This window comes from Bradyrhizobium sp. MOS002 (assembly GCF_003020115.1).
Lineage (GTDB): Bacteria > Pseudomonadota > Alphaproteobacteria > Rhizobiales > Xanthobacteraceae > Bradyrhizobium.
The window spans coordinates 55401-112954 of sequence record NZ_PYFX01000013.1 but is presented as its reverse complement, the minus strand read 5'-3'; the positions used below and the strand labels follow the sequence as shown (position 1 = coordinate 112954).

Here is a 57554-nt window from a genome sequence, read left to right as displayed (position 1 = left end):
CTCAATTCGCGCTCGGCCTCCTCTCGAACGCGCATCCGCCACTCAGGAGCCTGCGAGAGCAGAAAAATCGTCCACGCCAGCGAATTGGCGGTCGTTTCGTGGCCGGCAGAGAGGAATGTGAGAATGTTCGACCTCACCTCGGCCAGACTCATCGGCTGTCCCGTCGAAGGATCGAGCGCCCGCAGTAGGAGTGTGAGCAGATCATTCGGAGCCGTGTCGGCCGAGCAGGCAAGCCGCCGGCGCCGCGTCTCGACGATCTCGTCGATGATGCGCTCGAAGTAGCTCATCGTCCGGCGCAACCGCGCCCGCCCGGGTCGCGGCACGAATTCCGGAGCGCCGAACAGATCGAGCGCGCCGATCCGTCCGATCACGCCGAAATAAGCATTCATGGCTTCACGAAATTCTTCAAAGTCTCCGCCGATCCCGTCGGAGAATATAGTAAGGGCGAGGACGTTGAGCGTGAGCATCGTCATCTCGGCGGCGGCATCGACCACGGCACCGTCGTCGAAGCGGCTCCATTTCTCGGCGAGTTCGTGCGCAGCCGTCAGCATCGCCTCGGTGAAGGACGCGACGGTCCGTTTCGCGAACAGCGGCGCAAGACTCCTGCGCTGCACCTCCCAACGGCTTCCTTCCACGCTCAACAGGCCGTCGGCGATGCCGGAGGACAGGATCCGGCGCTGGATCGGGTCCTTGCGGTAGTTGTCTGCGTTGTCGAGAAGGACGCGCTTGATCGCGGCAGGGTCGTGAACCAGAAACGCTCGAGCAAAGGGCAGCCTGATCATCGCGACTGGCTCGCGGAAAAACTCGGCGCTCCAGCATTCGAGAGGATTCCGTCTCAGCGTTCGGATGATCTCGATCAGCCCGAGGCGTGTCGCCGGCGGCTCGGGAGCCGGCGGTCGATAGTTAATGCCGGTCGGACTGCGATCGAGCATCGGGCCTTCCCGCATCGCGAGCCGGCGCATTGCCGGCGCCAAACACTCCCAGGCACTGCCGCCGCATCCCGCGATGCCTGGTCGGCGGCGGCATCCAGCTCCAAGGTAGCCGGTCCGGATTGCCGGTCAAGCGTCGCCGCCGTGTCGAGATGTGCAGGCGCATGCCGGAAAAGGCGCGGTGCTGAAGAAAGCGTTCCGGTACGCTAGTGCCCGATGGTTTCAAGGGCCTGACGCAGCGGGGCCCTGGACGGCTGCAGCACTCCCTCGAAGGGTGCACTATCGAGACGCCTTCCGCTTCGGACGGGAAGCAAAGTATCCGGCGGCATACGACTGCAACCGCAGGACACAAGCGCGATCAGCATCATGGCGCAGGTGCTCACGATGGCTGCCCCACTCCGCACGTGCGTCTTCCGGGATGCGGCGCGTCAGGCTCCCTTCGCCGAACGGAACAGCAGAAAGTATCCTGCCGGGACGAAGAAGAGTGTCAGGACGGAAGCGACGGCTAGAGGCGCGTACATGGCCGGACTCTCGAAGGGCACGACCGCCGAGGCGATGAGCATGAAGCCCCAGTTGGAAAGGCGAGGACAGGGTCACTGTCGCTCGAGGCCCATGGCGATCCGATCACCGGCCTGCTTTCGTGTCCGGAGATGCGCTGCCGCTGATAGTGCAAATGATGATCGCCGACCGTTTCAAATTCCTCGTGGCGCACGGCACGCGGTTCAGTCATAGGCGAGCGTCACTCAACGCTTTCGGCTCGAGGGAACGCGTCCTGAGCGGCAGCCGTTCAGATCATTTTCAGTCGCATCCCTCCCGCGAGGGGAGAGCCTTGGCTTCGCCAGACCGTTGTCGTCGCCTGGGTTTCCGTGCGAAGATCGGACTAACCGACCTTAATCTGGTCGAAGTAAACGGGAGGAAGACATGGCGCGCCCAATTGGCAGGAGCCGTACGCATGCGCTACTGCACCCGTTTTTCGTTGGACTTGGGGGCGCGTTGCTCATGGCCGCTCTGTTCACCGACTATATGTACACAAGCAACTCGCTGTCGCAGTGGGCCAACTTCTCAGTTTGGCTGATCACAGGGGGCCTTGTGTTAGCGCTCGTCGCAACGATCTTCCTGGTAATTGACGTCGCGCTTGGAAGGGCCGGGCCGATCCGCTGGCTCGATTTTGGGTTGATAGGGGTCGCCGCATTCCTCTCCCTGGTCAACGTCTTCGTTCATACGCGAGATGCGTGGACTTCCGTTGTCCCAACTGGCATCACCCTATCCACTATCGTCACGATCCTGCTCCTTGCAGCCGGTCTTCGCGGCTGGTGCGTTACCGCCATCAAGAGCGTGGGCCGGGGAGAAAGCCAATGATCGGGACCCGAGTTCAAGCGGCTTCGGGACTGATGATCTTCGCTTTGGTCGCCGCCTGTAGTGACAAAGGCGGCGATCCATCAAAACAGTATGGGCCCAATCCCGACCTTCCTGAAGCTCACCAATATCTGGTGCCGCCGATGAGCGTACCGCAGGCGGTTGGCTGGAAGACCGGGGAAACGCCCACGGTTCCAGCTGGCATGCGCATCCAGGCGATGGCGACCGGACTAATGCATCCGCGCATCGTCTATCCATTGCCCAACGGCGATATCCTCGTCGTCGAAGCCAACGGTCCCGGTACCAAGCCATTCCGGCCCAAGGATTACATCTCAGGCAAAGTTAAGGCGCGCGCCGGTGCGTCCGACAAGGGCGGCAATCGCATCACTTTGTTACGCGACGCCGACGGCGACGGCGTTCCGGAGATGAAGACTGTTCTGGTCGACCATCTGCACTCGCCATACGGCGTCGCATGGGTGGCGGACACTTTGTACGTCGCCAATACCGACGCGATAGTCGCCTTTCCCTTCACACCGGGACAGACGGAAATCACGGTACCCGGAACGAAGCTTGCCGACTTGCCCGCAGGTCCGATCAACCACCACTGGACCAAGTCGATGGTCGCCAGCCCGGATGGGTCGAAGCTCTATGTCGGGGTCGGCTCCAACAGCAACATCACCGAGAATGGGATAGACATCGAAGAAGGGCGTGCAGCGATCTACGAGATTGATCGTCTTACGGGCGCCAAGCGCCTTTACGCGACCGGAACGCGCAATCCGACGAATCTCGCCATCCAACCTGGAACAGGGCAATTGTTCGCTGTGGTCAATGAGCGAGACGAGATCGGGCCGGATCTGGTTCCGGATTATCTCACATCCATCAAGGACGGTGGTTTCTATGGCTGGCCCTATAGCTATTGGGGACAGCATGAGGACGTACGCGTCCATCCGCAGGACCCTGCGATGGTAGCGAAGGCGATCAAGCCGGATTACGGCCTCAGTTCCCATGTCGCGGCACTCGGCGTTGTATTCAGTCAAGGAGAAACGCTGTCACCAGAGTTCGCTAACGGCGCGTTCGTGGGTGAACATGGCAGTTGGAACCGCGATCCGTTGAACGGCTATCAGGTGATCTTCGTTCCTTTCGCGAACGAACGGCCGAGCGGTATGCCGATCCCGGTGCTGACGGACTTCCTTGCGCCGGATAAAAAAACGGTTCACGGGCGGCCGGTCGGCGTAGCACTTGACCGGACCGGGGCACTCGTCGTCGCGGACGATGTGGGGAACGCGGTCTGGAGAGTGAGCCGCTCGGTTGACGGTAAATGAGCGCGCGACGCCGACATTGACCAAGCCGTGTCTTGGATCGTCGCAAGCCAATTTGCAGCGCTCAAATCAGTCGCGAGCGAGCGCGATTTCGCGTGCCGGGTAGTGATGGATCACTGCAACGATCGAGGTCGAGCCGTATGTCGGGCGCAGCCCGGTCGTTGATCGGCGAGATACTCGCTGAGATCGAGGGAGGATCCAGGACGAACACCCGGTCGCCCTTCATCGCCGGATCTACCGATGCGGCTGTCAAGGTGGTTCGAGAAGCTTCGCAGGGGTCAGTCTAAGCTCAAAGAAGTGAGTTGCGCACGGCGAGAATGGGCGCGAGGCTGAAAAAGCAGAGTTCACCTATGGCGTCCAATTGGACGAAGGGGTCGATCCATGGCCAATACTCAAGCTCTTTCTTCCGAGCAGGTGCTGCACAATCTCGAGGTCCTCCTTCCCGATCTGGAAGCACTCTACAAAGACGTGCACTCTCACCCCGAACTCTCGATGCAGGAGACCCGCACTGCGGGACTGGCGGCGGACCGTCTTCAGGCGGCCGGCTACGAGGTGACGACCGGCATCGGCAAGACCGGCGTCGTAGGTCTGCTCCGGAACGGAGAAGGGCCCACTGTCATGCTGCGCGCCGACATGGATGCGCTGCCTGTCCAAGAGGCAACCGGTCTTTCCTACGCCAGCAAGGCGACGGCCACGGACCGCGACGGCAACACGGTTCCTGTCTCACATATGTGCGGCCACGACATGCACGTCACCTGGCTGGCGGGAGCCACCAAGCTGATGGCGGATGCGCGGACCTCTTGGCGCGGCACGTTGATGGCGGTCTTCCAGCCCGCCGAGGAAACGGGCGAGGGCGCGCAGGCCATGATCAACGACGGCCTATTCAAGCGCTTTCCCAAACCGGACGTGATCCTGGGCCAGCACGTCATGGTGGGTCCGTCTGGCACGGTCGCCGGCCGCGCCGGCGCGATCACGTCGGCGGCCGACAGCCTTCAGATACGGCTGTTCGGACGAGGGGCGCACGGCTCGATGCCACAGGCCAGCATCGATCCCGTCGTCATGGCCGCCTCGACCGTGCTGCGGCTGCAGACCATCGTGTCGCGCGAAGTGGCTGCCGCCGAAGCCGCCGTTCTGACGGTGGGGGTCCTGCAGGCAGGCACCAAAGAGAACGTTATTCCGGACGAGGCCATTATCAAACTCAATGTCCGGACCTTCGAGGCCGGCGTGCGCAAGCGCGTCCTGGCCGCCATCGAGCGGATTGCCAATGCCGAAGCGGCTGCTTCGGGAGCGCCTCGACCGCCGGAGATCACGACCATCGATCAGTACCCTCTCAACGTGAACAATCAGGAAGCTACCAGCCGCGTGGTGGATGCGTTCCGAGGATATTTCGGCACCGACCGTGTCCGGGCCACGGGTCCGGCCCCCGCCAGCGAAGATTTCGGATCGTTTGGGTCCGAATGGCATGTGCCATCGGTCTTCTGGTTTGTCGGTGGCACTGATCCGGAGACCTATGCGAAGGCCAGGGAGGCGAACAAGATCAACGAACTGCCGGTCAACCACAGTCCGAAATTCGCGCCCGTTCTCCATCCGACGCTGCAAACGGGCGTCGAAGCGCTGGTCGCGGCGGCACGCGCTTGGCTGCCGGCCTAGTGCCCGGTTTCCAGGTCAGATCGAAGCATGCTCGTCCTCTCTTGAGGCAAGGAGAGCCGGATCAATGGACAAGCTTCCGATCGTGCTGGATCTGACCGGCACCTTCGTCTTCGCACTCAGCGGAGCATTGGCTGGCGCGAGGCGAGAGCTCGATCTGTTCGGCGTTTTGGTTTTGTCGTTCGCTGCTGGCAATTCGGGAGGGATCACGCGCGACCTCCTGATCGGCGCCGTGCCGCCCGGTGCGGTCGGCGACTGGCGCTATCTCGGCGTGTCGCTGCTGGCCGGCATAGTCACCTTCTACTGCTCGCCCCTCATCGTGCGAATGTCAAATTCGATCCTTATTTTCGACGCGGCGGGCCTCGCACTCTTCGCCGTCGCAGGCTCGTCGAAGGCGCTGTTGTTCGGGCTCAATCCGGTCATGGCGATGGTGCTCGGGATGGTTACCGGGATCGGCGGCGGCATGGTGCGCGACGTCTTGCTGGCCGAGATTCCGACGGTGCTGCGCGCCGAGCTCTACGCCGTCGCGGCCCTTGTTGCGTCGGCTATCGTCGTGGTCGGCCACATGATGCAGTTGCCGGTCGCCGCGGTCACGTCGATGGCGCTGATTTCATGCTTCTTGCTCCGCGTCATGGCGATCAGGCGAGGTTGGCGCCTTCCGGTCGCGAAAATCGCGAAACGCACAGACGCCGACGCCGCGAAGCGAGATCAGAAGGGACCCGGAAGATCCTAAGCGCGGACGCGCGACGATCGTCTCCAAATCCCAGGGAGAGCGGAGGCTGGAATGTCAAAGACGGTCATCGTTTGTGGCAAGCTGTTCGACGGCCTGAGCGACACGATACGTGAACGGGCGGAGATCTTGATCGAAGACGATGCCATTTCCGTAGTGTCGGGCTCGGTCGGACGTCCGGACGGTGCGAATGTCATCGACCTCAGCGACCGGACCGTGTCCCCCGGCTTCATCGACACCCACGTTCATCTATGCATCGACGGCTTGAACCTGGCGCGGCAAACGTTGCAGTGCTCGCCGGCCAAGGCGCTGGCCGGCCTTTACTACGCCCAGCAGTACATGCGCTACGGCTTCACGACGCTTCGCGACATGGGCACGCTGGATCCCGAGTGGCCGACCATCAACCTGCGCGATGCCATCGACAGCGGCATGGCTCGGGGGCCGCGTCTTATAGTGGCGCCCCACATGATCAGCGCAACCGCAGGTCACGGCGACATGCAGGGCATGTTCCCGTGCCGATGCCATATGGGACTGTCCAGGGTGGCCGACTCGCCGGCTAAAATTCGCGAGCTGGTTCGCATGGAGCACGCTTTCGGTGCCGACTGGATCAAGACCATGAACACCGGTGGATACATGAGCGCCGGCGACGACCCGGCGAGAGTGACCTGGTTTGAGGACGAGATGCTGACGCTCGGGCAGACTGCACAGCAGCTCGGCATGCCGCTGGCGGTCCACACGGGCGCTGCGGAGGGGTGCAAACAGGCCTTGCGCGCCGGCGCGCGAAGCATCGAGGACTGCTACCTCATCGATGACGAGGGCATTGCGATGGCGGAAAAAGCGGGCGCGTTCCTCGTCCCTACCATGCAGATGACCCGCGAGGACAAGGCGCTTCTGAAGGAAGGCAAACTCCCCGAGCACGCGGTCTGGAAATTCCGCCGCGACGTGGCGGCGATCGAGGAGGCGCAGAAGCGCATTGCGCGGAGCAACGCGAAAGTGGCTTACGGGACTGACTGCGGCATGTTTCCCTTCAGCGAAGGGGTTCTCGAGTTTCAGGCCATGGTGGCGGCGGGCCTTGCTCCGGCGCGTGCATTGAAGGCGGGCACCAGCGTCGCCGCGGAACTTTTGCAGCGCGATGATCTCGGGGCTATTGCTCCGGGCAGAAAGGCCGATATCGTCGCGATGCCGGGAGATCCTGTAGAAGACATCGCCGCGACGGCGAAGGTGGATTTCGTCATGAAGGACGGTCGCATCTACCGCCACGGATCGCTGGATATACTGCTGTGATGAGCCTACTTTCCAGGACGACTGCGGCGCCATAGGGCGCCTCGCCTCGTTGGAGAAGCACGAAGGGCAGTAAGATGACCAGACTGACTCCGACGATCTTCTTCGGCCACGGCAACCCGATGAATGCGATCGGGCAGAATGCCTATACGGACGGGTGGAGCTACATCGGGCACACCATGCCTCGGCCGAAGGCCATCCTGTCCATCTCTGCGCACTGGTACGTGCCGGAGACCGGCGTCACCATCACCACTGCGCCGCGCACGAACCACGGTTTCGGCACCGAGACGGCCGGCTTCCCCATCAACGGCGTCGACGGGGGATCGATTTCGATGTTGACGGTGAAAATTGGATGACGGCCACGAAACCGGAGAGACAGCGATGACCAAGACGATCGACGTAGCCGTAATCGTGGGCAGCCTGCGCAAGGGGTCGATCAATCGCATGGTCGCGAACACGCTCATCGAACTGGCGCCCGCGGAGCTGAAGCTAGGCATCGTCGAAATCGGGCAACTACAGCTTTACAATCAGGATCTCGACGACCAGCCGTCGGCCGAGTGGACGGCGTTCCGCGAGCGCATCGCGGGTTGCAACGCGGTCCTGTTCGTGACGCCCGAGTACAATCGCTCCATTCCGGCTGCTCTCAAGAACGCCTTGGACGTCGGGTCCAGACCTTATGGGAAGAGCGTGTGGAACGGCAAACCCGGCGCGGTCGTCAGCGCGTCGCCGAGCGCGATAGGAGGCTTCGGCGCCAATCATCACTTGCGGCAGACGTTCGTGTTTCTGAACATCCCGGCTATGCAGCAGCCCGAAGCGTACCTCGGTCTCGCCGACAAGCTGTTCGATCAGCAAGGCAAGCTGAGCAATCCCGATACCGGGAAGTTCCTGCAGAATTTCATGAACGCCTACGCGACATGGGTCGCCTCCAACGCCAAATCGTAGGTCTTGTCTGAGGGCAGCCCCGTGCGACGCCGGCCCGCTGCAGCATCTGATTTCGCGCTCTTGGGCGGGGATCTGCCTGCGTGTGCGGGCTATCTCGTTCCGGACCGAGTGGAGTTTCAAAGGGCGCTGAGATCTTCCGGTACGTCGCCGAACTTCCGGATCAGCTTGGCGTCGCTGAAGTCGCCGCTGGAAGGATCTCCGGTCCGCGAGAACGCGATGGCACCGGCATGGCCCGCAATGCGGGAGAACGCCTCAGCCCGCATGACCGCGGCGTTCGCGCTCAGGCACGCCTCCCGGGCGTCGCCGCCGCACGCCGCGATCGCCTGGTCGGCGGCGGCATCGCCGGGGGCCGGTCCGGCCAGCTCCAACGTAACGCTCATCCGAATATGTTCCTGATCCGTTCTCAGAAAGTCAAGAGGCGCTCTCCCAAATTCCCGTGGTGCAACGACGGCCTTTGGATGAATCTTGGGGACAGGCGGACGGCTTGTCGGAACCGGCCGAGCCTGTTCGTCTTGAGTCTGAGTCCTCGTACCTGGAGCGTTGCGTACCCATGGCCCCCCGCGCAAACTGGAAGGGATTTCTGCGTCTCTCGCTCGTGACGTGCCCCGTGGCGCTCTACCCGGCGACGTCGGAGAGCGAGAAGATCTCGTTCAACCAGCTCAACCGGCAGACCGGCCACCGCATCAAGTATCTCAAGGTCGACGCCGACACGGGCGACGAGGTGCCCAACGAGGACATCGTCAAGGGCTACAAGGTCGACACCGATACGTTCATCGAGGTCACCAAGGAGGAGCTAGAGAACGTCGCGCTGGAATCGACCCGGACCATCGAGATCGACGAGTTCGTCGATCGAAGCGACATCGATCCGCGCTACCTGATCCGCCCCTACTACCTGCGTCCAGACGGCAAGGTCGGTCACGATGCCTTCGCGGTGATCCGGGAGACGATCCGCGAGATGGACAAGGTCGCGATCGGGCGCGTGGTGTTGACCAACCGCGAGCACATCGTCGCGCTGGAGCCGCTCGACAAGGGGCTTATGGGAACGCTGCTGCGCTACCCGTACGAAGTCCGCGATCCGGCCGAATAGTTCGACGAGATCCAGGACGTCAAAGTCACTAAGGACATGCTCGATCTCGCCCGGCATATCGTCGAGCAGAAGGCCGGCAATTTCGAACCCAACAAGTTCGAAGACCAGTACGAAACCGCCCTGGTCGATCTCATCAACCAGAAGCGTGCCGGCAAGCCGATTACGCTGAAGGAGCGCCAGCGCGGCGAGAACGTCGTCGATCTGATGGACGCGCTACGCAAGAGCGTCGGCGGCGCAGCAGCCAAGACCGAGGCTCCGAAAAAGCCTGCCAAGAAGACGAAGAAAGCTGCGGCGGCTCAGAAAGAGATGCTGATGCCGATTGCCGGTAAGAAGCCGGCTAAGGAAGCGGCGGCGAAGAAGCCGGCATCAGGGGCGCGGCGCAAGTCGGCCTGAGTAACGTGAAGTATCCGGTGACGCCCGACGGTCGCTACTTCGTCGTCCGTGGCAGGTTGTGGCGCATGGCCAACCCTGCCCTCGGTGAAGCGGAGCGGACCGGTCTCGTCGGCCATCTGATGAAGGCCCGTCGCGCGGTCCGCGACGCCAAGCGGAACGCAGACCCCGAGGCGGAGGCCGCTGCGCATAAGGCAGTGGACAAGGCAAAACGCGAGCTCGGTGAGAGAGGCCCCGTCTGGTGGGAAGACGGCGCACCGGATCTCAACCGGCACATGGCCAAGAACACGACCTACGCCGATTGGTACGCGAAGATCCGTCGCTCACGCTCGGGAGGATCCTGAATTGACCAAAGCTGCAATTTTCGACGTGGATGGGACGCTCTTGGATTCGGTCGATCTCCACGCCCTCGCCTGGCACGAAGCGATGGTGAAATTCGGCCACGATGTCACCTTCAAGCAGGCGAGAGGCCAGATTGGCAAGGGGGGCGACAAGCTGGTTCCGCACTTCCTGTCCGAAGAAGCCCAGCGGGACCACGGCAAGGAGATGGAGGAATGGCGCAGCAACCACTTCAAGTCCCAGTATCTGCCGCTGGTTCGCCCATTTTCGGCGGTCCCCGATCTGTTGCGGCGCGTGAGGGATGCCGGCGTCCGGATTGCCGTCGCCTCCTCCGCCAAGAAGGATGAACTTTCCAAATATCTAGAGATCGCGGGCATCGGCGACCTGGTCGACGTGACGACCTCGTCGGACGACGTCGAGGAATCGAAGCCGGCTCCCGACATCTTCGAAGCGGTCCTGAAGAAGCTTGGGGTCGAAGGCCACGATGCGGTGGCGATCGGTGACACGCCATACGACGCCGAAGCAGCAAGCAAAGCGAAGATCGCGATCGTCGGCGTGCTGTGCGGCGGCTTCACAGAGAGTTCGCTGAGGCAGGCTGGATGCGTCCAGGTATACCCCGGCCCGGCCGCCCTGCTTGCCTGCTTCGGGGATTCGCTCCTCGCAAGATGAGCCCCCATGGCGGAAGGTCATGATCAGACGCGAGCCTCGAGGCGGCGGCTTACTCTTGATTTACCGAGTCGCCTTTCCGCGTACCATCTGACCGGCTATAATACGCTACGCGTAGCGAGGGTAGGGTGTTGTTCGACGGGTTGTACAAATGCGAGTATCGCGCTGGCCCCGTGCTGAACCGTAGCGTCATGCATGTGCGCGGTGGCCGTATGCTGGGGGGAAACTCGGCTTTCGCCCACGTCGGAAGCTACGAAGAGATCGACGGCGTGATCGTCGGTCGCGTCGCCGGACAGCGCCATGCCATGAATCCCGAGGTGCGGCAGCTCTATGGTGCGGACGATGACGAGCTGATCCTGCGCGGCCGCGCGGTTGGCGATTCCTACCACTTCGACGCCTCTCCGGTCCGGCTCCCAGATCAAGTGATGCATGCCGTGATGACCAGCTTGGATGAGGAGTCATTGCCGCCGCCAGGAAAGGTCGGCAACGGCGGCATCCCGAATGGCCTTTACGGGCTGCGCATCCGCGCGCTCGATGGGATTGACGGCGGACTGACCGGTGTGATGCTGCTGGAGGAAGGCCGCATGCTGGGCGGAGACGCCTTCTTCTACTATCTCGGCTCTTACTCCTCTGCGGATAACCGCTGGCGCGGTGAAATCGTCAACCAGGAACACACGGCGGCTCGCGACGCGATCTTCGGCGGGTACGAAGTGGGCATTGGCTTTTCGGGCAGCTGCGGGGCCAACGGCGCGATTTGGGAGGCGACGGCGCTGGCCGGAAAACGAAGTTTCCAGCTGGCGGCCGAGATGAAGCTCCTGCACAGGATCTGATCGAGACTTCAGTTCGCGCTCGGGTGAGGCCGCTGCAGCCGGAGATCAACAAAGTTAGCGACCCAGTAGAGCTTGAGCACGGCGGGATCGGGCCGTGATTCGTCCGTGCGGTTCAGTCGGGCGGGCATTCAGGGCAGGTGTCGCCGATCGAATCCAGCATTCCGCGCAGCTCGGCGACAGCCTGATCCGGAGACAAGCTGTCCGGCGGCTCCTGCCTGGCGATATCCAAGGCGTGCTCGCGGGCGTGAGGGTCGGCGCGGTCCTTCGCCCAACCATGCTCCTCGCATTCGTGGATGGCGCCCGCCCCATGCAGCACGCTGAGCGCCCATCCGCGCAGCGTTCGGATCGCCGGCCGTCTTTCCTTCGTCATCAGCATTGAGATCAACTCCCGCCGGACGAATCCTTTCGCCCGTCTTCTCGTTCCGGGCGGTTAGCACGCAGCAGGGATTCGCAATCGGCAGGGTTGAGGTTTATCCCCGTGTTCCGCGGTGCCCTGCAGGCTGTTCGGCATTGCCATCCCGACCGCGGAAGGTGTATTTGCATTCGCGGGTACCTCCGAAGTGGCAGGAGGGGTGCATGGGTAACTGGCTCGTTGTTCCGAAAGGGACAAGCTTGGCGAGGCGGACCCGGGCGCGCGGTGCTGCGCAGTACGTTCGAATGTCGAGAGAGCTCCAGCGCTACTCGATCGCGAATCAGATAGCGGCCATCGCCGCCTATGCCGAGACGAACACGCTCACGATTGTGCGCACCTATCGCGACGAGGGCCGCAGCGGCCTCCGGATCAAGGGGCGTCCAGGTCTCATCGAACTGATCGAAGATGTTCAGTCGGGCCGAGCCGACTTCTACCACATTCTCGTCTACGACGTCAGTCGCTGGGGCCGGTTCCAGGATGTCGACGAGAGTGCCTACTACGAATTCCTGTGCAAGCGGAACGGCGTCCAGGTCGAATACTGCGCGGAGATATTCAAGAACGACGGCACCTTTGTTTCCGGCATCGCGAAAAGCCTGAAGCGCGGCATGGCCGCCGAGTGGAGCCGGGAGCTCTCCGTAAAGGTGCACGCCGGACACTGTCGGGTCGCAAGCCTTGGATATCGCGTTGGCGCTCCCGTAGGCTACGGCCTCCGACGCTTGATGGTCGACGAAAGCGAGCATCCGAAGGCCCTTCTCGCAAAGGGGCAGTTCAAGGCTCTGCAATCGGATCGCGTTCGGCTGCAGCACGGCTCAGCCGAAGAGGCCGCTGTGATCCGGGAAATTTTCGATCAGTTCGTCAACTGCCGGCAATCCTACAGCGACATCAGTCGCCAACTGAACGACGCGGGCATCGCCAATCACAACGGTCGGCCCTGGACCGACGGCATGATACCCACCATTCTCGGGAACGAGAACTACATCGGCAAGACCGTCTACAATCGCACTTCAAGACGCTTGGGCCAGAAGCTGGTCAAGAATCCGGATAACGCTTGGGTCCGGGGCGCTGCGGCGATCGAGCCTATCGTGGACCAAGGCATCTTCGCTCGCGCGCAGAAGCTGCTGGCCGAGCGCCGCGTGGAGATTCCGGAAGAAGAGATGCTGCTGCGCCTTCGTCTCACGCTCCGCCGGCGGGGTAAACTCAACTCGCACATCATCAATACGACGCTGGGTCTCAATCACGTCTCCTCGTACGTGAAGCACTTTGGTTCGCTGCGGAAGGCCTATGCGCTGATCGGATATGTGTCGCCCCGCGACTGCGACTGGATCGATACCCGGGATTTTTGGGCCGCCGAACAATCGAGGCATGCGACCGAACTCGCGGCGTCGCTGCGAACGGAACTTGGCCTCCAGGCTGATCTTGTTCCGGACGGCATAGGGCTTGATGTCGGAGGTGCGCGCGTGGTTTCGTTTCTCGTCGCGCGACGACTGGCGCATCGTGGAAAGGACCACGCGGCGCAATGGAAAGCCTACCGTAGGCAGATCTCATCGGGCCTGCTTGCCGTGATGCGGTTGGATGCGGCGAATCGGGAGATCGAGGACTACGTGCTGTTACCTGCCCCCTTGAGGTCAGGACGCTACGTCTGGCTCTCATCTGATTCTCTTCGTCGACGCCAGGGCGCGCTTTACGAGGAAAAGGGGGCATTGTTCGGCGCCATCAAGGCAACGCTGGCAAAAACCAACCGTGCCGCCCCAACCAGCTCAGTACCGTCGAAAGAGCGATCGAAATCAGGCCGGCCCAAAGCCAAGGGCTTCGGCGGGCGGCGCTCACGGTGCGGAGATACAAAACCGCTCCGATGAGCGTGCCGTAGTTCCTTCGGAAGTCACCATTCAATTTTGCAATCTTGGACAGTTCCGAGGACGTCTCGACCTCATTTGCCATCGGGCTGGCTCCTTCGTCTTGGTAGGACCAGCGCCTTATGAACCACTGTTTTGCCCGACGGCGCAAGTGATATTTCGTTTATCCGAAATAACGTGATCGCAGTGGAACTCGGCCCGAAGCTTTAGAATTCTCAGAGGCGGCCGCAGTCCAGGCAACTGCTCGGTTATGAATTGCTACGCTGCCTCGCGGTACCCCTCTTCGCTCCGCTTCTTGTTGATGAGATTCAACAGCTGCGCCGAAGCCCGTGCATCGCATAAGGCTCGATGATGATTGTCGAGCGAGATGCCATATATCTCGCAAAGTTTCCCAAGTCCGTAGGACTTGTGTCCCGGATAGCGCCGTCGCATTCCGGCGCACGTGCAGAGCTTGGGAAATCTGAAGCGCCGCGCGATCCTTTCGAATTCGTAGGTCATGAAACCGTAGTCGAAGCTCACATTATGGGCGACGAAAATGCCGTCCCCCATGAACTCCATGAATCGGCCCGCTACCTCCGCGAACACAGGTGCGTCCCGAACCATTTCGTTCGTGATGCCGGTCAGTTGAACGATCTTTGCAGGAATGGAACGCTGAGGATTGATGAGAGAATGCCACTCGTCGACGACACAGTGGTTGCGAACCTTCACCGCGCCGATCTCGGTGATGCGATCGCCATTCGACCAGGAGCCGGTCGTCTCGATATCGACCACCACGTAGTCCTGCTCGGGATCGAAACGATAATCCACCCGACCGATCTCGGCGATGATCCCGGCGGCGTCGAGCTGGCGGAGACGGGTCAGCTGGTTGCGACGGATCACGTCCCCCTCGGCCTTGACCTCCATGAAGGACGCTTTACCGTCCTGCACCAGCATCAGGTCGGGGAAACCGTCCCGCATGCCGCGGAAATCGTCGCACATGCTGCGGACGATGCTGGCTATGGCACTTGGATCGAATCCTTCGAGCAGCGCGCGGAGCGCCTCCACTTGCACGTGATCCCAACTGAAGATCCCATTCGGGCGGCCCCATTTTGCTGCGACGGTGCGGAGGATCAACGGAAGAGAAGCTCCGGACGCAATGGCGGCCAGCTTCTCGTCGATCGTCACGGCGAAGAGCCGCCGGAAGCTGCGGTCTTTCAGGCAATGGGGTAGCCAGTCGAACCCGCTGGGCATCCGGGTGCTCTCGAAGAGCTCGTCCCAGAAGAGAAGGCCGAACAGGGTGTGCCACAGCACATTCTCGGTGAAGAAAACCTTGGTGCCCTCGCGCCGCAGAACGCCGGCGACGCCTGCTTCTGGATTGCCCCGATGGGTATCGTCGACGGTGATCGTTCGCCCGGACCGCAGCAGTTCGGTGTAGACGCCTGTGCGCCTCCCTCCGAACTTGCGAGCGTAAAAGTCCGTTGCGAAAACGTGCTCCCCGTCGCTGGCGGGATCATCGATCATCCGCTGCAGCAGCTCTTCGGCTCCGGTGCGATCCCCGGTGTTGTAAAGCAGGCGGACCAGACGCTCGTTGCAGTCCGGCGAGCACCCCGCGCGGTAGAGCTGACGGGCAAGATCGCTCTCGCCCGCTTTCTCGAAGAAAAGTCCGGTCTGATGAGCCGCTCGGCTGCGGAGGTCCTTGGCGTACTGTGTCTCGCAGGCAGGCCCGGACAGCACGTCGATGGCGGCCCGCCTGTGGGCAGTCTCCGATCCTTGCTCAAGGCTGTGAAGAATCTGGCTGTAGTGGAACGAAGCAAACGCCTCCTCGGCATCGGTGAAGCGTGCGCTGAACGCGGTCTCGCGATTGGTGCGGAGGATACCCAGGTCCCGCAGCGCGAAGTTCTTGAGGTTCACCTCGGTCTTGCCGAAGTACAGATAGAGCAGGAATTCGATGGGCGGTGTGCCGTCGAGAGCGATGAATCTTCGGGCACCGCAGTGCTGCGCGGCCGTCGAGAAGGGGATCTGCTCGAGATAATAGTCGATGAACTTGGCTTTGGCCCAAGACTTGCGGACGTCTTTGCGCCCAGCCGCCTGTGCCCCCGTGAAGAGGACATCCTTGGGAAGACACGCGACGAACCCGGCATAGTCGACTTCACCGATCACCCGGGCATGACCGACCATCATCAGATCCGACGTCGCCTGCTCGATATCGTCGATCTCGGGGTACTCGAACAGGGACCGATTGAATATCGCACCACTCCGGTTGATCATGCGGATCAACAGGCATCGGGCATCTCTCGAAAGGCCCTCGAAGCGCGCTATGAAAGCGTGATGATCTGGGCCAAGCACGAGTTCGTACGTTCGCTGCACGAACTCGAGCATTTCGGCGAAATGGTCGAGATAATAATAGACGGGCAGTTGCGGCAGTTTGGCCAAGCGGACCTTCGCGGCAGGAATCGTTTGTTCTATTTTTGTTCGAATAGCATGGGTGAAGTCAAGCGCCTCGACGGGCTGCGCCTCTCCTGGTCGCCGACCGCTCGGTGTCCGCGAAGTCAGGAAGGCGAAGCCGGGGTATCTTCCTTGACGCCGCGGGCGACGATCCGGAGCGCCCCATCCGGGAGCGGCCGCTGCAGCTTCAGCGCCTCGTCCGGAGGCGCGGTCATCCAGGTCTCGACCTCTTCCGGCGTCGTGAGGATCACCGGCATTGCCTTCGGGTGGATGGCTCCGACCTCGGCGTTCGGCTCCGTCGTCAAAAACGCGTAGAGGTCGTTGGTGGTCTCGCCTTCCTTGACCTTCCTGACCGACGTCCAGTTGGTCCAGATGCCGGCGAAGCAGACGAGCGGTCGGGTCTCGTCGATCGCGAACCAGATGTCGCCGCCCTCGGCCTTGTTGAACTCGCTGAACGAGTTGAACGGCACCACGCAGCGATTTTCGACGCCGAGCCAGCGCGTCCAGTGTTTGCTTTTCACATTACGGATGTTGGTCGTTCCAGAATCCGGCTCCATCCGGAGCAATTCCTTGAAGTCGACGGTCTTGCCCTTGGCCTGCAGCTTCTCGGCGCGCTTCTTGGTGGCGTCCATCAGCGCTTTGGACGACGACGGCATACCCCAGCGCGCGGTCGCGAGTTCGCGGCCCTCGGCGCCGGTCCGCACGATCGGCGCCGCGTAATCCGGAAACACGCCAGGCATGGGAGCGAGGTTGCCGATATACTGGTTGGCGATCCGGAACAGCGCCGTGATGGCCGCCTGGTTGGTGGTGATGGAGTAGAGATTGCACAAGGTCAGGTCTCCGGATCCGGATGGCGGGCCCGCTGCGCCAGCTGCAGAAGGGTAGCTCCTGGGCGCTTCCCGGCTTTCGCGCACTTCCGGCAGCGCAGGCGGCTCGCCAAGTCATGCACGAACGTCGTCGATGGGTGGGCGAGGGTCGCGAGGTCGACGTCGCGAGCGGCCTTGCAGCGCGAGCATTCGATCTGCAGCCAGCTATAGCCACCGTTGATGGCCTGGTCGATCGTTGGCGACGGATCGAGGGGGCCACCGTCCGACCACCAGCGTTCGTTGACCGACTCGCAAAGAAGCTTGTCGGCTTGCCGGATCAAGGCCTCACCCTTGGCCCGAGCCTCGGAGGACTGGACCGCGAGGATCGTCGTCATCGCGCGCGCGCGTCCGAGCTCCTTGGCGAGGGCCTTGCGGTCTCCTCCGGAGAGGGGCGTTGGGTGGTGCTTGAGGGCCATGGACGTCCACCGGCTACGGCGCGTCGTACGAGGGCCAGCAGCCGTCTTCCTCGTGTCGCCCGGTCCGCTGTGAACACGTGCCGTCCAGCAGGCGCTGCCCGACATCCCTCCAGATCGCATCCAGACCGTACAGGCGAGTGGCATCGATCTTCTGGATCTCAACGGTCCGGCCGCACCGGCGGCAGCCAACCCGCAGTAGATGCGCCGGAATTTGACCTAACCGCAGCTGGCATTCGGACGGCCTGGGGCTGGAGGAATTGCGATGGACGCGAGCATCGCCAAGAAGCGCCTGCCAGTATTCGGGCGGCAGATCGTCTTCCGGAGCCAATCCGCGTGCCGGTGCCGCCCTTCTGCCGCCGGCAGAGGCTATCCTGTCCATCTGCTTGCGGGTTGGCATGCGCCAGCTTGCGGGGCGGTCGGTCATGCCTCATAGAACATAACAAGAACACAAGAGTCTAGCCCCGTCGAACAGGAAAACTCGGCGGGCGGCGAGTGCAATCCCATCGGCGGGCGGTTAGCGTGTCACTCCAAGGAGCTCGGCCTTCGATGGAACAGCATCTGCCGGCGCTGCGGGCCGACCGACATACAAAGACCAGGTAAATCGTTTAGATCACAAAGATTGCCATCCGGGAAAGTGCTCGAGTTCCTCATATTATCCGAGGGAGTTCGTCACGTCAGGGGACTTTCGCAAGCGCTTTGCGGAAAAAGAAATGCCCGTCGGTTATTGGGACAAGCCTGAAGATCTAGCAGCCTCGCGGTGTTCCTGCCTCGCGGTCGCGGTACATCATGGAAACGGTGATTCCGGTGGATGAGGACTAAGAAGGTATCAGCACAATTCCTGACGGCCGTAGGATCGGTAGAGCGCAGCGAAACCTATCGCTCATACCCTCGCGGAAGTAGGATGGGCTTCGCAAGTGCTCTACCACTCTACGACTACTAAGCTCGACCGGCGATGCCCCGCAGCTCAGGCATCGCCGTCATTCTCAACCGTCTACTTCTCGTTCTTGTACGACTGATTCTTTGCGATCGTCACCCAGCGGCCGTTCTTGATCTGGCCGATGGTCGCGGCGGACACGCCGAGATGATTGTCCCTGGAGAAGGACACGGGCGCGCCGCCGAAGATGTCTTCGAAGACCTTGCCGGATTCCATCGCCCCGATGAGAGAATCCGTCGTCAGGTTCTTGCCCGCGAGGCCGGCATAGAACGCGAACGCCATGGCGCCGTCATACCCCGAGGTCGATTGCAAATTGGGATCGATGCCGAACATCTTGCGGTAGGCTTCGATGAATTCCTTCACCTTGCCCGTCGCCGTATCGGGATAGAAAATCTCGGTCTGGCCGACGCCGAAAATGCCTTCGGTGGCGTCCTTGCCGAGATCGTGCAGGTCAGGCACGTAGCTCGGCGACGACACCACGTAAAGCGGTGTCCAACCGAGCTTCTTGGCGGCAGTGACGATGCCGACGGACTCGCGGACCACGGAGCCGAGCGCAACAAGATCGCAGCCGTCCGCCTTCATGCGCGCAACCTGCGAGTTGAAGTCCGTCGCACCGCGCTTGAACGACACGCGGGTGGCCTCGGGCACCTTCAAATCCTTGAGCTGATCGGAATAGGCATCGGTGAAATTCTTCCCCATCTCGTCGTCCTGATAGACGATGCATGGCTTCTTGATGCCGTTCTTCTCCATCACGTATTTGATGCCGAGGCGCATCGTGTCGTAATAGGGGCTGAACATGTTGAACTTCAGCCTGTCCTCGGGCTTGGCCGGATCCATCTTGAAGGTGAATTCGGCGGCCGTGATTGGGAACAGATGGGTCAGGCCGGCGCCCTGCACCAGCGGCATCGGCGCCAGCGTCGTGGCCGAGCCCATCGCGGACACGATCGAGAATGCCTTGTCGAGCTCGATTAGCTTCTGCGTCTGCAGCACGGCCTTCTTCGGATCGTAGCTGTCGTCTTCTAGAATGAGCTTGATCTTTCGGCCGTTGATGCCGCCCGCGGCATTGATCTGCTCGACTGCGAGCTTCATGCCCGACGAAGCAGGAACGCCCCACGACTTGATCGGCCCGGAGAGGTCCATATGCGTGCCGATCACGATCTCCGTGTCGGTGACGCCCTGCGTCTTAAACTGTGCGAGCGCGGGCTGCGCGGCCAATCCCGTGAGCGCGACGATCGCGGCTGACAAAAGGAAACGTGACGTCATCGTATACCTCCCTGGGCTTTCGGTTAGGCGCTCTGTGAAATGGCGCTTGCTGTCATGGAATGTTCTTTAGGACGCAGCAATCGTCTACGCAGCACGAGCATGGCGCTCATCTCGGGGTCGCCAGGACCGAGCGAACGCTCGATCAAGCTGAAACCGTCGATTTTCATGGGCGCCTTCGCATTGGTCTGCGCGATCACCCGACCGATCAGTGCGCGGATGTCGTCGGAGCGGCAAAGGCTGAGGAAGTGCGTGAATGGAATGCTGTTGTCTTGTGCGAACTTGATGACCGAATCAGCGTCCATCAACACCGCAGCGATCACCCTCCCCTCGTCATCGCGATGCAGGAACGCATCGGCGACGTAGGGCGATGTCACGAGATCGGCTTCGCTTCTGAGCGATGCGGCGCCGCTGTCGAGCTGATCCGCGACACGTCCCGCGGGATGCGGCTGGCCGGCATGGACGACATCGCCGCTTTGCCACCAGCCGTCGCGGACCGCGTTCGCAGTCTCACCGGCGTAGCCGACAAACAGCGTATCGGACCTTAGCCGGATTTCGCCCGATGCCAGCGTCTCCAGCCTCGCGCCATCGAGTGTTCTGGACGTGCCGCGATGCGAAACCAACGACACGGCCCCGCCGGACTCGGCCTGGCCGTAGGCATCGGTGAGCGGCCGCCGGATCGCCGCGAACCAGGCCCCGACATCGGCGCGCGCCGGTGCGCCGGTCGTGAGGCACAGTCGTGCCCGCGACAGACCGAGACGTGTGCGGACCGGCGTCAGGACCAGAGCATCGAGAATGAGGTTCGGCCCGGCGCTTCCGGGCTTCACGGCCAGGGCGACCATGCGGCGCTGAAACTTCGTTGCCTCCGCCGCAGCGAGTTCGACAGCGGACTTCAGCTTCGCCCACAGGCGTGGCGGCGCTTGCACGACGGTCGGCTGCAATTCCCTGAGATCGGCGAGCACGGTCTCGCGGCTCTCGGGAAAATTGATGATACAGCCCGCAAGCAGCGAGGCGTAGACGCCGACCACGCGCTCCATCACATGATGCAGCGGCGTCAACGACAGGCGCTCGTCGCGCGCGCTCAGTTGCAGTTCACTGGCGGCCCGCGCCGCCTGCCGGCCAAGTGCGGCCTGCGTGAGCAGGGCTCCACGCGCCGGCGCCGTAACGCCCGATGTCATCAGGATCGCGGTGATCGCGACCGCGGCAGGCGCAGGAAGCGTCTCGGCGCTCGCGCCGCGGGCCTGTAGCTCCGCCAGCGTCATCACATGGTCCACGCGCGCGCCGTCGTCCCACTGCTCGTGCATGACGACGATCAGCCGTAATCCCGGGCAGCGATCCCGGATGCCGAGCGCCCGGTGCAGATGCGCGTCGCCGGCGACGAACAGAAAGGTGACCTCAAACAGATTGACCAGCCGCGCCAGCTCCTCACCGTTGGCGTCCGCGTCGAGACCCGCCGAAATGCCGCCGGCGCCCATGATGCCTAGATCGGCGAGCACCCAATCCGCACAGGTGTCACCGCAGATGGCCGCGACGCCGTTGTCCGGCAAACCGACCGCGCGGAGGCCGCGCGCGATCGCGGCGATACGCGTCGCGGTCTCCGTGCCGCTGAGTGGCTGCCAGAGCCCGTAACGCTTCGAACGCATGACGGTCGCCGCGCCGTGCGCCGCGAGGGCCGCGGCAAGACGTGCCGAGAGTGCCTCGTTTTCAGCGCCCGCCATGACCACCTTCACTGTGCATACCCAGATAGAATTCGCGGACCTGGTCCGACTGGAGCAGATTGGCGCAGGTGTCGTGCATCACGACGCGACCGACCTCGAGCACGTAGCCGTAGTGCGCCGTCTCCAGCGCCATCTTGGCGTTCTGCTCGACCAGCAGGATCGAGACGCCCTCTTCCGCATTGAGCCGGCGGATGATCGTGAAGATCTCCTTCACCAGCAACGGAGATAGCCCGAGCGACGGCTCATCCAGCAGCAGCACTTTCGGGCGGCTCATCAGGGCCCGGCTGATTGCCAGCATCTGCTGCTGGCCGCCGGAGAGCTGGCCCGCGATCTGATTTTGCCGTTCGCGCAGCACCGGAAAATAGTCGAACACCTTCTCCAGATCACTGGCGATGGTCTTGCTGTCCTTGCGGATGTAGGCGCCCATCCGCAGATTGTCGCGCACGGAAAGGAACGGAAACACCTCGCGTCCCTCGGGCACGTGGCTGATGCCGAGCCGGACCACCTTGTCCGGCTCCATCGAGCGGATCTTGCGCCCCTCGAACTCGACCGTTCCCTTCACGGGATCGAGCACGCCGGAGATGGTCTTGAGAATACTGGTCTTGCCGGCCCCGTTGGCGCCGAGCACGGTGACGATCTGCCCCTGCATCAGATCGAGGCTGATGCCGCGGATCGCGGTGATCGGCCCGTAGGTGCTCTCGACATTGGCGAGACGAAGGATCGGTTGCGTGTCCATCGTCATGTCCCGAGATAGGCCGCAATGACGTCGGGGTGACCCTGGACCTCCGCGGCCGTGCCGAGCGCCATCATCTTCCCGTAGTTCAGCGCGAGCACGCGGTTGGAGACGCGGGTGACCAGCGACATGTCGTGCTCGACCATCAGCACGGTGACGCGGAGACGGCGGTTGATCTCCAGGATCCACTCCGCCATCGCATTGGTTTCCTCGACGTTGAGGCCGGACGATGGCTCATCGAGCAGCAGCAGCGTCGGACCGACACACAGCGCGCGAGCAACCTCGATCACCTTGCGGACGCCATAGGGAAGCGCGCCGATCGTGGTGTCGCGGTATCTTTGCAGCCGCAACACGTCCATCACCTCCTCGGCCGCGCGACGGTGCGCAACTTCCTCCGTGCGAACCTTCTTCGTGCGGAGAATGTCCTGCCAAGCCCGCGTGGTCGAATGGCGGTGGCGGCCGACCAGAAGGTTTTGCAAGGTGGAGGCGCTCTCGAACAGCTCGATGTTCTGGAACGTGCGCGCGATGCCACGTCCGGCGATCTGCTGCGCCGAAAGCCGCGTGACGTCCTCGTCGCGGAAGATGATCTGGCCCGCGCTCGGCGTGTAGAGCCGGCTGATGAGGTTGAACAGCGTGGTCTTGCCCGCTCCATTCGGGCCGATGATAGTGAAGACCTCGCCCTCGTTGATCCCGAACGAGACGTTGTCCACGGCCGTGAGACCGCCGAACTTCACCGTCAGGTTCTTGACATCGAAGAAGCTCATCGGCGCTCGGATTTCAGGAACATGCGGGGTGGGCGCGCGCTGCGTTGGCGCGCCAGCGGAAACTGCTTGAAATAGGCCTTCACGCGCTGCCAGCGGCCGTCGAGGCCCATCGGCTCATAGATGATGAAGACGATGATGATGATGCCGAAGATCAGCGACTTCAGGCCGGGGGCGTTGACCACGCGCAGGACGCCGGCCTGAACGGCCTGGGTCACGGTGTCAGGCAGGAACAGTCCGTGCATCATGGCGTCGGTCCACACCGGAACCTTGTCCTTGAGGATGATCAGCAACGGATCGGCCATGATCATGAAGATCGCGCCGAACACCGCGCCCCGGAGGCTCACCAGCCCGCCGATGATGATGATCATGACGAAATCGATCGAGACGGCCAGGCTGAACATCTCCGGCGAGATGAACGACATCTTGTGCGCATAGAGAGCCCCCGCGATCCCCGTGATGCCAGCCGACAGCGCGAAGGCGGTGGTCTTGTAGCTGGCGGTGTCGATGCCCATGCTGCGCGCGGCGGTCTCGGAATCCCGGATCGCCATGAAGGAGCGTCCGGTCGAGGACCGGATGATGTTGATGGCGGCGAGGATCACCAGCACGGTGACCAGCAGACAGAGGTAGTAGAAGCCTTCCGTGCCGAGCTTCCAGCCGAACAGGGACGGTGGAGGCAACATCAGGCCTTCGTTGCCATGGGTGACGCTTTCCCATCGCGCAATGATCTCCTCGACGATGAAGGCAAAGGCCAGCGTGGCAATGGCGAGATAGATTCCGTGCAAGCGAAGCGCGGGCAGCCCGACCAGATAGCCCGCGATCCCCGTGAAAACACCGGCGAGCGGGAGATAGAGCACCAGCGGAACGCCGTGCTTCTGCGCAACTGCGGTGAAATAGGCGCCGATCGCGAGAAAGGCGGCGTGACCGATCGAGACCTGCCCGGCCTGCCCTGACAGAATATTCAGCGCCACGCCGACGATGGCGTAGATCATGATGAACACGAGCTGGCTGAGATAATAGGGTTCGATCACGTAGGGCGCGGCAATCAGCCCTGCGAGCAGAACAGCGTACCAGAACACTGCGGCCTTCGAAAGGAACAGCGGATCGCTGTCGCCGTAACCGGTGCGGACATGGTGCGCCATGCCTTACACCTTCTTGGCGGCGTTGAGGCCGAACAGGCCCTGCGGCTTCCACAGCAGCACCGCGAGCAGGACGACATAGGCCGCAACGTCTTTGAATCCCTCCGGCAGATAGAAGCCGGACAGCGATTCGACGATGCCGATGGTGATGCCGCCGGCGACCGCCCCGGGAATCGAGCCGAAGCCTCCGAGCACGGCCGCGGGGAATGCCTTGATGCCAAGAAAACCGAGATTCGCGTGGATCAGCGTGATAGGCGCCAGCAGGATCCCGGCGGCGCACGCGACCATGGCGGAGAGGCTCCAGATCAGCGAGAACATCCGCTTGACCGGAATGCCCATGTAATAGGCCGCGAGCATGTTCTGCGACGTCGCCTGCATCGCGATGCCGATCCGCGTATAGCGGAAGAAGGCGTAGAGCGCGGCGCAGAGCAGCACCGTCGCAATGATGATGGAGAGCGCGTCCCAGGCGATGACGAGCTTGCCGATCGTGAACACGCCGTCGGTGAAAGGCGTCTCGATCCGCAGATCGTCCGTGCCCCAGATGATGCCGACGAGCGCCCGGATCACGAGCCCAAGTCCAATCGTCGCCATCACGATCGAGAATTGCGGATAGCCGAGGATGGGACGAAGCACGAGCCGTTCCATAATCGCGCCCAGGATCGCCATGGCGATCACGCACAGCAGAAACGACAACCAGTAATTCAGCCCGAGCGTCGTGACGAAAGTGACCGACATGAAGGCGCCGAGCATCATGATCTCGCCCTGCGCAAAATTCACCACTTCGGTCGCCTTGTAGATCAGGACGAATCCAAGGGCGATCAGCCCATAGACGCACCCCAACGCGACGCCGCTAATCAATTGCTGCGTGAAATCTAGCATTTCCGTCCCATGGCGCGTTGCGCCTGATTTTTTTCGATATGAGGACGGTCGATGTTATTAGTCAAGCAGCTAAGTAATTCGACGGCGCGACCACCGAATGAGACGAGATGGCGCGCTCAATCGGCTCGTGCAGCGCCTTGCCACAAGACTCGTCCCATACGGCTAAAGCGCGCGCAGCGGAAATGTGTCTAGGCGCTATGATGAGCGCGTAGCCTATAGGATGGGCAGAGCGGCTTGTTCGCCGTAGCTCGAAGAGCAAAGGCGGAAGCGAAACCCACTACCCTTCGTCTACGAGGCGCAATGATGGATTTCGCAAGCGCTCTACCCATCCTTCGGACCGCATCTGGCAACCCCTCGCCCTACTCCTTCTTCGTCCGGTAATCCCCGAACGTCGTATCGCGTTGGTCAAGGAGATCTTTTACGCTACTGCCGTCGCGACGAAAACTGCCCATGTAGGCCTTGCTCGCCTCAGTGGTGAAGGCCAGCGCCTGGATCTCGGTGCCGGCGCGAATGGCAGCGCGGGCGCCCATGATTTCCATGGCGCGATGGACGCTGCGCTTGTTGAGCTGCTGCAGCTCGACCGGGACCTTGGCGACGCGCTCGGCGAAATCGAGCGTCTTCTCGTCGAGCTCGGCAAGCGGGAAGGATCGCGTCGCGTAACCCCAATCGGCAGCTTCGCGGCCGGACATCGCATCGCCCGTCAGCATCAGTTCCATGGCGCGGCGCATGCCGACCAGCCAGGGATGATATTGCATGTCGGGCGGGCTCATCAGACGTACAGGCGGATAGCCTATCTGCGCATCGTCGGCGACGTAGACGACGTCGCAAGCGGTGGCGAGCTCGGTGCCACCCGCAAGGCAGTAGCCGTGCACCTGTGCGATCACGGGCTTGGCAAGATCCCAGATCCTAAACCAGCCTTCAACCACGTGGCGCGACCACTGGCCCGGACCTGAGGCCGAGTGATAGGGCTGGTCGACGCGATTGTCAGCGGAGAGATCGTAGCCCGCGGAGAAGCAGGGCCCTGCGCCGCGCAGGATCGTTATCGAGACATCGCCGTCGCGATCGGCCTGTTCGAGCACCTCGAAGATTTCGCTGCGCAGGCGATTGTTCAGCGCGTTGCGCTTCTGCGGCCTGTTCAACGTGATGCGCCGGACGCGCGGACGCGGCTCGTCGACGATGATGTGCTGGTAGCTCATGAGGTCCTCCCGATCGCCAGGCTTTTGCCTTTGCGAGAGGTCTTGCCCGAGATCGAAAGCGATGTCATCGGCCGCAAACGCAGATCACCCCGCCCGCCGCAGCAAGAGCAGAGGCCGATATGAAGTTCGTCCCAAGGTGAGAGGCCGCACATCTGAGCAACGCGCTCGGAATCAGCCCCGAGCCAAAAGCGGCCACCTATTCATGCAAAAACGCTTGCCAGTCTGGGGGCACCGCTCCGGCCGGCCCGGGGACAGGCTGATCAAGCGGATGCGAGTGCGAGCGTTTAAGCTTGGGGCCGGGGAAACTCTCTCCGGTGCGATAATCGTAAAACCATCGTTCGCTCGGCTCGAAGCTCGTGATGATCGGGTGACCTGTCGCCGCGTTGTGCTTCGATGCGTGTTGGTTCGGCGACGTATCACAGCAGCCGATGTTACCGTATTCGACGCATCTGCGAAGATGAAACCACCACCCGCCCGCGGCCGAGCATTCCACACACCCCGTTCCGGTCCGCTTGGCTGTGAGGTTGATGCCATCCTTCTCAGGCTTCATCGGTTTAACTCACTGGAACTGATGGCGACCACGGCGGATGCATTCGCACCGAGACCCTACCTAGCATCCTGCCAGTGTTTTGCCAGAGGGGTCAACGTGAGCGCAGCTGCTTGCGCCGTCATGAGGTGATTCGGAATAGTCACCGTTCGAGGAAGAAGGACATCCGCTCTCCTGCTAAAGCCGAAATGAAACGCTCGTCGCCTTGGTAGTTCGACGATCAATTCGCATGGCTTCGAGGAGGACATCGTCGATCCCTACTTCGAACATTTCGCCGGAGAACTTGTGCCCATCGCGCGAGCCCAACGGAAAATCCAAAAGACGAGCTGATCCAGACCATCCTTGCCGTGTCGCGCCATTAGAGCCCTGCGTCGCCAGACATCCGTGTCGTCGTGGATGGTCTTCGACGTGGCGTCGAGATAGACGGCCACTCGGCAGGTCGCCCACGGGTCTTGCATGCGTTTAAGCGGCAAGCTCGGAGGCAGCCGTGGTCGCATTTGTTACAAGCCGCCGACCTACTCGCGTCAGACCGTTCAAAGCTCGTCAAAGTGAACCTCGAGACGCCATTGGTCGAGGCCCCGAACGCCAACGTCAGTTTCCTGAAGCCGCGCGCGATCGCCTCCGCCTCTTCCTCGGTGGTGATCTTAAAAAGCCCCTTCCGATCCAATCGCTGGAATGCCGGTGCGGGCCGATCGTGGCAGCTTTGATATCGAGTCGCGTCCGAGCTTCCTCCAGACGCGTTGCTTTCGGCAGGCGGCCATGGCAAATTCAGCCTACCCTAAGGGGCTACACCTTGGGGCTACACCAGATATCTCTGGCGTGCAGTAAGACCTGGTTTTACGGGGCTTTCTCGAAGCCGTTTTATTATGGCGGAGAGGGAGGGATTCGAACCCCCGATAGGCTTGCACCTATGCCGCATTTCGAGTGCGGTGCATTCGACCACTCTGCCACCTCTCCTGAAGGCGCCAAGTAAGGAGCTGGGCCCCTGTGGTTCGGGCGTTAATAGGCGAGGATGGCGGGCCAGACAAGGCGCGAAAGGGGAAAATCCGCTGCCCGTTTCACCGCTTCCGCTCTGTTTCTCGCCGCGTAATCAACAACCGGCACCTTTTCCTGGGCTACCCCCCTCCCTGGCCCTCCCTCACATCCGCCTTCGCCCGAAGGCGGGCTTCGGCGAGACAAGCGCGGGGGAGGGAACGCACCTTTATCGAGGCGCGAGCCCGTCTCGTCATTATGCGCTGAAAAAAGGGTGGGACCGCCAGACGCGGTAAACACTGGCGGTCCCGTGCCGCTCATTGAAATACTGGCTGGGAAGGGCGGCTTCGCCGGCCAGGTGAGGCGACGGTTCCGACCGTAGCGTGCGGCACGTGCACCGCAACGCAATCCGGTCCTTAACCTAACCAGTCAAGGTTACTCCTTGTCGGACTTGGCTTTTTTCTTCCCATTTTCCGTAGAGTCCCGGTCTTTGCCGTTATCCTTGTCTTTGCCGTTGTCCTTGCGGCGGTTGGTGAAGCGGGCATTGCCGAGCCCGGTGCCGATGGTGAGCACGCCCCAGCGATCGACGTCCTGCATGAACGGCACCTCGGAGAGGCCCTGAACCACGCCGTCATTGTGCATCAGGATCGCGGTGTCGTGCTCGCCGATCTGCGGAATGCCCTCAAGCAGGCTCGCCGGCAGGTTGAACTTGCTGCTCTCCCAATTGCCCGGCAGGTTCTGCGCGCCTTTCTCGATGGAGCCGTCCGCGTTGATCACGCCGGGACAGGCGATGCCGATGAATGGCGCCAGCTTGTAGCCTTCTTTCTCGGCCTCGGTGATCAGCCCCTTCAGCATCTTCGTGAGCCGCTTCACCGCGCCTTCGCGCGTCGGCTCGTCGTCGGCATGACGCCACAGCTCGGACTTCACGACCTTGGCTTTCGACAGGTCTTTCGCCTTTTTCCAGCTGGTCTCCACCAGGCCGCAGCGGATGTTGGTGCCGCCGATGTCGACCGCGAGGATGCTGTCATGGGCTTCGAAGATCCATGACGGCGCCAGATGCAGCGCGCCGATCAGGCCGGCTTCGTCGGGATGATGGCGGATCGGCACCATGTCGATCTTGAAATCCTCGGCGATGAGGATGATCTCGGTGCGCGCGATCGCGAGCTCGCCGAGCCGGGAATCGCGAAAACCGCCGCCGACCACGATGCGCTCGGTCTTGGCCCAGGCCTTGGACTTGAGGAAGCGGCGGGTGACGTAAGCGAGCTCCTGGGCGAAGTCCTCGATGGCGCTATGCACCACCGCCCAGGCCTCGGTGTCGTCGCCGACCAGGATGGCGTCCAGGGTCTTCTTGCTGATCTCGTCCGACGGCTCCTTGCCGAACGGGTCCTCGCCGGACTTGCGCAGCGGCTTGCGCCAGCGCTCGAGGATCTCCCGGAACGCGCCCTTGCTGGCGCGGTCGCCGATGAAGCCGTCCTCGTCCTTCATCTCGATGTTGAAGCTGTCGATATCCACCGACGGCAGCCGCCCCGCGCCGTGATGGGCAATGCCCGTCGTCGTCTTGACCAGCTCGTCTGTCGCCATGGTAACCCCTTGCCCGTGTCCTGATTTCGCCGGGACAACGGCAGCGGAACCCGTTGGTTGCAGCGCGGGCAGAGATTCGTCTGCGGGCCGGATCGGGCCCAAATGCTTCAAATCCGGGCCGTTTTCGCCGGCTTTTCCTTGACTCCCGGCGGTCAGCGGCTATAAATCCCGCAACCGGCGCGGGGCGTTTCTCGCGCCGCTTGTTTTTGCGTGGGTTTTCAAAGGGATAACTCCCGCCCGCACAAAACTCGCATAAACCCATAACGACTGACAAAAAGCCGGCCCCGACAATATGTCGCGAGGCCGGGAATGAACACGAAGGAAAACAACGATGTTCGCAGTCATCAAAACCGGCGGCCGGCAGTACCGCGTCGTTCCGGATGATGTCCTGGAAGTAGGCAAGATCGAAGGCGACGTCGGCTCGATCGTGCAGCTCAATGAAGTTCTCCTGGTCGGCGGCGACACGCCGATCCTGGGTCTGCCCACGGTCGCCGGCGCCTCCGTCGCGGTCGAGGTGCTCGACCACAAGCGCGGTCCCAAGGTCATCGCTTTCAAGAAGCGCCGCCGCAAGAACTCACGCCGCAAGCGCGGCTATCGCGACGAGATCACGGTGCTGCGCATCTCGGAGATCCTGACGGACGGCGCCAAGCCCACCAAGGGGCCGCGTCCGAAGCGGGAAAAGGTCGTCAAGCCAGAGACCACGACCGAAGAGGCCGCCGCATAATTTGATCACGCGCCATCACGAAGTGATGCGTGAGAAATTGTGAAATGATTCCGTCAAGGAATTGATCTAGACATACGTAGAATTTCGGAGACGAGCCATGGCTCACAAAAAAGCAGGCGGTTCATCGCGCAACGGTCGCGATTCCAAGGGCAAGCGCCTCGGGATCAAGGCGTTCGGCGGGGAAGTCGTGATTCCCGGCAACATCATTGCGCGTCAGCGCGGCACCACTTGGCATCCCGGCCTTAATGTCGGCATGGGCACGGACCACACCTTGTTCGCCAAGGTCGAGGGCCGCGTAACGTTCCAGGCCAAAGCCAACGGCCGCACCTTCATCTCGGTGCTCCCGCTCGCAGAGGCGGCTGAATAGACGGTGGATCAAATTTGGAGTCCGCCGGGTCCCAGACCGAACCGGCGGAGTCCTTGAGATCACAGAGATCGAAGGCTCCAGGGGAGGCGGGAAACCGGCCTCCCCTTTCGTTTGCGTGCTCACTTTTCACTTAGTGACTTCGACGGAGCCGGACATGTTGCAGGATTTTTCGAGCGTGACCTTGCGGGAGGCGAGACCCAGCGTCGTCGCCACCGAGCGGCTGACATTGCGGCGGCCGACCCTCGCCGACGTCAGGACCATCGCCCTCCTCGCCAACGACCGTCGCGTCGCCGACAATACAAGGCGCCTCCCGCATCCCTATTCGCAGGACGACGCCGTCGCCTTCGTCCGCGCCACCGCCACGCCCGGCAGCGAGACCGCGTTCCTGATCGAGCATGACAGCGGGCCCGTCGGCATGGTCGGCATCGACTGCTCGACGCCCGACAATGCCGAGCTCGGCTATTGGCTCGGCGTCGAGCATTGGGGCCGGGGCTTTGCCACCGAGGCCGCGCGCGGCGCGATCGACTTTTTCTTCGAGGAGTTCGAGGAGGATCATCTCTATGCAGGCGCGCGCGTCACCAACCCGGCCTCGCGCAACGTGCTGGAGAAGTGCGGCTTCCAGTGGAGCGGCGTCCAGCTGCACCGTTTCCTGGCGCTGGGCTCGTCCACGCCCGTCGACTGCTTCCGCCTGTCACGCAGCGTGTGGGCGTCGCTGAAGAGCTGGAGCAGTGCGAGGAGGGTGAGGTAGGCGGAGGCGGCGCCACGCACCGCCGTCGTCCCGGCCTGGTGCGCAATTGCGCACGGGGGGCCGGGACCCATAACCCCAGGGAGGAGTGTGGGGCGAAGTGCCCACTCCGAGTCGTCGCCCAACTAATCTCTGTGGGTATGGGTCCCGGCCCCCGTGCGCAATTGCGCACTAGGCCGGGACGACGTTTGTGGCTGCGATCACGCTGGCGGATTCACATCCACGTCCGCGCGGCCGAGATCGCGCTCGCGCAAGTAGATATAGAACCCGGCGCCGATGATGATGGCGGCGCCGACGATGGTGGCGATTTCGGGCACGTCGCCGAACACGACGAAGCCGAAGATCACCGCCCAGACGATCATCGAATATTGATAGGGCACGACGACGCTGGCCGGCGCGAGCTTGAGCGAGCGATTGACGCAGAACAGCGCCGTGACCGAGACGCATCCCGCCAGCGCGAAGATCACGAGGCTGCCGGATGTCGGCGGCACCCAGTGGAACGCCGACAGCACCGCCCCCAGCAGGAACGTGCCGACGAATTGCGACGACGCCATCACGATATCGGGCGTCTTGCGCAGGCTGCGCGTGATCAGCATCAGCGTTGCGAAGGAAAGACTGCCGCCGAGCGCGATCAGCGCCGGCAGGCTCACCGTCTGTGCCGACGGCCGCAGCGCGATCAGCACGCCGCAGAAGCCGATCAGGATCGCCGTCCAGCGCCGCCAGCCGACCTTCTCGCCCAGGAAAATCGCCGACATCGCCGTGACGAAGATCGGGCCTGCGAGGTAATAGGTGATGACGTCGGCGAGCGGCAGATAGACCGTCGCAAGGAAGAAAGCCGCCACTTCCAGCGTCGACAGCACCACACGGAAGAGCTGGAGGCCCGGCCGCTCCAGATGCAGGAACTGGTGACGCTGCCGCCACACCAGCGGCGACAGCAGCAGCAGCGCCGCGCAGGCGCGGAGGAACAGCAGCTGCCCCACCGAGTAAGTCCCGACCAGGAACTTGCCCATGGCATCGCCGAACGAGAACATGAAGATCGACAGTACCATGAGCGCAATGCCGGCGAGCCGCGCCGAGCGTTCGTCATAGGCCGAGAGATTCTTGAACAGGGGCATCGCTGTCGTTCGTGGAAACTCGTCATTGCGAGGAGCTCCTGCGACGAAGCAATCCAGACTGTTTCCACGGAGACAGTCTGGATTGCTTCGCTTCGCTCGCAATGACGAGCGGAGGGAGCGTCGGAACGGCGACCAGAGTCGCTTGCGGTCGTTTTAATGACGTGAGCGCCCGCGACAAGCCCGCGTTGGACGAATTGAACGGATTGTCGCAGTCTCCGCGTCGCGGTAGCGATGGACGTCTCACCGACAAAAGAGCCAGGAAAGAGCCAAGCCATGACCGACTTCGACCCGGCCCGGCATCGCATGATCCCCGCGCAACGCTGGTTTGAGGATTTCGTGGTCGGCGAGCGTTTCGTGCTGCCGAGCCGCACGCAGACGACGGCGGTGTTCGCGGCGTTCCAGACCGCGAGCGGCGATACGCATCCGGTGCATTACGATGTGGAGTATTGCCGCAGCCGCGGCATGCCGCATCTGCTCGCCCACGGTTTCCAGACGCTGATCCACACCGCGCCCGGCGCGGGCCTGTTTCCGTTCATGGTCGAGGAGTCCCTGGTCGGCTTCCTCGAGCAATCCAGCCGGTTCCTCAAACCTGTCTTCGCCGACGACACAATCTATCCCGCGCTCGAGGTCATCGAGCTGGCGCCGGGACGCTCGACCGGCGCGGTGACGCTCAAAAGCACCGTGTTCAACCAGCGCAAGGAGCTGGTGCTGGAGGGCACGCAGAAATTCCTGATCCGGCGGCGGCCATCCTAACCGCGTGAAGACCAGTCCACTGCCGGTCTTCGCCAAACTCCTCCTTGTGGTTATGGGTCCCGGATCTGCGCTTCGCTTGTCCGGGACGACACGTAGGGGCCGCGGCCAGCGGGTTAAGCACGCCCCAAAATCGCGGAAATTCGGCCGATTTGCGGGTCTATCCGGGTTGCCGCGCGGGACCGGCTGGCCTACCTATGGCCCATGAAATTCCTTGACGAAGCAAAGGTCTATATCCGCTCCGGCGACGGCGGAAACGGCTGCGTGGCGTTCCGCCGCGAAAAATTCATCGAATTCGGCGGTCCCTCCGGCGGCAATGGCGGCCGCGGCGGCAATGTCATCATCGAGGTCGCCGACGGGCTGAACACGCTGATCGACTATCGCTACCAGCAGCACTTCAAGGCCCAGAAGGGCGAGAACGGCTCGGGCTCGGACCGCCATGGCGCCAATGGCAAGTCGATCGTGCTGAAGGTGCCCATGGGCACGCAGATCTTCGACGAAGATCGCGAGACCATGATCCACGATTTCACCACTGTCGGCGAAAAATTCGTGCTGGCCGAAGGCGGCAATGGCGGCTTCGGCAACGCGCATTTCAAGACCTCAACCAACCGCGCGCCGCGCAACGCCAATCCCGGCCAGCCCGGCGAGGAGCGCTGGATCTGGCTGCGGCTGAAGCTGATCGCGGATGCCGGCCTGGTCGGCCTGCCCAATGCCGGCAAATCGACCTTCCTCGCCAAGGTCAGCGCGGCCAAGCCGAAGATCGCCGACTATCCCTTCACCACGCTGCATCCGCAGCTCGGCGTCGTGAATGCCGACGGGCGCGAATTCGTGCTGGCTGACATCCCCGGCCTGATCGAAGGCGCGCATGAAGGCGTCGGTCTCGGCGACCGCTTCCTCGCCCATGTCGAGCGCTGCCGCGTGCTGCTGCATCTCATCGATGCGACCTGCGAGCACGCCGGCAAGGCCTACAAGACGGTGCGAACGGAGCTGGACGCCTATGCCGGACAGCTCACCGACAAGATCGAGATCGTCGCGCTGAACAAGATCGACGCGGTCGAGCCGGACGAGCTGAAGAAGCAGAAGGAGCGGCTGAAGCGCGCCGCCAAGAAGACGCCCCTGCTGCTCTCCGCCGTCACCGGCGACGGCGTGCAGGAAGCGCTGCGTGCCCTGGCGGATGTGATCGGCGAGAGCCCGGTCTCCGCCAAGGCGAAGAGCGCGGCCGCAGCGGAGCCGTGGTCGGTTTGACCTCTCTCCCCGCGGTCGTCCCGGCGAAGGCCGGGACCCATACCGCGTGATCTGTCGGTTGGGGATGGTCTTAGTACCAAACTACTAGTCTTCGCCAAACTACTCCCTATGGCTATGGGTCCCGGCCTACGCCGGGACGACGCTGGAATGTGCAGCCACGGCCTCGCGCGTCGCTCGCAATGTTGCCTTCGCGCCCTCGATAGCGCAGCATCGACCCATCAAGAAACGGCAGGGATGATTCATGGCGCGCGCGAAGAACGTTCTCTGGATCATGTGCGACCAGCTTCGCTATGACTATCTCGGCTGCACCGGCCATCCCACGCTGAAGACACCGAACATCGATGCCATGGCGAAGCGCGGCGTGCTGTTCAGCAAGGCCTATGTGCAGTCGCCGATCTGCGGCCCCTCGCGGATGTCGTTCTATACCGGACGCTACATGCGCTCGCACGGCTCGCACTGGAACGGCTGGCCCCTGCGTGTCGGAGAGCCCACCCTCGGCGATCACCTCAAGAAGCTCGGCGTGCGCAACGTGCTGGTCGGCAAGACCCACATGGCGCCCGATCTCGAAGGCATGAAGGCGCTCGGCATCCCGCCGGAATCGGTGATCGGCGTGCACGTCGCCGAATGCGGGTTCGAGCCCTATGAGCGTGACGACGGCCTGCATCCCACGGGGCGGCCGCGTCCGAAATACGACGAATATCTGCGCCAGCAGGGTTTTGATGCGCCCAATCCCTGGGAGCATTGGGCGAATTCAGGTGCGGCCGAGGACGGCTCGCTCCAGAACGGCTGGCTACTCGTGCATGCCGACAAGGCCGCGCGCGTGCCGGACGAGCATTCCGAGACGCCCTACATGACGCGCCGCGCGATGGACTTCATCGGCGAGGCCGAGACCGACGGCAGGCCGTGGTGCCTGCATCTGTCCTACATCAAGCCGCACTGGCCCTACATCGCGCCCGAACCCTATGCCAGCATGTACTCGACGGATGACATCATTCCGGTGATCCGCTCCGAGCGCGAGCGGCAAAATCCGCATCCCGTGTTCGGCGCCTATATGGATATGCGCTACTCCCGCAACATGGCGCGCGACGATGCCCGCGAAAAGGTGATCCCGACCTATATGGGCCTGATCACCCAGATCGACGACCAGATGGGCGTGCTGATGAAATTCCTGGAGGCGCGCGGCCTGCTGGACACAACCATGATCGTGTTCACCTCCGATCACGGCGATTATCTCGGCGATCACTGGATGGGCGAGAAGGATCTGTTCCACGAGCAGTCGGCGAAGATCCCGCTGATCATCATCGATCCGTCCAAGGAAGCCGACGCCACGCGCGGCACGCGAAACGATGCGCTGGTCGAAGCCATCGATCTCGCGCCGACCTTCGTCGATTATTTCGGCGGCAAGGTGCCGGGCCACATCCTCGAAGGGCGTTCGCTGCTGCCGCTGCTGCGCGGCGAGAGCCCGCCGGATTGGCGCAAGGTGGCGTTCTCCGAATATGACTATGTCATGCAGGACGTGCGGCTGAAGCTGAACCAGCCGATCGAGCGCTGCCGCCTGTTCATGGTGTTCGACGGCCGCTGGAAATACATCCACGCCTCGGGCTTCAGGCCAATGCTGTACGACCTCGAAACCGATCCGGAAGAGTTTCTGGATCGCGGCGACGATCCCGATTGCGCCGGAATCATCGCGCGACTGCAGGCGGAATTATTCGATTGGGCGCTGCATCCCAACGACCACATCACGACGCCGCGCGAGAAGATCGCGGCCTATGCCGACAACCAGCTCCAGGTGAAGGGCGGGATTTTGATCGGCATCTGGGATGAGAAAGAGCTGGCGTCGATCAAGGACGGTATCGCCCAGCGCGCGAACCTGTAATCCTCATGGTGAGGAGGCGCGACAGCGCCGTCGAGCGGACGATGCTTCGCATCGCCGCGAGAACCATGCAGGCCGGGCTGCAACAGCGGGGCCTGCATCCTTCGAGACGCCGCTTCGCGGCTCCTCAGGATGAGGAGATAGAGCGGCGCGCCAGGTTCAATTCTCGATCTTGTATCCCGTCGCCTTCACGATCGGCTGCCAGAACGCGGTGTTGGCGGCGAGCTCCTTGGTCAGACCTTCCGCGCTGCTGCCGACCGGGATCAGCCCGATTGCGGTGAGCTTCTCCTTCACCTCGGGCTTGGCGAGCGCGGCGTTTGCGGCCGCGCCGAGCTTGCTCGCGAATTCCGGCGAGCTGCCGGCGGGAAGCCACATGCCGTACCAGGCGTCCGCGACGAGATCGATGCCGCTCTCCTTCAAGGTCGGTACCTCCAAGGCAAAGGGCGAACGTTCCGCGCTCGCGACCGCGATGATCTTCGCGCCCTTGGCGCGATGCTGCGGCAGCGCATCGGCCAGAGTCGTGATTCCGAAAGAGATGTGACCGCCGATGATGTCGTTGATGATGGGCGCGCTGCCGCGATAGGGCACGCGTGTCATGGCAATGCCGAGATCCTTCTCGAGCTTGGAGCCCATGAAATGCGGGATGGTGCCGTTGCTCGGCACGCCGAACGACGCCTTGTCCGGATGCGCCTTCAGCCAGGCGACAAATCCCTTGAAATCCGCGGCATCGATCGTCGGACTGATCACGACGGCGAACTCGAACCGCGCCAGCAGCGATACCGGGACGAAATCCTTTGCGGTATCGAAGCTCGGGGTCGTTTCCACCATCGGCAGCAAGTACATCGTGGGCCCCGTCGTCACCAGCACCATGCTGCCGTCGGGGCTGGCCCCCTTCACCGCCTTGATGCCGATGAGGCCGTCCCCGCCGGTGCGGTTCTCGACCACGATGGTCCGCTGCAGCGCCGGCGCCATCTCCTGCGCGATCAGCCGGCACAGCGTGTCGCCGCCCGCTCCGGCCGCGAACGGGAAGATCATTTTTGTCAGCCCGGCCTGAGCTTGCGCTTCGCCCGCCTGCGCCAACAACGGCAGCCCGAGGCATCCGGCGATGAAGTTGCGGCGATCCATTGGTTTCCTCTTTGAGCCCATTATGGTTGGCGACAATTAGAGCCAGACCGGCGCTCCGGACAAGCGCCGTTTACCATTCCGGCCGCCTTGCGCCGGCCATCGTCCTGCTGCAAAAGCAGGCCTTACCGGCGCCGCTCTCCAGCACATACAAACATGGCCAGTCCCGAACTCAGTCAATTCCGCCGCATCGTCGTCAAGGTCGGCTCCGCGCTGCTGGTCGACTCCGACAAGGGCGAGGTGCGGGCGTCCTGGCTTGCCGCGCTCGCCGACGACATGGCCAAGCTGCATCGCGAGGGGCGTGACGTGCTCGTCGTCTCCTCCGGCTCGATCGCACTCGGCCGCAGCCGCCTGAAATTGCCGCGCGGCCCGCTGAAGCTGGAGGAGAGCCAAGCGGCGGCTGCCGTCGGTCAGATCGCGCTCGCCCGCATCTGGTCGGAGGTGCTTGGCGCCCACGGCATCGGCGCCGGCCAGATCCTGGTGACGCTGCAGGACACCGAGGAGCGCCGCCGCTATCTCAACGCGCGCTCCACCATCGGCAAGCTGCTGGAGTGGCGCGCGATCCCCGTGATCAACGAGAACGACACGGTCGCCACCAACGAGATCCGCTACGGCGACAATGACCGCTTGGCCGCGCGCGTCGCCACCATGGCGAGCGCGGACCTGCTGGTGCTGCTGTCCGACATCGACGGGCTTTACGACGCCCCGCCGAAGAACAACCCGAACGCCAAGCTCATTCCCGTCGTCGACAGCATCTCCTCGGAGATCGAGGCTGTGGCAGGGGAGGCCGAATCCGAGCTCTCGCGCGGCGGCATGCGCACCAAGGTCGAAGCCGCAAAAATCGCGACCACCGGCGGCACGCATATGCTGATCGCCTCGGGCAAGATCGAGCATCCGTTGCAGGCGATCGCCGATGGCGGCCGCTGCACCTGGTTCCTGACGCCGGCCAATCCCATCACGTCGCGAAAGCGCTGGATCGCGGGCTCGCTGGAGCCGAAGGGCACGCTGACGATCGACGCCGGCGCGGTCGCGGCGCTGCGCGCGGGCGCCAGCCTGCTGCCGGCCGGCGTGGTCAAGGTCGAGGGCCAGTTCGCCCGCGGCGATGCCGTGATCGTGCGCGGCCCCGACACCAGCGAGGTCGGCCGCGGCCTGATCGCCTACGACGCCGACGATGCCGAGCGGATCAAGGGCCGCTCCTCCCCGGATGTGATGGCCATCCTCGGCATCAGCGGGAGGTCCGAGATGATCCACCGGGACGACCTGGTGATGGGCGGGTAAGGGCCGCGGCGGTCCTTTCCCGAGAGACTTGGTAAGCCAAAGACCTGGTCCCCTTGCGGCCGGGGAGACCTGCCATACCCTGCCGACCCTTCGCAAAAGCGGGATTTCCGTGCTAGGACACCGCCTTAGCAGAAGGTTGAAACTCCCATGGCCGCCCCCCTCAAAGCCGTCGACGGCAACGCCGATCTTCAGGCGCTGATGACCGATCTCGGTACCCGTGCCCGCGCTGCCGCGCGCGTGCTGGCGCTGGCGCCGCCGGAGCAGAAGAACCGGGCGCTCGAGGCCATGGAGCGGGCGATCCGTAACAAAGCAGCCGCGATCCTTGCCGCCAATGCCGAGGACGTCACCGAGGCCCGCGCCTCCGGCAACGCCACCTCCTCCTTCATCGACCGCCTGACGCTGACGCCGGCGCGGGTCGAGGGCATGGCCGAGGGCATCGGCATCGTGCGGGGCATTGCCGATCCGGTCGGCATCGTCACCGAGAGCTGGCAGCGGCCGAACGGCATGACCATCGAGCGCGTGCGCGTGCCGCTCGGCGTCGTCGGCGTGATTTTCGAGAGCCGGCCGAACGTTGCGGCGGACGCCGGCGTGCTGTGCCTGAAGTCCGGCAATGCCGTGATCCTGCGCGGCGGCTCCGACAGCTTCCGCTCCTGCCGCGCCATCCATGACTGCCTGGTGCAGGGCCTGCGCGAAGCGGGCCTCCCCGAGGCTGCAATCACGCTGGTGCCGACGCGCGACCGCGCGGCGGTCGGCATGATGCTGTCGGGATTGAACGGCGCCGTCGACGTAATCGTGCCGCGCGGAGGCAAGAGCCTCGTCGCGCGCGTCGAGCAGGAAGCGCGCGTGCCGGTGTTCGCGCATCTCGAAGGCGTCAACCACGTCTATATCGACGGCAGCGCCGACCTCGCCATGGCGAAGTCGATCGTGCTCAACGCCAAGATGCGCCGCACCGGCGTCTGCGGCGCCGCCGAGACGCTGCTGGTCGATCGCGCCGCTGCCGGTAAAAACCTCAAGCCGCTGGTCGAGATGCTGATCGAGGCCGGCTGCGAAGTGCGCGGCGACGACGCCGTGCAAAAGACCGATGCGCGCGTCAAACCCGCGAGCGCGGACGATTGGGACACTGAATATCTCGACGCGATCATCGCGGCGAAGGTGGTGGACGGCGTCGAGGGCGCGATCGCGCATATCCAGAATCACGGCTCGCACCATACCGATGCGATCGTGAGCGCCGATGAGACCGCTGCGAAGAAATTCCTGAGCGAGGTCGATTCCGCGATCGTGCTGCACAACGCCTCGACGCAGTTCGCCGACGGCGGCGAGTTCGGCTTCGGCGCCGAGATCGGCATCGCCACCGGCAGATTCCACGCCCGCGGCCCGGTTGGCGCCGAGCAGCTGACGAGCTTCAAATATCGCGTTCACGGTACCGGGCAGACGCGGCCGTAGACGACGCAAGGCGCGGGGCATTGAGCAACAATTTCGTCGCGCCACGTTTCTTCGCGCAGGCCATACCGACCCATACCTCGGGTATGCGCATCGGCCTGCTCGGCGGCTCGTTCAATCCGCCGCACCAGGCCCATCGCGCCATCAGCCAGTTCGCGCTGAAACGCCTCCAGCTCGATCGCGTGTGGTGGCTGGTGACGCCAGGCAATCCGCTGAAGGAGAACGGCACGCTGCATGAACTCGGCGAGCGCATGCAGGCGGCGCGCGACATTGCCGACGATCCCAGGATCGAGGTGAGCTGTCTCGAATCCGTCATTCGCACGCGCTACACTATCGACACGATCAACACCTTGCGCCGCCGCCTCTCGGGCTTGCGCTTTGTCTGGATCATGGGCGCCGACAACCTCGCTCAATTCCATCGTTGGCAGCACTGGCGGCGCATCGCCGGTCAGGTGCCGATCGCGGTCATCGACCGCCCGCCACAGAGTTTTCGCGCCCTCGCCTCGCCCGCCGCCCAGGCGCTCAGACGCTATCGGATACCGGAGAATGAGGCGCCATTGCTTGCCGATAGGGCCGCCCCGGCCTGGGTGTTCCTGACCGGCATGAAGCTGAATCTCTCCTCCACCGGCTTACGGAACCCCGACGGAAGCTGGAAAGGTACGAAGTGAGTCAGATTGTGCGGACGCCGTGCGGACTTCGGGCTCACTGGCATATTGAAACCCTTAACCCCACATGATGTAGTGTAACCAGTGAACGCCGGATTCGGCGTTCGCGATACAGTGAAAGGAATGGTCCCTGACCACATCTGTATTGTCCAAGACAGCGTCACCCAAGACGGCTTCACCGAAGTCTGTTTTACCCAAGGTTGCCAAGCCGACGCGTAAAACATCGACCAAAGCTGCGGCCTTGAAGGCGCAACCCGACGCCGACAAGACGCTGAGCCTGATCCTCTCCCGCCTCGACGACATGAAGGCGGAAGAGACTGTGACCATCGACCTTCGCGGCAAATCGGCCTACTCCGACTACATGATCGTCACCACCGGCCGGGTGAACCGGCACGTCGGCGCGATCGCGGAGAACGTCGCCAAAGGCCTCAAGGAAAACGGCATCAAGAACATCCACGTCGAGGGCTTGCCCAATTGCGACTGGGTGCTGATCGATTCCGGCGATGTGATCGTGCACGTGTTCAGACCCGAGGTCCGCGAGTTCTACAATCTCGAGAGATTGTACACGCAGGGCCCAGGGGCGGCGAAAGCGATCTAGAGGCTGCCGGTCGATTTCGAATCGGCTGACGCGCATGCTAGCGTCGTGCGCGCGCATATCGCGCGCGGTCTAGAAAACGCGACCCTGAACCTATCATGCGCATAGCCGTCATTGCGGTGGGCCGGCTGAAGCAGGGCCCCGAACGCAAGCTTGCCGAGCGCTATTTCGAGCGGTTCGACGAGGCCGGCCGCAAGCTCGGATTCCGCGAGCTCGCCATCCACGAATTGCCCGAAAGCCGCGCGCGCGATACGGCGACGCGGATGGCCGAAGAGGCCGCGGCGATCTCCGCGCATATTCCCGAAAAATCGATCCTGGTGGCGCTGGACGAGCGCGGCCAGAATTTGGATTCGACCGTATTCGCACGGCATCTCGGGCGCTGGCGCGACGAGGGTGCAGGTCATACTATCTTCATGATCGGAGGGGCGGACGGACTTTCGCCCGAATTGCGCCGTAAGGCCAAGCTCGCGATCGCGTTCGGCTCTGCGACCTGGCCGCATCAAATGGTCCGCGTCATGCTTCTGGAACAGCTTTATCGGGCCGCCACCATTCTGGCCGGCCACCCCTATCACCGCGCGTGATCCGCGCCACAACGAGCACCTTTGCCTAAAGCGATGCGAGCGCCGATTCACAAACTGCTGCTGGTCGCCGGCGTATTGGGCGCAAGCCTCGCGCAAGCTCAGACGCCTGCACCGCAGACTGCGGCCGTGGCGCCCGATGCGATCAAGCAGCGCGAGCAGGAGCTCGAAGCCGCGCGCGCAAGCAAGAAGAGCGCTGAGGAAGCGCAGGCCAAGCTCAAGGCCGAGATCACCTCGCTCGGCCAGGACCGCACCCAGCTCAATCAACAGTTGATCGACACCGCCGCCAATGTGCGCACCGTCGAGACCAAGATCGACGAGGCCGAAGCGCGGCTGCGGTCGCTGAACGGCCGCGAGCAGGCGATGCGCAGCTCGCTCGATTCGCGCCGCGCCGACATCGTCGAGGTGCTGGCGGCCTTGCAGCGCGCCGGAAGGCGGACGCCGCCGGCGCTGTTGGTGCGGCCCGAGGATGCCCTGCAATCGCTGCGCACGGCGATGCTGCTCGGCGCCGTGGTGCCGGAATTGCGCGGCCGCGCCGAGAAGATCGCGGGCGAGCTCGGCGAGCTCGTGGCCTTGCGCAAGACCATCGCGACCGAGCGCGACCAGCTAGCCGCCGACCGCGACAAGGTGCGCAACGACCAGACCCGGCTCGCGGCTTTGGTCGACGAGCGGCAGCGCCAGCAGGCGTCGCGCGAAAAGGACCTCGACGCCGAGAATGCGCGCGCCGTCTCGCTCTCGAGACAGGTCGGCGATCTCCAGGGGTTGATCGCCAAGATGGAGCAGGATCTGCAAAGCGCCGCCAAGGCGGCCGAGAAGGCGGCCGAGGCCGCCAAGCAGGCCGAGGCCAAGGCGGCTGCAAACGCGGCCGCCAACGCCAAGACCGGCCCGGGCGCTTTCAAGGATCGTTCCCGGACCACCCCTGCGATGGCCTTCGCCGCGGCCAAAGGTCTCCTGCCTCTTCCGGTTAACGGTAACAAGATCAGGGATTTCGGCGGTTCGGACGGGCTCGGCGGGGTCCAGAAGGGCATTTCGCTGGCGAGTAGGCCCGGCTCCCAGGTCACGACGCCGTGTGATGGCTGGGTGGTCTATGCCGGCCCGTTCCGCAGCTATGGACAACTCTTGATCCTCAATGCCGGGGGCGGGTATCATGTGCTGATCGCCGGGATGGAGCGCATTTCGGTCAACATCGGACAATTCGTGCTCACGGGGGAGCCTGTCGCGACCATGGGGTCGACCTCTCAAGTCGCCTCCATTCTCGCCACGAACGCGAGTCAACCTGTGCTCTATGTCGAGTTCCGCAAAGACGGCACTCCAATCGATCCAGGCCCATGGTGGGCCGCAAATGAAGGCGAGAAGGTTCGCGGATGATGCGCAAGACTTCAGTTATCCTCCTCAGCGCGGCCACCGGTGCGGCGCTGACGCTGTTCGTGACGCAACCGCGCGCGGTCTTCATGGGCTCCAGCGCGCGAGCCGCCACCGCGGACACCTATCGCCAGCTCAATTTGTTCGGCGACGTCTTCGAGCGCGTGCGCTCGGACTATGTCGAGAAGCCCGACGACACCAAGCTGATCGAATCCGCGATCAGCGGCATGCTCACCGGTCTCGATCCGCATTCGAGCTACATGGACGCCAAGAGCTTCCGCGACATGCAGGTGCAGACCCGCGGTGAGTTCGGCGGCCTCGGCATCGAAGTCACGATGGAAGACGGTCTGATCAAGGTGGTCTCGCCGATCGACGACACCCCGGCCTCGCGCGCCGGCGTCATGGCCAACGACATCATCACCAATCTCGACGACGAGGCGGTGCAGGGCCTGACCCTGAACCAGGCGGTCGAGAAGATGCGCGGCCCCGTCAACACCAAGATCAAGCTCAAGATCATCCGCAAGGGCCAGGACAATCCGATCGACGTCACGCTGGTGCGCGACAACATTCGCGTCCGTTCGGTGCGCGCCCGCATCGAGGCCGACGACATCGCCTATATCCGCATCACCACCTTCAACGAGCAGACCACCGAAGGCCTGAAGCGCGAGGTTGCCAACCTCTCGAATCAGATCGGCGACAAGCTAAAGGGCTACGTCATCGACCTCCGCAACAACCCGGGCGGCCTGCTCGAGGAAGCGGTCACCGTCTCCGACTCCTTCCTGGAGAAGGGCGAGATCGTCTCGACCCGCGGCCGCAATGCCGAGGAGACCCAGCGCCGTACCGCGCATACCGGCGACCTCACCAAGGGCAAGCCCGTCATCGTGCTGGTCAATGGCGGCTCGGCTTCGGCGTCGGAAATCGTCGCCGGCGCGCTGCAGGACCACAAGCGTGCGACCATCGTCGGCACGCGCTCGTTCGGCAAGGGCTCGGTGCAGACCATCATTCCGCTCGGCTCCGGCAACGGCGCGCTGCGTCTGACCACGGCGCGCTACTACACGCCGTCGGGCAAGTCGATCCAGGCCAAGGGCATCGTGCCCGACATCGAAGTGCTGCAGGACGTGCCGGACGAGCTGAAGTCGCGCACCGACACCAAGGGCGAAGCTTCGCTGCGCGGCCATCTCAAGAATGACGGCGACGAGAAGACCGGCTCGCAGTCCTATGTCCCGCCGGACGCCAAGGACGACAAGGCGCTCAAGCTCGCCGACGATCTGCTCCACGGCATCAAGAACAGCGCCTCCGCGGCGCCCACGCCGGGCGGCGACAACAAGGCCACGACCGACAAGCCCAAGGCGGCGAACTAGGTCGGCGAATTAGTCGGCGCATCGCGATCTGACGAAAAGGGCGGCTCCCCGGAGCCGCCCTTTTTTGCTTGGAACTTCCGATATCCCCGGCCTATCCCGGCCTGCCGTCGCTTGACCCCGGCGTGGTATCGTCATTGGTGAGTGATTCGGGATCGCGCATGACTGAAACGGCCGATGATCTGAGCGCCCCGCTCGGACGGGATAAGCCGCGCCGGAAACGCCGGCTGCGGCTGCCGTTCACGGCCATGCAGCTGCTCGCAGTCCTGCTCGGCCTGTTCCTGGTCGCCTTTGCCGGCTTCGCCATCTTCAACAAGGATCCGCTCGGCGGCGAGCCGATGACGCGACTCGCGATCCGCGAGCCCAATGCCGCCGACAAGGCCGGCGACGACAAGCCGGTCGCGGCCGGCCACGGCCAGGAAAGCAAGCAGGACAGCAAGCCGGAAAGCAAGCAAGAGACCAGGGAGGCGCCGAAGCAGGCTGGCGAGCAGAAGACCGTCACCATGATCGACGGTTCCACCGGCACGCGCCGCGACGTCGTCATCGGCGGCGATGCCACCGCCGGCAAAAGCGAGGCGGCCTCGGCCTCCGCACCGCCGCCCGTCATGGCCGGGATCGACCCAAAACTCCTCGAGAAATCGCGCTACGGCATGATCCCAATGGTTGCCGGGGATCTGAAGCCGTTCAACGTCTATGCGGCGGATGCCGACCGCGCCAAGGCCGCCAAGATGCCGGTGGTCGCGATCCTGATCGGCGGCCTCGGCGTCGGCGCCGCCAAGACCACCGATGCCATCATGCGGCTCCCCCCGGCGGTGACGCTGGCCTTCACGCCTTATGGGTCCGATCCAGGAAAACTCGCCGAGCGCGCCCGCGCCCAGCGCCACGAGATCTTCCTCCAGATCCCGATGGAGCCCTACGACTTCCCCGACAACGATCCGGGACCGCAGACGCTGCTGACCTCGCTGAGTGCCGACCAGAACATGGACCGCCTGTACTGGCATCTGAGCCGGATGCAGGGCTATGCCGGCATCACCAATTTCATGGGTGCCCGCTTCATCGCAACGGAGCCGGCGATGCAGCCGATCATCCGCGAGGCAGCCAAGCGCGGCCTCGGCTTCTTCGACGACGGCTCATCGCCCCGCAGCATCGCGCCCCAGGCCGCCGGCAGCCTGGCGATGCCGTTCGGCAAGGGCGACATCGCGATCGACGCGGTGCCGACCCCGGCCGAGATCGATCGCGCCCTGACCAAGCTCGAAGCGGCGGCGCGCGAGCGCGGCGTCGCCGTGGGCACCGCCTCCGCCCTCCCGGTCTCGATCGAGCGCATCGGCGCCTGGACCAAGACATTGGGCGACCGAGGTATCCTTTTGGTGCCATTGACAACCGCGATGCTGAAATCAAAATCCAGCTAAATCAACGGATTGGTACGGCACAGGCCCGCGGGGCCTGCTCGAGCCTTGCCGACAGCATGCGAGAGGTCTGGCGGAATGGCGCGTTACGAGGATCTGCCCTACCGGACCTGCGTCGGCGTGATGTTGCTCAACAAGGACGGACTGGTGTTCATCGGCCGCCGTGCCGGCGGCATCGAGCATGTCGACGACTCCCATGTCTGGCAGATGCCGCAGGGCGGCGTCGATCCCGGCGAGGACAATTGGGAGGCCGCCAAGCGCGAGCTCTATGAGGAGACCAGCGTGCGTTCGGTCGAGCGGCTCGGTGAGGTTCCGGACTGGCTCACTTACGACATTCCGCGCACAGTCGCCGGGCGCACCTGGAAGGGCCGCTACCGCGGCCAGCGCCAGAAATGGTTCGCGGTCCGCTTCACCGGCAAGGACAGCGAGATCAACGTCGAAAAGCCCGGCGGCGGCCACAAGGCCGAGTTCGTGAGCTGGCGCTGGGAGCCGATGAAGAACCTGACCGGGCTGATCGTCCCGTTCAAGCGTCCGGTCTATGAGCGCGTGGTGAAGGAATTTTCCGCGCTGGCGCGGGATTAGGCCGCGTCGCCAGTCCAGGTTGATGCTAGAGCCAGTTCCGTTCCGATGGAATCGGAACTGGCTCTGGTTTTTGTTTTGACGCGTTTTCTTGACGCGAACCGGTATCCACTTCGCTCGAAAACGCTCTAATGCACAGCCTGAAATGACGACGAGAGATCCACGCGTGAGCACTGAAAAACCCTACCGTCCCAATGTCGGAATCGCGCTGTTCAATGCCGATGGCCGCGTGCTGATCGGGCACCGCTTCAAGGGCGACGGACCCGAAATCATCCTGCCGGGCCTGGACTGGCAGATGCCGCAGGGCGGCGTCGACGAGGGCGAAGACCTGCGCGATGCCGCGCTGCGCGAGCTCTGGGAAGAGACCAGCGTCAAGAGCGCAACCTATCTCGGCGAGACCGACTGGCTCACTTACGAATTCCCGCCCTATGACGGGCCGCAGACGCATCGGCTGGCGAAATTCCGCGGCCAGCGCCAAAAATGGTTCGCGCTGCGCTTCACCGGCAAGGATGACGAGATCGATCCGCTGACGCCGCGCAACGGGCAGCCCGCCGAGTTCGACGCCTGGCGCTGGGAGCGGCTCGATCATGTCCCCGATGTCGTGGTGCCGTTCCGCCGCCACGTCTACAGCGCAGTGGCGCAGCAGTTTGCGCCCTTCGCGAACTAGAAAACGCGGAAACAGCCCCAGAGCCGTTTTCAGCCCTAATTGATCGGTCCCACCGTGAACGGGCCTATCGCGATGACGTGGCAGTCGCTGTCGCGCTTGGCGCAGTCGGCGAGCGCGGAATTGACGGCGGTCTGCTCGTCCGCGGCCCTCACGCCGAGGCCCGGCCGGCCCGCGGTGCCGACCGCGACGGCGTTCCAGCCCATGCCGTCGGCGAGCTTGCGCACGACCTCGCCGCGCGCATCTGCGACGATCGAGGCGTCGGACGCCGCATGGAAGAAGCCGGTGATCCGGAGCAGGGTAGGGATCGGCACGACGAAATTCTCGTCGACCGCAACGACCAGGCAGGCGACGCCGGCGATCGCACCGCACGATTCCAGCGAACGCCGCGCGGCATCGTCGGCGGATGACGCGCCCATCACCATGAAATACTGACCGCCCGGGCCGAGCGCGACCGAGCGGGATTTTGCCGCGGGCACGTACATGTTCTCGAGCCGGACCTTGGCGGGATCGCGCACCATCGGAAAGTCTTTCGAGACGAAGGCGCGCTCGGTCATGGCATCATGCCGGACGAACGGTTGCGGCGGCATCGGCGGCTTGCCGTGCGTGTAGACGACATTGTTGCCGACTGCATAGAGCTCGCAGCGCCGCGGCGACTGCGCGGCATCGGCGCGCTTCTGACACTGATCGAGCGCGGCGTTGCGCGCGGCCTCCTCGTTCGGCTGATTCAACGACGCGCCGGTGAACCCGCCGACATTGAGCGCGAACGCCTTGTAGTCGCCGGCAGCGGAATAGTCGCCGGCCAGGTAGTTGCGGATGCGCTCGTTGATGAAGGGGACGCTGTCGGCGGGAAACTTGCCGGCCATCGGCGAGGCCGATGGTGCCGGCATGGGCATCGGCGCTTTCGCGGCCATGGTGGACGACGGGCTTGGCGCAGTTGGTTCGGGGCTTGAGGCAGAGCTTGGCGCAGTCGCTGCGATCGCCGGCGCCCGGGTGGTCTCGAGCTTGGTGAAATAGAGGAAGCCGCCGACGCCGATGGCGACGATGGAGACGACACCTACCACCAGCGGCCACATCCAGTTCGGCGCCGCCGCAGCCTTCGTCACCTTCTTGATCTGCGGCGTTGCGTAACTGCCGTCCCCGCGCCGCATCGCCACCATGTAGGCGTGCACCGGCGTCGGGATGTTCTTGACCTCCTGCGCGCCGATATCGGCGAACTGCACCGACAGCTTGTTGGCGACCTGCTCGTGCACGGCGCGGGAGACGCAGATGCCGCCGACCTCGGCGAGGCCCTCGAGCCGGGCGGCGATATTGACGCCGTCACCGAGCAGATCGCCGTCGCGCTCGACCACGTCGCCGATGGTGATGCCGATGCGGAACGACATCTGCCGGCTCGGCGGATAGGCCATATTGCGGGTTCGCAGGGATTCCTGAATGTCGATCGCGCAGCGCACCGCATCGACCGCGCTTGGAAATTCCGCGAGCACGGCGTCGCCCGCAGTATTGAAGATACGTCCCCCGGCCTTGGCGATGAAATCGTCGACGACCTCGCGATAGGAGGCGAGACGCCGCAGCGTCTCCTCTTCGTCTTCCGCGACCAGTCGCGAGTAACTGGCAATATCGGCCGCGAAAATCGCTGCGATCTTGCGTTTCATCTGCGACCGGCCCCCGGGAACAAAATTCGCGAGCGCAGAATGCCGCTATCGGCGGCGCGGTGCAACAAAGTTTCAGCGCCCGCCACTTCCGTGACGAGCGCTGAACTTATTCAGGAATTTTCAGTTCGGGCCCCGGCGCGGTGCACCGGGGCTTAGTGCATCGCCGTGCTGTTGAGCTGCTGCTGGATGCTCTTGAAGTGGTCGAGCCGCGCGATGGCTTGATCGAGCTCGCCGCCTTCGTGCTCCTTCAATCCCTCTTCCATCTCCGAGACGGTCGCGGCGAACTGGGCGCGGTCGAGCTCAGCCAGCGACGTTGCGACGTCGGCGAGCACTGTGAGGCCCTTGTCGGAAACTTCGGCGATACCGCCGAGCACGATGATCTTCTCGTGCTTGCCGCCGCTGGTCACGGTGAGAATGCCGGGCCGGATCGCGGCCACGACCGGCGCATGTCCCGCCAGCACGCCGAAGTCACCCTCGACGCCGGGGATATCGACCTGATCAACTTCGCCCGAGAAGGCGAGCTTTTCCGGCGAGACGAGATCGAAGTGGAAGGTGGCCATTGGAAACCTGCGAATGGTGAGTAGCGAAAAGCGAATGGAGCGGGAGCAGCGCGACTATTCGCTACTCCCTGCTCGCCCTTCGCAGCTTAGGCCGCCTCGGCCGCCAGCTTCTTGCCCTTCTCGATCGCCTCTTCGATGGTGCCGACCATGTAGAAGGCGGCTTCGGGCAGGTGGTCATACTTGCCTTCGCAGAGGCCGCGGAAGCCCTTGATGGTGTCCACGAGGTCGACGAACTTGCCGGGCGAGCCGGTGAAGATTTCGGCGACGTGGAACGGCTGCGACAGGAAGCGCTCGATCTTGCGGGCGCGGGCCACCGTCAGCTTGTCCTCTTCCGAAAGCTCGTCCATGCCGAGAATGGCGATGATGTCCTGCAGCGACTTGTAGCGCTGCAGCACCTGCTGGACCATGCGCGCGGTCGTATAGTGCTCTTCGCCGACAATATTTGACTGCAGCATGCGCGAGGTCGAGTCGAGCGGATCGACCGCCGGATAGATGCCCTTTTCCGAGATCGCACGGTTCAGCACCGTGGTGGCGTCCAAATGTGCGAACGACGTCGCCGGCGCCGGGTCGGTCAAGTCGTCAGCCGGCACGTAGATCGCCTGCACCGAGGTGATCGAGCCCTTGTTTGTGGTGGTGATGCGCTCCTGCAGCGCGCCCATGTCGGTTGCCAGTGTCGGCTGATAACCCACGGCGCTCGGAATACGGCCGAGCAACGCCGACACTTCTGAGCCCGCCTGAGTGAAGCGGAAGATATTGTCGATGAAGAACAGCACGTCCTGGCCCTGGTCGCGGAAGTGCTCGGCGACCGTCAGGCCGGACAGCGCGACGCGCATGCGGGCACCGGGCGGCTCGTTCATCTGGCCGAACACCAGCGCGCATTTCGACTTCACGCTCGGGTCGGGATTGTGCGGATCGGCGTTGACCTTCGATTCGATGAACTCGTGATAGAGGTCATTGCCCTCGCGGGTGCGCTCGCCGACGCCGGCGAACACCGAATTGCCGCCGTGCGCCTTGGCGACGTTGTTGATCAGCTCCTGAATCAGCACGGTCTTGCCGACGCCCGCGCCGCCGAACAGGCCGATCTTGCCGCCCTTGGCGTAAGGCGCGAGCAAGTCGACGACCTTGATGCCGGTGACTAGAATTTCGGCCTCGGTGGCCTGGTCAGTGTAGGTCGGCGCTTCCTGGTGGATGGCGCGCTTGCCTTCGGACGGGATCGGGCCGGCTTCGTCGATCGGCTCGCCGATCACGTTCATGATACGCCCGAGCGTGCCGGCGCCCACCGGAACCTCGATCGGCTGGCCGGTGTCGGTCACTTCCTGGCCGCGCACCAGGCCTTCGGTCACATCCATCGCGATCGTGCGCACGGTGGACTCGCCGAGATGCTGCGCAACTTCCAGCACGAGCCGGATGCTGCCGTTCTTGGTTTCCAACGAATTCAGAATGGCCGGCAGATGGCCTTCGAACTGAACGTCGACGACGGCGCCCATGACCTGGGTGACGCGACCGACCTGGTTAGCTGCTGTAGCCATGAAGCTCTCCTTCGAAATTCTGGACTTGAACGACCGTCGTTTGGTTCGTGCGTCAGACCGCCTCGGCGCCGGAGATGATCTCGATCAGCTCCTTGGTGATCTGGGCTTGACGGGTTCGGTTGTAGATCTGGGTTTGCTTGCGGATCATTTCGCCGGCATTGCGGGTGGCGTTGTCCATCGAGCTCATCTGCGCGCCGTAGAACGAGGCGTTGTTTTCCAGCAGCGCGCGGAAAATCTGCACCGCGATATTCCGCGGCAACAGGCCGGAGAGGAGTTCGTCTTCCTCCGGCTCGTAGTCGTAGGACGTCGACGGCGCGTTCGCCGCTTTTTCTTCCACGCTCAGCGGAATGATCTGCTGCGCGGTCGGGACTTGGGCAATCACCGACTTGAACTGCGCGTAGAACAACGTGCAGACGTCGAATTCGCCGTTGTCGAAGCGGGCCAGAACCTTCTTTGCGATGTCCTCGGCGTTGACGAAGCCGAGCTGACGCACGCCGCGCAGGTCGAGGTGCTCGACGATCTGCTTGTCGTACAGGCGGCGGAGCTGCTCGTAGCCCTTGCGGCCGACGCAGAAGAATTTGACTTCCTTGCCCTGCGCCATCAGCGCCTGGGCGCGCTCGCGCGCGAGGCGCACGATCGAGGAGTTGAAGGCGCCGGACAGGCCGCGCTCGCCGGTGCAGACCAGCAGCAGGTGAACCTGGTCCTTGCCGGTGCCGGCCAGTAGCACCGGCGCACCGGGCGAACCGGCGGCAGCGCTGGCGATGTTGGAGATCACCGCGCTCATCTTGTCGGCATAGGGCCGCGCCGCCTCGGCCGCTTGCTGGGCGCGGCGCAATCGGGACGCTGCGACCATCTGCATGGCCTTGGTGATCTTCTGCGTCGCCTTGGTGGAGGCGATGCGGACGCGCATGTCTTTAAGTGACGCCATTCTTCGTTCACCCCGGCGGTTCGACCCCCTGGATCAAGCCGCTAGCCTATCCCAGTCGTCATGCCCGGGCGTGTCCCGGGCATCCACGTCTTCGTCTCCATGCGGTGAGGCACGGACGGCCGGGACAGAAGCCCGGCCTTGCGACCGTTCTCTTATGCGAAGCTCTTGGCGAAACCTTCGACCACCGACTTCAGCTTGGCGGCGCTGTCGTCGGAGAGATCGCGGCTGTCGCGGATCGCGTTGAGGATCTCGACATTCTTGCCGCGCAGCAGTGACAACAGACCGTCCTCAAACGCGCGCACCTTGTTGACCGGAAGCGGATCGAGATAGCCGTTGGTGCCGGCCCAGATCACGCAGACCTGCTCTTCCATCTTCAGCGGCGCGAACTGCGGCTGCTTCAGGAGCTCGGTGAGACGCGAGCCGCGGTTGAGCAGGCGCTGGGTCGAGGCGTCGAGGTCGGAGCCGAACTGCGCGAACGCCGCCATTTCGCGGTACTGCGCGAGCTCGCCCTTGATCTTGCCGGCGACCTTCTTGGTGGCTTTGGTCTGCGCCGATGAGCCGACGCGTGACACCGACAGACCGACGTTCACCGCGGGGCGGATGCCCTGGAAGAACAGGTCGGTTTCGAGGAAGATCTGGCCGTCGGTGATCGAGATGACGTTGGTCGGAATGTAGGCCGACACGTCGTTGGCCTGGGTTTCGATGACCGGCAGCGCCGTCAGCGAGCCCGAGCCCTGGTCCTTGTTAAGCTTCGCCGCGCGCTCGAGCAGGCGGGAATGCAGATAGAACACGTCGCCCGGATAGGCTTCGCGGCCCGGCGGACGGCGCAGCAGGAGCGACATCTGGCGGTAGGCGACGGCCTGCTTGGACAAATCGTCATAGATGATGACGGCGTGCATGCCGTTGTCGCGGAAGTACTCGCCCATGGTGCAGCCGGTGAACGGCGCGATGTACTGCATCGGCGCCGGATCGGACGCGGTGGCGGCGACGATGATCGAATATTCGAGCGCGCCCTGCTCTTCCAGCACCTTCACGAACTGGGCAACGGTCGAGCGCTTCTGGCCGATCGCGACGTAGACGCAATACAGCTTGATGTTCTCGTCCGGCTGCGCGTTGAGCGGCTTCTGGTTGAGAATGGTGTCGAGCGCGATCGCGGTCTTGCCGGTCTGACGGTCGCCGATGATCAGTTCGCGCTGGCCGCGGCCGATCGGGATCAGGGCGTCGATCGCCTTGAGGCCGGTTGCCATCGGCTCGTTCACCGATTTGCGCGGAATGATGCCGGGCGCCTTGACGTCGACGCGCATGCGCTTGTCGGCCTGGATCGGGCCCTTGCCGTCGATGGGATTGCCGAGCGCGTCGACGACGCGGCCGAGCAGGCCCTTGCCGACCGGCGCGTCCACGATGGCGCGGGTGCGCTTGACGGTCTGGCCTTCCTTGATCTCGCGGTCGGCGCCGAAAATAACGATACCGACGTTGTCGGTTTCGAGGTTCAGCGCCATGCCGCGGGTGCCGTTCTCGAACTCGACCATTTCACCGGCCTGGACGTTGTCCAGACCGTAAACGCGGGCGATACCGTCGCCGACGGACAGCACCTGTCCGACTTCGGAGACTTCAGCTTCCTGGCCGAAATTCTTGATCTGGTCCTTGAGGATCGCGGAAATTTCCGCGGCGCGGATGTCCATCAGCCTGCCTCTTTCATCGCGTGCTTGATCGAATTGAGTTTGGTGCGAAGCGAACTATCGACCATCCGGCTGCCAAGCTTGACCACGAGGCCACCGATGATCGAAGGATCGACCTTCACGTTGAGCGCGACGTCCTTGCCGGTCACCGACTTCAGGGCAACCTTGAGGGCGTCGAGATTCTTGTCCGAGAGCGCCTCCGCCACGGTGACGTCGGCCGTCGCCTCGCCCTTGAATTTGGCGACCAGGGCGCGATAGGCGCGGATCACGTCAGCCACCGCGAACAGGCGGCGGTTGGCGGTCAGCACTTTCAGGAAATTGGCGGAGATGCCGGCGATGCCCGCCTTGTCCAGCACGGCCGAAAGGGCCCTGGACTGGGCATCGGCCGCGAACACGGGGCTGCGGACGAGGCGCTTCAGATCGGCGCTTTCGTTCAGCATGCCCTCGAATTTTTCGAGATCGGCTTTGACCTCGTCGACCACTTTCTGGTCACGGGCCAGTTCAAACAAGGCCGTTGCATAACGGCCCGACACACCGGAAACGGACGTATCTTCTGCAGCCACAGACGCGCTCTTTTTGCTGTCAAACTCGCAAGGGAAAAACCGTCGCCACAAAGCGGCGCCTAGCGATCCAAGCCCTTGGAATTCAAGCGGGACTTCGATTTTCGACCCCGCACGGAAGTGCCGGGCTCGTTAAAATCGCGGCTTTGCTAACATAGCAGGCGCGCACGTGCAACATGACGCCAAATTAAAGGCATGACGTTCTGTCGCCAGTTCGTCGCAGTCCACGACGACGCGACGACGACCTGCCATGCCGCGGAATTGCCACAGCGCTTAAGCCCAGCCTCCAGCCGACGCCGGGCCATTTGTTCCTGCCCTCAGCGCATAGCGGCCATGAACACGGATCGCTGAGGCGTGATTCCGGCCCTCCCACCTTCACTCGCCGAATACTTTCCGAATTCTAAATGCGGAAAGCGATGACTTTGTTTTACAGTATTCGTGAGTAATGGACAGGTTAACAAATCGTTAAAATCCAATATTACGGAATGTCGGCTGAATATCCCTGCCGGTAACAAGATATTACACGGCGACACAGATCGGAATTACTGCCCAATTCACGCCTCATTAGGAATCGAAACGCGGTCCCGCTCGCAAACTTACGGGGGCTCCACTTGCCACATATGTGGCAATACTAGCTTAGGGACCAATAAATGCTTTGTTTGAAGACGCTGGGCTCTGTGACCCGGCCGCGTACGGCGATCGCCTTTGTTGCCGCAACTCTTCTCATCGGTGGAACTGCCACCGAAGCTTCCGCCAAATCCCGCCATCACCACCGGTATTCCCACCATCATCACCGCCACCACGCCCAGAACGATGCCAACACGACCTCCGATTGGCGTAACGCCAATGCGTCGATGACGCCGTCGCAGGGCACCGGGCGTTCCTTCTCCGGAATGGCTTCCTTTTACGGCAACGAGTCCGGCAGCAGGACCGCCTCGGGCCAGCGCTTCAACCAGAACGCCATGACCGCGGCGCACCGCTCGCTGCCGTTCGGCACCAAGCTGCGCGTCACCCATGGCGGCTCGAGCGTCATCGTCACCATCAACGACCGTGGCCCGTTCATTCGCGGCCGTGTCCTCGACCTCTCCACGGGCGCTGCCCGTGCCATCGGCCTCACCGGCGCCGGCGTCGGCCGTGTCACCGCGGAAGTCGTCTCCTAAGACGCTCGACGCCTGAAACAAGCCCGCCGTCTTGGGGGACGGCGGGCTTTTTTGTTTGTTCCTCCACCGTCATTGCGAGGAGCGGAGCGACGAAGCAATCCAGACTGCCTCCGTGGAGGGATTCTGGATTGCTTCGCTACGCTCGCAATGACGGGAGAGAGTTTCGCCCCCCTACAAAAAGCTCTGCGGATCGACGTCGACTTCGAGCTTTTGATTGCCCTTCGGCTTCGGGCATACGGCAAGCCAGTTGCGCAGATAGTCCGACAGGTCGAAGCCGCGCGCCGATTTCACCAGGATGCGGAATCGGTAGCGGCCTTTGATGACCGCGAGCGGGGCTTCCGCCGGGCCAAGCACCACCACGCGCTCGTCGCGCGGCGCGAGCGCGACGAGGTGGCGGCCGAAGCCTTCGGCGCTCGGCCGGTCGCCGGCGGAAATAATCAGGCTCGCGAGCCGCCCGAATGGCGGATAGAGCGTGCGTTCGCGCAATTCGATCTCGCTGTCGTAGAACGCTTCGCGGTCGCAGGCGATCAGCGCCTTCATCACGGGATGATCGGGCTGGTGGGTCTGGAGATAGCCGATGCCGCGGCCCTGCTCGCGCCCGGCGCGGCCGATCACCTGATTGAGCAATTGCCAGGTGCGCTCCGATGCGCGCGGATCGCCATTGGACAGGCCGAGATCCGCATCGACCACGCCGACCAGATTGAGCCGCGGGAAATTGTGGCCCTTGGCGACGAGTTGGGTGCCGATGATGACGTCGACGCGGCCCTCCGCGATGTCGTTCAGTTCGGAGCGCATGGTCTCGATCGAGGTGATGAGATCGCTCGACAGCACCATGGTGCGCGCCTCCGGGAACAGCGCCGCCGCTTCCTCCTGCAGGCGCTCGACGCCGGGCCCGACCGCGACCAGCGATTCCTCCGCCGCGCAATGCGGACAGGTTTGCGGGCGCGGCATCGAGAAGCCGCAATGGTGACAGACAAGGCGCTGGCGGAAGCGATGATCGACCAGCCAGGCATCGCAGATGGTGCAGGCGAAGCGATGGCCGCAGGCGCGGCACAGCGTCAACGGCGCATAGCCGCGGCGATTGAGGAACAGCAGTGCCTGCTCGCGCCGCTCGATCGCGGTTCTGATCTCGGAGGCGAGCCGCGGCGAGATGAAGCGGCCGCGCGCCGGCGGCTCGCGGCGCATGTCGATGGCCTCGATATGCGGCATGTGCTGGCCGCCGAAGCGCGACGGCAGCGCGATGCGCTGATAGCGGTTCTTGCGCGCATTGACCTCGGTTTCGACCGACGGCGTCGCCGACGCCAGAACGATCGGTACCTTTGCGATATGGGCGCGCACCACCGCCATGTCGCGGGCGTGATAATGCACGCCCTCGTCCTGCTTGTAGGCCTGGTCGTGCTCTTCATCGACCACGATGAGGCCGAGATTGGCGTAGGGCAGAAACAGCGCCGAGCGCGCGCCGACCACGACCGGCGCGCTGCCCTCGGAGATCGCCGCCCAGTTGCGCGCGCGGGTGCGCGGCGTCAGCTCGGAATGCCATTCCAAAGGGCGCACGCCAAAACGCTGCGCGAAGCGATCGAGGAACTGGCCGGTGAGCGCGATCTCCGGCATCAGGATCAGCGACTGCTTTCCGCGGCGGATCGCCTCGGCCACGGCTTCGAAGTAAACCTCGGTCTTGCCCGAGCCGGTGACACCGTCGAGCAGCGCGACGTGAAAGCTACCGTTGGCCGCGAGCGCGCGCATCGCATCGACCGCGGCGCGCTGGAGCGGCGAAAAATCCGGCCGGCTGAAATCCGGATCGGGGCGCGGCGGCGGCGGAGGCGGCGGCATCGGCTCGACCGCGAGCGTGCCCTCGTCGACGAGGCCGTCGATCACGCCGGCCGAAACGCCGGCCTCCTTGGCGGCTTCCGACTTGCCGTGCAGCAGCCGGTCCGACAGCACCTCGATCAGGCGCTGCCGCGCCGGCGTCAGACGTTTTGGCGGATCGCCAACCAGGCGCACACCGGCGCGCACCCGCTCGGGGCCGAGGTTCTCGCCCATCCGCAGGCACATGCGCAGCACCATGCCGCGCGGGCTCAGCGTGTAATTGGCGATCCAGTCGACGACCGCACGCAGCTCGGGCTTCAACGGCGGGATCTCGAGCTTTTCGCTGACCTCCTTGAGGCGGTTGTGCAGGCGCGGATCCGGATTGGCGTTTTCGGCCCAGACCACGGCGATCACCTCGCGCGGGCCGAGCGGCACGCCGACGAGATCGCCCGCCTTCAGCTCCATCCCGCGCGGCACCTTGTAGGAATAGGTCTGGTCGAGCGCGACCGGCACCAGCACGTCGACCATGCGGGTCGCGTTGGCGGAGACGGGGTTGCTGCGCGACGTGTGATCCATGGAGGGGGAATCGGAACCCGGGGGCCTC

Annotated in this window: 53 protein-coding genes, 1 tRNA gene and 1 pseudogene (1 of these 55 only partly in view); 29 read left to right on the top strand and 26 right to left on the bottom strand. The window is 63.5% G+C overall.

What is annotated here, in order from left to right; translation table 11 throughout:
- Positions 1–932, bottom strand: partial view of a cytochrome P450 gene (locus tag C7G41_RS28395; RefSeq protein ID WP_245446727.1) — the 5' portion only. It extends 463 nt beyond the left edge of the window; only the first 932 of its 1395 coding nucleotides appear in the window; the start codon lies at positions 930–932; the stop codon falls past the left edge of the window.
- Between the two features lie 918 nt (positions 933–1850).
- Between C7G41_RS28395 and C7G41_RS28390 the strand changes: the two genes are divergently transcribed.
- The 7 genes from C7G41_RS28390 to C7G41_RS28360 all read left to right on the top strand — a co-directional run bounded on the left by C7G41_RS28390 (position 1851) and on the right by C7G41_RS28360 (position 8204).
- Positions 1851–2288, top strand: a complete 438-nt coding sequence (locus tag C7G41_RS28390) for a DUF2231 domain-containing protein (protein ID WP_106945620.1) — start codon at positions 1851–1853, stop codon at positions 2286–2288.
- Positions 2285–3607: a sorbosone dehydrogenase family protein gene (locus C7G41_RS28385; RefSeq protein WP_106945619.1), complete on the top strand. Its 1323-nt coding sequence runs from the start codon at positions 2285–2287 to the stop codon at positions 3605–3607. The genes C7G41_RS28390 and C7G41_RS28385 overlap by 4 nt, the downstream gene beginning before the upstream one ends.
- Positions 3608–3985: 378 nt before the next feature.
- The gene (locus C7G41_RS28380) at positions 3986–5254 is read left to right on the top strand and encodes a M20 family metallopeptidase (protein ID WP_106945618.1); all 1269 of its coding nucleotides are present in this window, start codon (positions 3986–3988) and stop codon (positions 5252–5254) included.
- 64 nt (positions 5255–5318) lie between these two features.
- Complete coding sequence (locus tag C7G41_RS28375) at positions 5319–5984, top strand: trimeric intracellular cation channel family protein (protein WP_106945617.1); 666 nt, start codon at positions 5319–5321, stop codon at positions 5982–5984.
- A 51-nt stretch (positions 5985–6035) separates the two neighbouring features.
- Positions 6036–7265, top strand: a complete 1230-nt coding sequence (locus tag C7G41_RS28370) for an amidohydrolase family protein (protein ID WP_106945616.1) — start codon at positions 6036–6038, stop codon at positions 7263–7265.
- Between the two features lie 74 nt (positions 7266–7339).
- Positions 7340–7618 carry a hypothetical protein gene (locus C7G41_RS28365; RefSeq protein ID WP_199198655.1) on the top strand — a complete coding sequence of 93 codons (279 nt, stop codon included), beginning with the start codon at positions 7340–7342 and terminating at the stop codon, positions 7616–7618.
- 25 nt (positions 7619–7643) lie between these two features.
- Complete coding sequence (locus C7G41_RS28360) at positions 7644–8204, top strand: NADPH-dependent FMN reductase (protein WP_106945615.1); 561 nt, start codon at positions 7644–7646, stop codon at positions 8202–8204.
- Between the two features lie 116 nt (positions 8205–8320).
- Here the strand turns inward: C7G41_RS28360 and C7G41_RS28355 are convergent, their stop codons facing one another.
- Positions 8321–8584 (bottom strand): hypothetical protein, encoded by a 264-nt coding sequence (locus C7G41_RS28355; RefSeq protein WP_106945614.1) that lies wholly within the window; start codon positions 8582–8584, stop codon positions 8321–8323.
- Between the two features lie 170 nt (positions 8585–8754).
- Here C7G41_RS28355 and C7G41_RS28350 point away from each other — a divergent pair.
- The 4 genes and pseudogenes from C7G41_RS28350 to C7G41_RS28335 all read left to right on the top strand — a co-directional run bounded on the left by C7G41_RS28350 (position 8755) and on the right by C7G41_RS28335 (position 11516).
- Positions 8755–9684, top strand: a pseudogene (locus C7G41_RS28350) (Ku protein).
- A gap of 65 nt (positions 9685–9749) precedes the next feature.
- The gene (locus C7G41_RS28345) at positions 9750–10025 is read left to right on the top strand and encodes a hypothetical protein (RefSeq protein ID WP_306768054.1); all 276 of its coding nucleotides are present in this window, start codon (positions 9750–9752) and stop codon (positions 10023–10025) included.
- Position 10026: 1 nt separating this feature from the next.
- Entirely contained in the window at positions 10027–10689 is a 663-nt protein-coding gene (locus tag C7G41_RS28340; RefSeq protein WP_106945613.1) for an HAD family hydrolase, read from the top strand.
- A 128-nt stretch (positions 10690–10817) separates the two neighbouring features.
- On the top strand, positions 10818–11516 hold the full coding sequence (locus tag C7G41_RS28335) for a GrlR family regulatory protein (RefSeq protein ID WP_106945612.1): 699 nt from the start codon (positions 10818–10820) through the stop codon (positions 11514–11516).
- A 112-nt stretch (positions 11517–11628) separates the two neighbouring features.
- On the opposite strand, the gene C7G41_RS28330 is transcribed toward C7G41_RS28335, so the two are convergent.
- Positions 11629–11892 carry a hypothetical protein gene (locus C7G41_RS28330; RefSeq protein WP_106945611.1) on the bottom strand — a complete coding sequence of 88 codons (264 nt, stop codon included), beginning with the start codon at positions 11890–11892 and terminating at the stop codon, positions 11629–11631.
- Between the two features lie 200 nt (positions 11893–12092).
- On the opposite strand from C7G41_RS28330, the gene C7G41_RS28325 reads away from it, so the two are divergent.
- Complete coding sequence (locus tag C7G41_RS28325) at positions 12093–13784, top strand: recombinase family protein (RefSeq protein WP_106945610.1); 1692 nt, start codon at positions 12093–12095, stop codon at positions 13782–13784.
- Between the two features lie 255 nt (positions 13785–14039).
- Here C7G41_RS28325 and C7G41_RS28320 read toward each other — a convergent pair whose 3' ends face one another.
- The 14 genes from C7G41_RS28320 to C7G41_RS28250 all read right to left on the bottom strand — a co-directional run bounded on the left by C7G41_RS28320 (position 14040) and on the right by C7G41_RS28250 (position 29207).
- Positions 14040–16193: a 3'-5' exonuclease gene (locus C7G41_RS28320; RefSeq protein ID WP_106945609.1), complete on the bottom strand. Its 2154-nt coding sequence runs from the start codon at positions 16191–16193 to the stop codon at positions 14040–14042.
- A gap of 116 nt (positions 16194–16309) precedes the next feature.
- Positions 16310–17035, bottom strand: coding sequence for an SOS response-associated peptidase (locus C7G41_RS28315; protein WP_106945608.1), 726 nt, complete (start codon positions 17033–17035; stop codon positions 16310–16312).
- A 2-nt stretch (positions 17036–17037) separates the two neighbouring features.
- The gene (locus C7G41_RS28310) at positions 17038–17487 is read right to left on the bottom strand and encodes a hypothetical protein (protein ID WP_106945607.1); all 450 of its coding nucleotides are present in this window, start codon (positions 17485–17487) and stop codon (positions 17038–17040) included.
- A 13-nt stretch (positions 17488–17500) separates the two neighbouring features.
- A complete protein-coding gene (locus tag C7G41_RS28305) occupies positions 17501–17911 on the bottom strand; it encodes a hypothetical protein (RefSeq protein WP_106945606.1) in 411 nt (136 codons plus the stop codon).
- A 567-nt stretch (positions 17912–18478) separates the two neighbouring features.
- The gene (locus C7G41_RS28300) at positions 18479–19684 is read right to left on the bottom strand and encodes an ABC transporter substrate-binding protein (protein ID WP_106945605.1); all 1206 of its coding nucleotides are present in this window, start codon (positions 19682–19684) and stop codon (positions 18479–18481) included.
- 23 nt (positions 19685–19707) lie between these two features.
- Positions 19708–21399 carry an AMP-binding protein gene (locus C7G41_RS28295; RefSeq protein WP_106945604.1) on the bottom strand — a complete coding sequence of 564 codons (1692 nt, stop codon included), beginning with the start codon at positions 21397–21399 and terminating at the stop codon, positions 19708–19710.
- A complete protein-coding gene (locus tag C7G41_RS28290) occupies positions 21386–22135 on the bottom strand; it encodes an ABC transporter ATP-binding protein (RefSeq protein WP_106945603.1) in 750 nt (249 codons plus the stop codon). Before C7G41_RS28290 ends, C7G41_RS28295 begins: the two co-directional genes overlap by 14 nt.
- Before the next feature lie 2 nt (positions 22136–22137).
- Positions 22138–22896: an ABC transporter ATP-binding protein gene (locus C7G41_RS28285; RefSeq protein WP_106945602.1), complete on the bottom strand. Its 759-nt coding sequence runs from the start codon at positions 22894–22896 to the stop codon at positions 22138–22140.
- On the bottom strand, positions 22893–24035 hold the full coding sequence (locus C7G41_RS28280) for a branched-chain amino acid ABC transporter permease (protein ID WP_106945601.1): 1143 nt from the start codon (positions 24033–24035) through the stop codon (positions 22893–22895). Before C7G41_RS28280 ends, C7G41_RS28285 begins: the two co-directional genes overlap by 4 nt.
- A 3-nt stretch (positions 24036–24038) precedes the next feature.
- Positions 24039–24911 carry a branched-chain amino acid ABC transporter permease gene (locus C7G41_RS28275; protein ID WP_106945600.1) on the bottom strand — a complete coding sequence of 291 codons (873 nt, stop codon included), beginning with the start codon at positions 24909–24911 and terminating at the stop codon, positions 24039–24041.
- Between the two features lie 359 nt (positions 24912–25270).
- Complete coding sequence (locus C7G41_RS28270; protein ID WP_106945599.1) at positions 25271–26107, bottom strand: enoyl-CoA hydratase-related protein; 837 nt, start codon at positions 26105–26107, stop codon at positions 25271–25273.
- Between the two features lie 196 nt (positions 26108–26303).
- A complete protein-coding gene (locus C7G41_RS28265; RefSeq protein ID WP_106945598.1) occupies positions 26304–26657 on the bottom strand; it encodes a UBP-type zinc finger domain-containing protein in 354 nt (117 codons plus the stop codon).
- Positions 26658–27521: 864 nt separating this feature from the next.
- Positions 27522–27611, bottom strand: a tRNA-Ser gene (locus C7G41_RS28260).
- Positions 27612–28061: 450 nt separating this feature from the next.
- Positions 28062–29207 (bottom strand): ROK family protein, encoded by a 1146-nt coding sequence (locus C7G41_RS28250; RefSeq protein ID WP_106945596.1) that lies wholly within the window; start codon positions 29205–29207, stop codon positions 28062–28064.
- Between the two features lie 331 nt (positions 29208–29538).
- On the opposite strand from C7G41_RS28250, the gene rplU reads away from it, so the two are divergent.
- From rplU to C7G41_RS28235, 3 genes are all read left to right on the top strand, one after another.
- The gene (rplU, locus tag C7G41_RS28245; RefSeq protein ID WP_106945595.1) at positions 29539–29931 is read left to right on the top strand and encodes a 50S ribosomal protein L21; all 393 of its coding nucleotides are present in this window, start codon (positions 29539–29541) and stop codon (positions 29929–29931) included.
- 97 nt (positions 29932–30028) lie between these two features.
- A complete protein-coding gene (gene rpmA, locus C7G41_RS28240) occupies positions 30029–30298 on the top strand; it encodes a 50S ribosomal protein L27 (protein ID WP_007598923.1) in 270 nt (89 codons plus the stop codon).
- A gap of 154 nt (positions 30299–30452) precedes the next feature.
- Positions 30453–31046 (top strand): GNAT family N-acetyltransferase, encoded by a 594-nt coding sequence (locus C7G41_RS28235; RefSeq protein ID WP_199198653.1) that lies wholly within the window; start codon positions 30453–30455, stop codon positions 31044–31046.
- A 197-nt stretch (positions 31047–31243) separates the two neighbouring features.
- Here C7G41_RS28235 and C7G41_RS28230 read toward each other — a convergent pair whose 3' ends face one another.
- Positions 31244–32158 (bottom strand): DMT family transporter, encoded by a 915-nt coding sequence (locus tag C7G41_RS28230; RefSeq protein WP_106945593.1) that lies wholly within the window; start codon positions 32156–32158, stop codon positions 31244–31246.
- A gap of 273 nt (positions 32159–32431) precedes the next feature.
- Between C7G41_RS28230 and C7G41_RS28220 the strand changes: the two genes are divergently transcribed.
- The 3 genes from C7G41_RS28220 (at position 32432) to C7G41_RS28205 (ending at position 36029) form a co-directional block, all read left to right on the top strand.
- The gene (locus C7G41_RS28220) at positions 32432–32911 is read left to right on the top strand and encodes a MaoC family dehydratase (RefSeq protein ID WP_106945591.1); all 480 of its coding nucleotides are present in this window, start codon (positions 32432–32434) and stop codon (positions 32909–32911) included.
- Between the two features lie 201 nt (positions 32912–33112).
- Positions 33113–34153 (top strand): GTPase ObgE, encoded by a 1041-nt coding sequence (gene obgE / locus C7G41_RS28215; RefSeq protein ID WP_106945590.1) that lies wholly within the window; start codon positions 33113–33115, stop codon positions 34151–34153.
- Between the two features lie 241 nt (positions 34154–34394).
- Positions 34395–36029 carry an alkaline phosphatase family protein gene (locus C7G41_RS28205; RefSeq protein ID WP_106945589.1) on the top strand — a complete coding sequence of 545 codons (1635 nt, stop codon included), beginning with the start codon at positions 34395–34397 and terminating at the stop codon, positions 36027–36029.
- 156 nt (positions 36030–36185) lie between these two features.
- Here the strand turns inward: C7G41_RS28205 and C7G41_RS28200 are convergent, their stop codons facing one another.
- A complete protein-coding gene (locus C7G41_RS28200; RefSeq protein WP_106945588.1) occupies positions 36186–37151 on the bottom strand; it encodes a Bug family tripartite tricarboxylate transporter substrate binding protein in 966 nt (321 codons plus the stop codon).
- Positions 37152–37304: 153 nt separating this feature from the next.
- Between C7G41_RS28200 and proB the strand changes: the two genes are divergently transcribed.
- The 10 genes from proB (at position 37305) to C7G41_RS28150 (ending at position 47076) form a co-directional block, all read left to right on the top strand.
- Positions 37305–38426: a glutamate 5-kinase gene (proB, locus tag C7G41_RS28195; protein WP_106945587.1), complete on the top strand. Its 1122-nt coding sequence runs from the start codon at positions 37305–37307 to the stop codon at positions 38424–38426.
- A gap of 147 nt (positions 38427–38573) precedes the next feature.
- Positions 38574–39869, top strand: coding sequence for a glutamate-5-semialdehyde dehydrogenase (locus C7G41_RS28190; RefSeq protein ID WP_106945586.1), 1296 nt, complete (start codon positions 38574–38576; stop codon positions 39867–39869).
- A 20-nt stretch (positions 39870–39889) separates the two neighbouring features.
- Positions 39890–40534 carry a nicotinate-nucleotide adenylyltransferase gene (locus C7G41_RS28185; protein ID WP_106945585.1) on the top strand — a complete coding sequence of 215 codons (645 nt, stop codon included), beginning with the start codon at positions 39890–39892 and terminating at the stop codon, positions 40532–40534.
- Positions 40535–40772: 238 nt separating this feature from the next.
- Positions 40773–41129 (top strand): ribosome silencing factor, encoded by a 357-nt coding sequence (gene rsfS / locus C7G41_RS28180; RefSeq protein ID WP_027515020.1) that lies wholly within the window; start codon positions 40773–40775, stop codon positions 41127–41129.
- Between the two features lie 95 nt (positions 41130–41224).
- A complete protein-coding gene (gene rlmH, locus C7G41_RS28175; protein ID WP_106945584.1) occupies positions 41225–41707 on the top strand; it encodes a 23S rRNA (pseudouridine(1915)-N(3))-methyltransferase RlmH in 483 nt (160 codons plus the stop codon).
- A 33-nt stretch (positions 41708–41740) separates the two neighbouring features.
- Positions 41741–43072: a murein hydrolase activator EnvC gene (locus tag C7G41_RS28170; protein ID WP_106945583.1), complete on the top strand. Its 1332-nt coding sequence runs from the start codon at positions 41741–41743 to the stop codon at positions 43070–43072.
- Entirely contained in the window at positions 43069–44427 is a 1359-nt protein-coding gene (locus C7G41_RS28165) for a S41 family peptidase (RefSeq protein WP_106945582.1), read from the top strand. Before C7G41_RS28170 ends, C7G41_RS28165 begins: the two co-directional genes overlap by 4 nt.
- A 158-nt stretch (positions 44428–44585) precedes the next feature.
- Positions 44586–45833 carry a divergent polysaccharide deacetylase family protein gene (locus C7G41_RS28160; protein WP_106945581.1) on the top strand — a complete coding sequence of 416 codons (1248 nt, stop codon included), beginning with the start codon at positions 44586–44588 and terminating at the stop codon, positions 45831–45833.
- Between the two features lie 75 nt (positions 45834–45908).
- Positions 45909–46412 (top strand): RNA pyrophosphohydrolase, encoded by a 504-nt coding sequence (locus tag C7G41_RS28155; protein WP_106945580.1) that lies wholly within the window; start codon positions 45909–45911, stop codon positions 46410–46412.
- Between the two features lie 163 nt (positions 46413–46575).
- Positions 46576–47076 carry an RNA pyrophosphohydrolase gene (locus tag C7G41_RS28150; RefSeq protein WP_199198652.1) on the top strand — a complete coding sequence of 167 codons (501 nt, stop codon included), beginning with the start codon at positions 46576–46578 and terminating at the stop codon, positions 47074–47076.
- Positions 47077–47111: 35 nt separating this feature from the next.
- On the opposite strand, the gene C7G41_RS28145 is transcribed toward C7G41_RS28150, so the two are convergent.
- The 6 genes from C7G41_RS28145 to C7G41_RS28120 form a co-directional block, all read right to left on the bottom strand.
- Positions 47112–48728 carry an adenylate/guanylate cyclase domain-containing protein gene (locus tag C7G41_RS28145; RefSeq protein ID WP_106945578.1) on the bottom strand — a complete coding sequence of 539 codons (1617 nt, stop codon included), beginning with the start codon at positions 48726–48728 and terminating at the stop codon, positions 47112–47114.
- Between the two features lie 152 nt (positions 48729–48880).
- Positions 48881–49288: a F0F1 ATP synthase subunit epsilon gene (locus C7G41_RS28140; RefSeq protein ID WP_106945577.1), complete on the bottom strand. Its 408-nt coding sequence runs from the start codon at positions 49286–49288 to the stop codon at positions 48881–48883.
- A gap of 86 nt (positions 49289–49374) precedes the next feature.
- A complete protein-coding gene (gene atpD, locus C7G41_RS28135) occupies positions 49375–50817 on the bottom strand; it encodes a F0F1 ATP synthase subunit beta (RefSeq protein WP_106945576.1) in 1443 nt (480 codons plus the stop codon).
- A gap of 52 nt (positions 50818–50869) precedes the next feature.
- The gene (locus C7G41_RS28130) at positions 50870–51745 is read right to left on the bottom strand and encodes a F0F1 ATP synthase subunit gamma (protein WP_106945575.1); all 876 of its coding nucleotides are present in this window, start codon (positions 51743–51745) and stop codon (positions 50870–50872) included.
- 152 nt (positions 51746–51897) lie between these two features.
- Positions 51898–53427, bottom strand: coding sequence for a F0F1 ATP synthase subunit alpha (gene atpA / locus C7G41_RS28125; RefSeq protein WP_106945574.1), 1530 nt, complete (start codon positions 53425–53427; stop codon positions 51898–51900).
- On the bottom strand, positions 53427–53987 hold the full coding sequence (locus C7G41_RS28120) for a F0F1 ATP synthase subunit delta (protein WP_026233890.1): 561 nt from the start codon (positions 53985–53987) through the stop codon (positions 53427–53429). The genes atpA and C7G41_RS28120 overlap by 1 nt, the downstream gene beginning before the upstream one ends.
- A 647-nt stretch (positions 53988–54634) precedes the next feature.
- Between C7G41_RS28120 and C7G41_RS28115 the strand changes: the two genes are divergently transcribed.
- The gene (locus C7G41_RS28115) at positions 54635–55144 is read left to right on the top strand and encodes a septal ring lytic transglycosylase RlpA family protein (protein WP_027566411.1); all 510 of its coding nucleotides are present in this window, start codon (positions 54635–54637) and stop codon (positions 55142–55144) included.
- A 171-nt stretch (positions 55145–55315) separates the two neighbouring features.
- Here C7G41_RS28115 and C7G41_RS28110 read toward each other — a convergent pair whose 3' ends face one another.
- Positions 55316–57526: a primosomal protein N' gene (locus tag C7G41_RS28110; protein ID WP_106945573.1), complete on the bottom strand. Its 2211-nt coding sequence runs from the start codon at positions 57524–57526 to the stop codon at positions 55316–55318.
- Positions 57527–57554: the final 28 nt, after the last annotated feature.

Coding starts and splice junctions, on each gene's coding strand:
- C7G41_RS28275 (WP_106945600.1), bottom strand. CDS start 24,911: ATGCTAGATTTCACGCAGCAATTGATTAGCGGCGTCGCGTTGGGGTGC.
- C7G41_RS28165 (WP_106945582.1), top strand. CDS start 43,069: ATGATGCGCAAGACTTCAGTTATCCTCCTCAGCGCGGCCACCGGTGCG.
- C7G41_RS28290 (WP_106945603.1), bottom strand. CDS start 22,135: ATGGACACGCAACCGATCCTTCGTCTCGCCAATGTCGAGAGCACCTAC.
- C7G41_RS28385 (WP_106945619.1), top strand. CDS start 2,285: ATGATCGGGACCCGAGTTCAAGCGGCTTCGGGACTGATGATCTTCGCT.
- C7G41_RS28145 (WP_106945578.1), bottom strand. CDS start 48,728: ATGAAACGCAAGATCGCAGCGATTTTCGCGGCCGATATTGCCAGTTAC.
- C7G41_RS28305 (WP_106945606.1), bottom strand. CDS start 17,911: ATGACCGACCGCCCCGCAAGCTGGCGCATGCCAACCCGCAAGCAGATG.
- C7G41_RS28265 (WP_106945598.1), bottom strand. CDS start 26,657: ATGAAGCCTGAGAAGGATGGCATCAACCTCACAGCCAAGCGGACCGGA.
- obgE (WP_106945590.1), top strand. CDS start 33,113: ATGAAATTCCTTGACGAAGCAAAGGTCTATATCCGCTCCGGCGACGGC.
- C7G41_RS28250 (WP_106945596.1), bottom strand. CDS start 29,207: ATGGCGACAGACGAGCTGGTCAAGACGACGACGGGCATTGCCCATCAC.
- C7G41_RS28285 (WP_106945602.1), bottom strand. CDS start 22,896: ATGAGCTTCTTCGATGTCAAGAACCTGACGGTGAAGTTCGGCGGTCTC.
- C7G41_RS28355 (WP_106945614.1), bottom strand. CDS start 8,584: ATGAGCGTTACGTTGGAGCTGGCCGGACCGGCCCCCGGCGATGCCGCC.
- C7G41_RS28295 (WP_106945604.1), bottom strand. CDS start 21,399: ATGGCGGGCGCTGAAAACGAGGCACTCTCGGCACGTCTTGCCGCGGCC.
- C7G41_RS28115 (WP_027566411.1), top strand. CDS start 54,635: ATGCTTTGTTTGAAGACGCTGGGCTCTGTGACCCGGCCGCGTACGGCG.
- C7G41_RS28155 (WP_106945580.1), top strand. CDS start 45,909: ATGGCGCGTTACGAGGATCTGCCCTACCGGACCTGCGTCGGCGTGATG.
- proB (WP_106945587.1), top strand. CDS start 37,305: ATGGCCAGTCCCGAACTCAGTCAATTCCGCCGCATCGTCGTCAAGGTC.
- C7G41_RS28170 (WP_106945583.1), top strand. CDS start 41,741: ATGCGAGCGCCGATTCACAAACTGCTGCTGGTCGCCGGCGTATTGGGC.
- C7G41_RS28130 (WP_106945575.1), bottom strand. CDS start 51,745: ATGGCGTCACTTAAAGACATGCGCGTCCGCATCGCCTCCACCAAGGCG.
- C7G41_RS28200 (WP_106945588.1), bottom strand. CDS start 37,151: ATGGATCGCCGCAACTTCATCGCCGGATGCCTCGGGCTGCCGTTGTTG.
- C7G41_RS28140 (WP_106945577.1), bottom strand. CDS start 49,288: ATGGCCACCTTCCACTTCGATCTCGTCTCGCCGGAAAAGCTCGCCTTC.
- C7G41_RS28365 (WP_199198655.1), top strand. CDS start 7,340: ATGACCAGACTGACTCCGACGATCTTCTTCGGCCACGGCAACCCGATG.
- C7G41_RS28160 (WP_106945581.1), top strand. CDS start 44,586: ATGACTGAAACGGCCGATGATCTGAGCGCCCCGCTCGGACGGGATAAG.
- atpD (WP_106945576.1), bottom strand. CDS start 50,817: ATGGCTACAGCAGCTAACCAGGTCGGTCGCGTCACCCAGGTCATGGGC.
- C7G41_RS28205 (WP_106945589.1), top strand. CDS start 34,395: ATGGCGCGCGCGAAGAACGTTCTCTGGATCATGTGCGACCAGCTTCGC.
- C7G41_RS28325 (WP_106945610.1), top strand. CDS start 12,093: ATGGGTAACTGGCTCGTTGTTCCGAAAGGGACAAGCTTGGCGAGGCGG.
- rplU (WP_106945595.1), top strand. CDS start 29,539: ATGTTCGCAGTCATCAAAACCGGCGGCCGGCAGTACCGCGTCGTTCCG.
- C7G41_RS28220 (WP_106945591.1), top strand. CDS start 32,432: ATGACCGACTTCGACCCGGCCCGGCATCGCATGATCCCCGCGCAACGC.
- C7G41_RS28390 (WP_106945620.1), top strand. CDS start 1,851: ATGGCGCGCCCAATTGGCAGGAGCCGTACGCATGCGCTACTGCACCCG.
- rlmH (WP_106945584.1), top strand. CDS start 41,225: ATGCGCATAGCCGTCATTGCGGTGGGCCGGCTGAAGCAGGGCCCCGAA.
- rpmA (WP_007598923.1), top strand. CDS start 30,029: ATGGCTCACAAAAAAGCAGGCGGTTCATCGCGCAACGGTCGCGATTCC.
- C7G41_RS28190 (WP_106945586.1), top strand. CDS start 38,574: ATGGCCGCCCCCCTCAAAGCCGTCGACGGCAACGCCGATCTTCAGGCG.
- atpA (WP_106945574.1), bottom strand. CDS start 53,427: ATGGACATCCGCGCCGCGGAAATTTCCGCGATCCTCAAGGACCAGATC.
- C7G41_RS28310 (WP_106945607.1), bottom strand. CDS start 17,487: ATGGCCCTCAAGCACCACCCAACGCCCCTCTCCGGAGGAGACCGCAAG.
- C7G41_RS28280 (WP_106945601.1), bottom strand. CDS start 24,035: ATGGCGCACCATGTCCGCACCGGTTACGGCGACAGCGATCCGCTGTTC.
- C7G41_RS28270 (WP_106945599.1), bottom strand. CDS start 26,107: ATGAGCTACCAGCACATCATCGTCGACGAGCCGCGTCCGCGCGTCCGG.
- C7G41_RS28330 (WP_106945611.1), bottom strand. CDS start 11,892: ATGCTGATGACGAAGGAAAGACGGCCGGCGATCCGAACGCTGCGCGGA.
- C7G41_RS28380 (WP_106945618.1), top strand. CDS start 3,986: ATGGCCAATACTCAAGCTCTTTCTTCCGAGCAGGTGCTGCACAATCTC.
- C7G41_RS28300 (WP_106945605.1), bottom strand. CDS start 19,684: ATGACGTCACGTTTCCTTTTGTCAGCCGCGATCGTCGCGCTCACGGGA.
- C7G41_RS28345 (WP_306768054.1), top strand. CDS start 9,750: ATGGCCAACCCTGCCCTCGGTGAAGCGGAGCGGACCGGTCTCGTCGGC.
- C7G41_RS28230 (WP_106945593.1), bottom strand. CDS start 32,158: ATGCCCCTGTTCAAGAATCTCTCGGCCTATGACGAACGCTCGGCGCGG.
- C7G41_RS28360 (WP_106945615.1), top strand. CDS start 7,644: ATGACCAAGACGATCGACGTAGCCGTAATCGTGGGCAGCCTGCGCAAG.
- C7G41_RS28235 (WP_199198653.1), top strand. CDS start 30,453: ATGTTGCAGGATTTTTCGAGCGTGACCTTGCGGGAGGCGAGACCCAGC.
- C7G41_RS28110 (WP_106945573.1), bottom strand. CDS start 57,526: ATGGATCACACGTCGCGCAGCAACCCCGTCTCCGCCAACGCGACCCGC.
- C7G41_RS28375 (WP_106945617.1), top strand. CDS start 5,319: ATGGACAAGCTTCCGATCGTGCTGGATCTGACCGGCACCTTCGTCTTC.
- C7G41_RS28370 (WP_106945616.1), top strand. CDS start 6,036: ATGTCAAAGACGGTCATCGTTTGTGGCAAGCTGTTCGACGGCCTGAGC.